At 45.4% G+C, this 57671-nt stretch carries 43 protein-coding genes (1 of these 43 running past the window's edge); 25 read left to right on the forward strand and 18 right to left on the reverse strand.

The genetic code is table 11. From position 1 onward, the window contains the following. Positions 1–202 precede the first annotated feature (202 nt). Entirely contained in the window at positions 203–1666 is a 1464-nt protein-coding gene (locus GX654_14305; protein ID NLD38035.1) for a deoxyribodipyrimidine photolyase, read from the reverse strand. A 155-nt stretch (positions 1667–1821) separates the two neighbouring features. Between GX654_14305 and GX654_14310 the strand changes: the two genes are divergently transcribed. The 3 genes from GX654_14310 (at position 1822) to GX654_14320 (ending at position 6420) form a co-directional block, all read left to right on the forward strand. Further along, positions 1822–3633, forward strand: coding sequence for a Na/Pi cotransporter family protein (locus GX654_14310; protein ID NLD38036.1), 1812 nt, complete (start codon positions 1822–1824; stop codon positions 3631–3633). Positions 3634–3635: 2 nt separating this feature from the next. Further along, positions 3636–3944: a ribosome assembly RNA-binding protein YhbY gene (yhbY, locus tag GX654_14315; GenBank protein NLD38037.1), complete on the forward strand. Its 309-nt coding sequence runs from the start codon at positions 3636–3638 to the stop codon at positions 3942–3944. A gap of 187 nt (positions 3945–4131) precedes the next feature. After that, positions 4132–6420: a DUF3365 domain-containing protein gene (locus GX654_14320; GenBank protein NLD38038.1), complete on the forward strand. Its 2289-nt coding sequence runs from the start codon at positions 4132–4134 to the stop codon at positions 6418–6420. Positions 6421–6510: 90 nt separating this feature from the next. On the opposite strand, the gene GX654_14325 is transcribed toward GX654_14320, so the two are convergent. Beyond that, a complete protein-coding gene (locus tag GX654_14325; GenBank protein NLD38039.1) occupies positions 6511–7065 on the reverse strand; it encodes a hypothetical protein in 555 nt (184 codons plus the stop codon). A gap of 224 nt (positions 7066–7289) precedes the next feature. Between GX654_14325 and bioA the strand changes: the two genes are divergently transcribed. Genes bioA through bioB form a run of 4 tightly spaced genes read left to right on the forward strand, consistent with a single transcriptional unit; the run spans position 7290 to position 11371 of the window. After that, positions 7290–8573 carry an adenosylmethionine--8-amino-7-oxononanoate transaminase gene (gene bioA, locus GX654_14330; protein NLD38040.1) on the forward strand — a complete coding sequence of 428 codons (1284 nt, stop codon included), beginning with the start codon at positions 7290–7292 and terminating at the stop codon, positions 8571–8573. Beyond that, a complete protein-coding gene (gene bioF / locus GX654_14335) occupies positions 8545–9741 on the forward strand; it encodes an 8-amino-7-oxononanoate synthase (GenBank protein ID NLD38041.1) in 1197 nt (398 codons plus the stop codon). The genes bioA and bioF overlap by 29 nt, the downstream gene beginning before the upstream one ends. A 2-nt stretch (positions 9742–9743) precedes the next feature. Next, positions 9744–10391 (forward strand): dethiobiotin synthase, encoded by a 648-nt coding sequence (gene bioD, locus GX654_14340; protein ID NLD38042.1) that lies wholly within the window; start codon positions 9744–9746, stop codon positions 10389–10391. After that, entirely contained in the window at positions 10388–11371 is a 984-nt protein-coding gene (gene bioB / locus GX654_14345; GenBank protein ID NLD38043.1) for a biotin synthase BioB, read from the forward strand. Before bioD ends, bioB begins: the two co-directional genes overlap by 4 nt. 242 nt (positions 11372–11613) lie before the next feature. On the opposite strand, the gene GX654_14350 is transcribed toward bioB, so the two are convergent. From GX654_14350 to GX654_14360, 3 genes are read right to left on the reverse strand one after another with little or no spacing between them, the layout of a single operon-like run. After that, entirely contained in the window at positions 11614–14268 is a 2655-nt protein-coding gene (locus tag GX654_14350) for an AAA family ATPase (GenBank protein ID NLD38044.1), read from the reverse strand. Continuing rightward, positions 14265–15335, reverse strand: coding sequence for a hypothetical protein (locus tag GX654_14355; protein NLD38045.1), 1071 nt, complete (start codon positions 15333–15335; stop codon positions 14265–14267). Before GX654_14355 ends, GX654_14350 begins: the two co-directional genes overlap by 4 nt. After that, positions 15319–16119 (reverse strand): AAA family ATPase, encoded by an 801-nt coding sequence (locus tag GX654_14360; protein NLD38046.1) that lies wholly within the window; start codon positions 16117–16119, stop codon positions 15319–15321. The genes GX654_14355 and GX654_14360 overlap by 17 nt, the downstream gene beginning before the upstream one ends. Before the next feature lie 262 nt (positions 16120–16381). Between GX654_14360 and GX654_14365 the strand changes: the two genes are divergently transcribed. From GX654_14365 to GX654_14375, 3 genes are all read left to right on the forward strand, one after another. Next, positions 16382–17179, forward strand: coding sequence for a formyl transferase (locus GX654_14365; protein NLD38047.1), 798 nt, complete (start codon positions 16382–16384; stop codon positions 17177–17179). 88 nt (positions 17180–17267) lie between these two features. Further along, positions 17268–18173, forward strand: coding sequence for a hypothetical protein (locus GX654_14370; GenBank protein NLD38048.1), 906 nt, complete (start codon positions 17268–17270; stop codon positions 18171–18173). 337 nt (positions 18174–18510) lie between these two features. Then, the gene (locus GX654_14375; protein ID NLD38049.1) at positions 18511–19995 is read left to right on the forward strand and encodes an HD domain-containing protein; all 1485 of its coding nucleotides are present in this window, start codon (positions 18511–18513) and stop codon (positions 19993–19995) included. 172 nt (positions 19996–20167) lie between these two features. On the opposite strand, the gene GX654_14380 is transcribed toward GX654_14375, so the two are convergent. Continuing rightward, complete coding sequence (locus GX654_14380; GenBank protein NLD38050.1) at positions 20168–21202, reverse strand: radical SAM protein; 1035 nt, start codon at positions 21200–21202, stop codon at positions 20168–20170. 196 nt (positions 21203–21398) lie between these two features. Between GX654_14380 and GX654_14385 the strand changes: the two genes are divergently transcribed. Then, on the forward strand, positions 21399–24047 hold the full coding sequence (locus GX654_14385) for a glucan 1,4-alpha-glucosidase (protein NLD38051.1): 2649 nt from the start codon (positions 21399–21401) through the stop codon (positions 24045–24047). Between the two features lie 223 nt (positions 24048–24270). Here GX654_14385 and mnmG read toward each other — a convergent pair whose 3' ends face one another. Both mnmG and GX654_14395 read right to left on the reverse strand, forming a co-directional pair. Next, positions 24271–26151: a tRNA uridine-5-carboxymethylaminomethyl(34) synthesis enzyme MnmG gene (gene mnmG / locus GX654_14390; protein NLD38052.1), complete on the reverse strand. Its 1881-nt coding sequence runs from the start codon at positions 26149–26151 to the stop codon at positions 24271–24273. Between the two features lie 132 nt (positions 26152–26283). Beyond that, complete coding sequence (locus GX654_14395) at positions 26284–27579, reverse strand: adenylosuccinate synthase (GenBank protein NLD38053.1); 1296 nt, start codon at positions 27577–27579, stop codon at positions 26284–26286. Positions 27580–27812: 233 nt separating this feature from the next. On the opposite strand from GX654_14395, the gene GX654_14400 reads away from it, so the two are divergent. The 14 genes from GX654_14400 to GX654_14465 all read left to right on the forward strand — a co-directional run bounded on the left by GX654_14400 (position 27813) and on the right by GX654_14465 (position 48221). Continuing rightward, on the forward strand, positions 27813–28493 hold the full coding sequence (locus GX654_14400; protein ID NLD38054.1) for a tetratricopeptide repeat protein: 681 nt from the start codon (positions 27813–27815) through the stop codon (positions 28491–28493). 71 nt (positions 28494–28564) lie between these two features. Beyond that, complete coding sequence (locus GX654_14405) at positions 28565–30151, forward strand: DUF116 domain-containing protein (GenBank protein ID NLD38055.1); 1587 nt, start codon at positions 28565–28567, stop codon at positions 30149–30151. Further along, complete coding sequence (locus GX654_14410; GenBank protein ID NLD38056.1) at positions 30148–31203, forward strand: NAD(P)/FAD-dependent oxidoreductase; 1056 nt, start codon at positions 30148–30150, stop codon at positions 31201–31203. Before GX654_14405 ends, GX654_14410 begins: the two co-directional genes overlap by 4 nt. Next, positions 31200–32150, forward strand: a complete 951-nt coding sequence (locus GX654_14415) for a radical SAM protein (protein ID NLD38057.1) — start codon at positions 31200–31202, stop codon at positions 32148–32150. The genes GX654_14410 and GX654_14415 overlap by 4 nt, the downstream gene beginning before the upstream one ends. 187 nt (positions 32151–32337) lie before the next feature. Next, positions 32338–34458 carry an aspartate--tRNA ligase gene (aspS, locus tag GX654_14420; GenBank protein ID NLD38058.1) on the forward strand — a complete coding sequence of 707 codons (2121 nt, stop codon included), beginning with the start codon at positions 32338–32340 and terminating at the stop codon, positions 34456–34458. A gap of 14 nt (positions 34459–34472) precedes the next feature. Then, entirely contained in the window at positions 34473–35672 is a 1200-nt protein-coding gene (locus GX654_14425; protein NLD38059.1) for a hypothetical protein, read from the forward strand. 2 nt (positions 35673–35674) lie between these two features. Further along, complete coding sequence (gene gatB / locus GX654_14430) at positions 35675–37099, forward strand: Asp-tRNA(Asn)/Glu-tRNA(Gln) amidotransferase subunit GatB (protein ID NLD38060.1); 1425 nt, start codon at positions 35675–35677, stop codon at positions 37097–37099. Positions 37100–37581: 482 nt separating this feature from the next. After that, positions 37582–39846 carry a hypothetical protein gene (locus GX654_14435; GenBank protein NLD38061.1) on the forward strand — a complete coding sequence of 755 codons (2265 nt, stop codon included), beginning with the start codon at positions 37582–37584 and terminating at the stop codon, positions 39844–39846. Then, the gene (locus GX654_14440; protein ID NLD38062.1) at positions 39846–42074 is read left to right on the forward strand and encodes a hypothetical protein; all 2229 of its coding nucleotides are present in this window, start codon (positions 39846–39848) and stop codon (positions 42072–42074) included. The genes GX654_14435 and GX654_14440 overlap by 1 nt, the downstream gene beginning before the upstream one ends. Before the next feature lie 4 nt (positions 42075–42078). Beyond that, complete coding sequence (locus GX654_14445) at positions 42079–42651, forward strand: hypothetical protein (protein NLD38063.1); 573 nt, start codon at positions 42079–42081, stop codon at positions 42649–42651. A 52-nt stretch (positions 42652–42703) separates the two neighbouring features. Further along, positions 42704–44467, forward strand: a complete 1764-nt coding sequence (locus GX654_14450) for a hypothetical protein (protein NLD38064.1) — start codon at positions 42704–42706, stop codon at positions 44465–44467. Between the two features lie 154 nt (positions 44468–44621). Continuing rightward, entirely contained in the window at positions 44622–47186 is a 2565-nt protein-coding gene (locus GX654_14455) for a sel1 repeat family protein (GenBank protein ID NLD38065.1), read from the forward strand. A 73-nt stretch (positions 47187–47259) separates the two neighbouring features. Continuing rightward, complete coding sequence (locus GX654_14460; GenBank protein NLD38066.1) at positions 47260–47919, forward strand: DUF1566 domain-containing protein; 660 nt, start codon at positions 47260–47262, stop codon at positions 47917–47919. Positions 47920–48143: 224 nt separating this feature from the next. Next, positions 48144–48221, forward strand: a complete 78-nt coding sequence (locus GX654_14465; GenBank protein NLD38067.1) for a hypothetical protein — start codon at positions 48144–48146, stop codon at positions 48219–48221. A 38-nt stretch (positions 48222–48259) separates the two neighbouring features. Here GX654_14465 and GX654_14470 read toward each other — a convergent pair whose 3' ends face one another. The 10 genes from GX654_14470 to GX654_14515 form a co-directional block, all read right to left on the reverse strand. After that, on the reverse strand, positions 48260–48544 hold the full coding sequence (locus GX654_14470) for a monovalent cation/H(+) antiporter subunit G (protein ID NLD38068.1): 285 nt from the start codon (positions 48542–48544) through the stop codon (positions 48260–48262). A gap of 1 nt (position 48545) precedes the next feature. Next, positions 48546–48818 carry a cation:proton antiporter gene (locus tag GX654_14475; protein ID NLD38069.1) on the reverse strand — a complete coding sequence of 91 codons (273 nt, stop codon included), beginning with the start codon at positions 48816–48818 and terminating at the stop codon, positions 48546–48548. Next, entirely contained in the window at positions 48815–49147 is a 333-nt protein-coding gene (locus GX654_14480; protein ID NLD38070.1) for a Na+/H+ antiporter subunit E, read from the reverse strand. Before GX654_14480 ends, GX654_14475 begins: the two co-directional genes overlap by 4 nt. After that, positions 49134–50630, reverse strand: coding sequence for a Na+/H+ antiporter subunit D (locus tag GX654_14485; protein ID NLD38071.1), 1497 nt, complete (start codon positions 50628–50630; stop codon positions 49134–49136). The genes GX654_14480 and GX654_14485 overlap by 14 nt, the downstream gene beginning before the upstream one ends. Next, the gene (locus tag GX654_14490) at positions 50627–50971 is read right to left on the reverse strand and encodes a cation:proton antiporter (GenBank protein ID NLD38072.1); all 345 of its coding nucleotides are present in this window, start codon (positions 50969–50971) and stop codon (positions 50627–50629) included. Before GX654_14490 ends, GX654_14485 begins: the two co-directional genes overlap by 4 nt. Next, positions 50962–51387, reverse strand: coding sequence for a Na(+)/H(+) antiporter subunit B (locus tag GX654_14495; GenBank protein ID NLD38073.1), 426 nt, complete (start codon positions 51385–51387; stop codon positions 50962–50964). Before GX654_14495 ends, GX654_14490 begins: the two co-directional genes overlap by 10 nt. Next, the gene (locus tag GX654_14500) at positions 51384–53678 is read right to left on the reverse strand and encodes a DUF4040 domain-containing protein (GenBank protein NLD38074.1); all 2295 of its coding nucleotides are present in this window, start codon (positions 53676–53678) and stop codon (positions 51384–51386) included. The genes GX654_14495 and GX654_14500 overlap by 4 nt, the downstream gene beginning before the upstream one ends. 326 nt (positions 53679–54004) lie before the next feature. Next, on the reverse strand, positions 54005–54586 hold the full coding sequence (locus tag GX654_14505; protein NLD38075.1) for a hypothetical protein: 582 nt from the start codon (positions 54584–54586) through the stop codon (positions 54005–54007). Between the two features lie 18 nt (positions 54587–54604). Further along, positions 54605–57295, reverse strand: coding sequence for an FAD-dependent oxidoreductase (locus GX654_14510; protein ID NLD38076.1), 2691 nt, complete (start codon positions 57293–57295; stop codon positions 54605–54607). A 17-nt stretch (positions 57296–57312) separates the two neighbouring features. Beyond that, positions 57313–57671, reverse strand: partial view of an NADH-quinone oxidoreductase subunit NuoF gene (locus tag GX654_14515; GenBank protein ID NLD38077.1) — the 3' portion only. 1414 nt of this gene lie beyond the right edge of the window; 359 of the gene's 1773 nt are visible here — the last part of the coding sequence; its start codon lies beyond the right edge, outside the window; the stop codon is at positions 57313–57315.

Here is a 57671-nt window from a genome sequence, read left to right on the forward strand (position 1 = left end):
AATTCAAGGGGGTAGGTCTTCACTACAACGGGTTTTCACACCCCTCTCTAATAATTACAGTTACTTATACCCCGAAAAATCGTCATTTTTACTAAAACACTAATCGAATAGCGAAAGTCGGGCTAAACAGTATGAAATTTGGTTGAATAACTACAAAAGAGAAGAGTTAGCTAAATCAAAAAAATCAGCTACAAGTATTCAATCATGAATATCTCTTAATATACCCCGCCACCCTCACCTTTCTTGAGGTATTTGCAGAACTCATGTATCTCACCTTGCCGAATATCTCCCTTTCAGGCCCCCAGGCGCGGTCGTATCTCCCCAGTGTCCAGAATATGCCGCTGTATGAGTTGGGGTCACGGCCATCAAGGGCATATTTATTGTTAAGATAAATCATTATTTCAAGCGCCCTTTCAGGCGTGGGTGACCATTCAAGTATCTTTTTACCCCAGAGCATCCTTAAATAGTTATGAATCTTTCCTTCCCTTACAAGCTGAACCTGGGCAGCATTCCAGAGCGGGTCGTGAGTTTGGCCGTTTTCAAACTCTTCTTCCGAATAGATATACTCCCTGTTATCCATCTCATGTATCTTAAGGGTTTCCATGGCCCATCGGGGTAATGACTTAAACTTATCATAATCCCTATTGTACCTGCACATATTAAAGCCAAGCTCGCGCCAGGTGATGAGCTGATCAAGAAATGCCTCGGCTGATTTACCCATGCCCCACCACCCCTCTTTCTGCCCTCTGGCATAATCGGACAGTTTTCCCGGGTGCCACTCTTGAGCCTCCTGTATCCTGTAAAATATCTCATGGCTATTGATGTGGCCGAAGTGCAGGTATGGCGAGAGATTGCTTGTTGCATCCTCACAAGGTTCATTTCGTTTTTCATCATAGGATGAAAGTTTTTCATTGATAAAGATATCAAGCAGTCGATTAGCGTTAAAACTGCCTCCTGCCTTATCAACTGCCTTTATATTGTGATCTACAGGTAGTTTTGTAAGCGCTCCTGAGTAATTTTCAAGAAATTTAAATGGAGCAGGAGGCCATTTTCCAGTTATATCTTTTGGCAGGGATTTTAGTTTTTCCAGTCGCAGATTTTTAAGCGGAGATGCCTGAGGCAAATCCACAAGATAATCAGGCAGGGTCTTTTGCAAAAACCTTCGGAACGAATAAGCTGTAGTAAACTCCCTCTCTGCCATACTCATGGGTAATAGCCCGTTTGAATCCACCTTTTCAATGAGAACAGGAAGCCTCTCCGATATCTTTTTTAGCATGGCCGGTATAAAAAAGGCCGGGAAATCATCTGTAATGATCAGGCATGCATGTTTTGCAAGCTCCATTACAAGGCCCCTGCCTTTACCCTTGGCCGGTTCTACATAAGGGTAATAAAAGATGTTTTTCCCCTGAGCCTCTCTGAAATTATCCCTCATCCCATTGATAATAAACCCGTGGAATCTGTCACATGCCCATTCATAGTTACAGTCAATAGCCTCAAGCACCATTAGCGGTTTAGCCAGCTTTTGTGCCCATTCAATGGCCCTGTCAAGGCTGTAGTTCCATTTAAGGCGGCGATTTGCTGTCATCCAGTAGAGGATAAACCCGCCATCAGGGTTAATCCCCTTGCTGTTTACCTTATTTATCCTTGTTTCAGGGACAGGGCGCAATTGTTACCCTCCTAAATAAAAATTATTTGATTTCGGTTTTCATAAGTGGCAGCATCATTTTCATTATGTTATTGTACCGAAGCATCTGTCCAAGATTACACCATGAGGGTATTTTAATGAAATATTGCCACATGCACAATAACAGGATTATCATAATGACATTGCTAATGGTATTTTTATTTTCCCCCCTCTCCTCCGCCATAAATAATAATTCTTCAGGTATACACTGGGGTATGCTTCTTATTGGTCTTTTGGGTGGCCTTGCCCTTTTCCTTTACGGCATGGCCAAAATGAGTGAGGGGATGAAAAAGACCGCGGGAAACCGGATGCGGGATATAATCCATGCCATTACAAAAAACAGGTTTATGGCCCTCTTAATCGGCGCATTCGTAACTATGGTGGTGCAATCAAGCAGCGCTACAACAGTTATGCTCGTTAGTTTTGTACAGGCCGGGCTCATGACCTTTACCCAGTCGCTGGGTGTGATACTCGGAGCAGATATAGGCACAACCGTAACAACCCAGCTTATAGCCTTTAATTTTGATGACTATGCCCTGCTTATTATAGCCATAGGGTTCGGGATGCAGCTTGTTTCAGGAAAGGAAAAGATAAAAAATATAGGTGAGATAATCCTGGGTTTCGGTATACTCTTTTATGGCATGAAGCTCATGAGCGATACCATGGCCCCACTGCGTGATTATCCCCTGTTTATAGAGACCATGGGACGCTTAAAGGCCCCTCTTATGGGGCTTCTTGCGGGGACAATATTCACAGGCTTGATACAGAGCAGCGCCGCTACCGCGGGTGTTGTAATTGTCCTGGCCCAGCAGGGGCTTATAACCCTTGAAACAGGCATCCCAATTATTCTGGGTGCTAATATCGGTACATGCGTTACTGCCGGGCTTGCCTCAATTAACTCCTCACGTGAGGCAAAACGGGTTGCATTTGGCCATGTGTGCTTCAAGGTTTTAGGGGTTTTGATGTTTATCTTCTGGGTGCCGGTGTTTGCCGATCTTGTAAGGAATATATCCGGAAGGTTTGAGAGCGATGTTGCACGTCAGATCGCAAACGCCCATACCCTGTTCAATGTGAGCCTGGGTCTTTTCTTTCTGCCCTTTATTAAATTCTTTTCAAAGATCATGATAAAAATCCTGCCTGAAGGCGAAAAGGAGGCGGAGATTGAGCTCAAGCCCAAATACCTTGATGATAAGAATATAGCTTCCCCAGCGCTCGCCATAGAACTTGCGAGAAGAGAGCTTTCCTACATGGCCCAGATATTGAGCCGGATGCTTAACACGGTTTTTATTCCCTTTATATCGAATAGAAAAGAGTCTGGCAATATTACCTCCCTTTCTGATGAAGAAAGGGAAATGCTGATTAATGAGATCCCCCGCACAGATGAGAAATATCCCCATTTGACACTTTTTGAGGCGCTTGATGTGCGTGAAGAGCATATAGATTTCCTGAATGACAGGGTACAGGAGTTTCTTATAAATATAAGCAGGCGTGAATCAACTGCCGCACAGGCAAATGAGCTATACGGGCTTATCTCTATCTCAAGCGATATGGAGAGCATTGCAGATCTCATCCACAGGAACCTGCTTAAACTGATCCATAAGAAAAATGCGCTTGAAAGGGATTTTTCAAAAGAGGGCAAAGAAGAGCTGATGATATACCACGGAAAGGTGTGTCGGCAGATTGATAGACTTGCTGAGGCTCTGGCAGAAAGGAATATCGAAAAGGCGATTGCCATTATGGGCAGGGAGAGAAAATACCTTGACCTTGAGGCCCAGTACAGGATAAAGCATCTGGAAAGGGTGCGTCATGAAAAGCTTGACTCTGTTTTGACACATGAAGTCCACATGGAACTTATGGATATCCTGAAGCAGATCGTTGTTTATACAAGCAATATCGCCAAGACATTCCTGACAAAATGCTACCCTGATCAGGTAAAGGAAAAGGTATAATTATGGGTAATCTAAAAGGGTTTCAAAAAAAATATCTAAGGGGTCTGGCCCACAGCCTTAAGCCTGTTGTGTTAATCGGCCAGAAGGGTTTTACTGATGAACTTGTAAAGTCCACAGATCAGGCCCTTGACAGGCACGAGCTTATAAAAATAAAGTTCAATGAGTTCAAGGAAAAGGAGCAGAAGGCTGAGATAACAGAGATGCTCTGCAAGGCAACAAAGGCCGAGGTGGTTGGCGCTATAGGCCATATGGTGATCTTATACCGTGAACAAAAAGACCCTGACAAAAAAAAGATAGTGCTTCCTGAATAAAAATTAATAATACTATTTATGAATATAAAAGAATAAAAACCTCTATGTCCACTAACCACACGAAATACATAAAAATAAGAGTTTTAAAATTTTAGTGTGTTTCGTGTATTTCGTGGTTAATAAATGGATTTTGAAAACTTTATGACCTTTACCCGAACAGTAACAAATCTTAAAAGAGGTTATGTGAATGGGTATAAAAGAGCGTAAAAACCATGAGAGCGGATTTAATCTTATTAATAAAAATTGTATCCTCCTCTGCTCCATATGGACAATCCTGATAGCCACCTTCTATGCTTTTGCTATCCAGAATCAAAAAAGACTTACAATAAAATTTGCGGAGATAGAGGCTCTGGCAGATTATAATAAAGACCTTGCCTATCGCAGATGGTCTTCCATGCATGGAGGCACCTATGCTCCGGTCACCGAGAGAACAAGGCCAAACCCCTATCTTGAAGATATCATCGAACGGGATATCGTTACCCCATCTGGTAAAGCGCTTACCCTTATCAACCCAGCATATATGACAAGGCAGGTTCATGAGCTTGCAGAAGAGCAATATGGGATAAAGGGGCATATCACAAGCCTTAATCCTATCAGACCGGAGAATGGGCCGCTACCCTTTGAGGTTAAGGCGCTTGAGGCCTTTGAAAAAGGAGAGAGCGAATACTTAAGCGTTGATGACACAGGACAGGGAAAATATTTAAGGTTCATGCGGCCAATGATCACTGAAAATTCCTGTCTAAAATGTCATGGGAAGCAGGGGTATAAAGAGGGAGATATAAGGGGAGGCATAAGCGTATCAATACCTCTTTCACGTTATAAGCCCATTGAGAAAACCACAATTAAAGCCATAACCATTGTTTATACAACCGTATGCATTTTAGGGCTTGCCGCATTAAACATAATCTTTTTTACACGCGGTAAACATCAGCAAATACAAAAAATCGCTGAAGGCAAGCTCAGGTTCCAGGCAAAACTTCTGGATGCAGTGGAACAGTCTATTGTCGCCACTGACCTGAACGGGAAGATAGTTTACTGTAACCCATATTCGGAAAAGATCTACGGATGGAAAAGGTCTGAGGTGATTGGCCATGAGATGATGAGGCTTATGATACCTGACGCCTACATGGATGAGGGATTGAAGGATCATGTCAGAGTCCTTGAGGGGGAGAGCTGGTCACGGGAGGTTTTTGTGAAGAATCAGTCCGGAAAAATATTCCCTGCCCTTGTGAGCGCTTCACCAGTCTACAATGAAAAGGGAGAGATAACCGGGGGCATTGCCATATCGATAGACCTTACTGAAAAGAAAAAGCTTGAGGCGCAGCTTCAGCAGACCCAGAAGATGGAGGGGATAGGTATACTTGCAGGAGGCATTGCACATGATTTCAATAATATCCTTGCGCCGATTATACTCCATTCACAGATCGCAATGGATGATATTGCCCCTGACAACCCGCTTCAGGCAAGTATGAAAGAGATCTACAGGGCTGCAATAAGGGCGCGTGAACTTGTAAGGCAGATACTCACATTTGCGAGAAAGGGGCAGGACAGCAGGATTGTGTTAAGGGCATCTCTTGCAGTCAAGGAGGCGGTGAAATTTTTAAGGTCAACTATCCCTGCAACAATAGAGATAAATTTTGAAATGAATACCAATAATGATGCCATACTGGCAAACCCTACCCATATAAATCAGATTGTAATGAACCTGTGTGCAAATGCTGCCTATGCCATGAAGGAAAATGGGGGTATCATAACTGTTACCCTGGATAATGGTGATGAAAAAGATGGGGACAGGCCCGGTTGTGACCTGCCTCCCGGGCAATATCTAAGGTTATCTGTAATAGATACTGGCCCCGGTATCCCTCCTGATATTATTGACAGGATATTTGAACCATATTTTACCACAAAAGGTCCCGGAGAGGGCACAGGCCTTGGTCTTGCTATAATCCACGGTATTGTAAAAAGTTATGAAGGTGGGATCGCTGTGGAAACCTCCCCTGATGCAGGAACGACTTTTTTCATATATCTTCCCCTTGCAAATGAAAAAGCAGTTATGGTGGAAGATAATAAAACAGAGGTTAAAAAGGGAAAGGAAAGGGTGCTTTTTGTTGATGATGAGGAGGCTGCTATTACAGCAATGAAGAAGATACTGGCAAGGCTGGGCTATACAGCAACCACATCTAACAGCAGCAGGGATGCACTTAAAATCTTTAAAGATAACCCTGCAGGATTTGATCTCATTATCACAGACATGACCATGCCCGGAATAACCGGGTTGCAGCTTGTAAAGGAGGTAAGGGCCATAAGGTTGGATATACCTGTAATCCTCTGCACAGGCTATAGTGACCAGATTGACGATGAAAAGGCCCAGATGGCAGGGGTAAATGAATTTATGATCAAGCCTGTCAGCATGTTTGACATAGCCAGCGCAATCCGCAGGGTGTTGGAGAAGGATAAATTACAGGTTGATATCTGATATTTCCTGAATCCAGAGAGATACCAAATAAAGCAGAGACAAGGCCTGCCACAAATAAGGCAGGTAAACATGCCTTGTCTCTAACGTAAATTACCTGCTTCCAAAGGACCTTTTATAAAGATCATGCAGTGCCTGTTTTCCATCTTCAGATAGATTTCTGGTTCCGGTCCCGGCAAATGTCTCTGATGCTATAACCGGTGTATCCTCAATCCATCTATTTTCTTCCCAGGCGTACCATGCCTTTTTGTCCTGATCATATACATGCAGTGGACGATTAAAAAGCTTGGCCAATTCAACACCCCAGCCTGTGCCCCCTTTTACAGTGCCATCCGCCTGTATCCAGCCAACTGTAATTACATGATAGCCATTATTTATCATGTGAAAAATGGACTGAATAACCTTTCGAATCTTGTCTGCTTTTGAGTAGTTACGTTTCATCCTCATGGAAACTATCTCCATGCTGATATCACCCTTTTTCAGCTCTTCAGCAGAAAGAACTTTGAGGTTGTTAGTATGCTCCGCAATGTGTCCTTCATAGGAAAAATTTACCTCATTAAGTTTCCATGCTTCTGCAAGTCTGCCGAACTCAGCCTCGGCCCCCTTGTGGCCACCGCTATATAATGTTATTTTAGAAATGTTTTTCATTTTATTATCTCCTGTTATTACTGTTAAAAATCAAAAAGTCGCCTTTAATAGACTAATTTAATCCATTATACAACCTTTATTTTATTTGTGTATTTCTTAGTGGTGGAGCAGCTTCATCATACCTTTCAGACCAAAAATAATCAACTTTGAATATTTATTGACTTGCCATGACCGGAAGTTTTGGTATTGTAACCCTGTTTTTATGAAGTTTTAAGGCGGTTTTTATGAAAAATAATTCTATTGAGCAGTTGCTTTCCTTTGATAAAGAGCATGTCTGGCACCCATATGCCTCCATGATATCGCCCCTGCCTGTACACCCGGTTGCCTCGGCCCGCGGTGCAAGGCTCACGCTTATGGATGGAACCGAGCTGATTGACGGCATCTCATCATGGTGGTCGGTAATCCATGGTTATAATCACCCTGTGCTTAACAGGGCTATCCAGAACCAGGTTAACAATATGGCCCACGTGATGTTTGGCGGGCTTACACATAAACCTGCTGTTGAGCTTGCCTCCCTGCTTGTCGAAATAACCCCGGAGGGGCTTGAAAAGGTCTTTTTCTGTGATTCCGGCTCTGTTGCCGTGGAGATCGCAATAAAGATGGCTATCCAGTACTGGTACGCTGATGGCAAACCTGACAAAAACAGGCTGCTAACTGTAAAATCCGGTTATCATGGCGATACCTTTATGGCCATGTCTGTGTGTGCCCCTGAGGGTCTGCACCAGATGTTCGAAAATGTAATCCATAAGCAGTTTTTTGCGGATGCCCCGGCTACAGGGTATAACGAGGAATGGGATGAAAATGAGATAAAGGGCATGGAACAAATCCTGCATGATCACCATCAGGAGATCTCCGCCATTATCCTTGAACCTGTTTTGCAGGGTGCCGGAGGCATGCGGTTTTACTCTCCTCAATATGTAAAAAGGGTGCGGGAGCTTTCCAGTAAATACAATGTGCTTTTTATAGCAGATGAAATAGCCACAGGCTTTGGCCGCACAGGGAGCCTTTTTGCCTGTGAAAAGGCGGGTATCAGCCCTGATATCATGTGCGTTGGGAAGGCTATTACTGGGGGCTACATGAGCCTAGCCGCCACCATTGCAACAAAAGAGGTGGCAGAGACCATATCATCGGTCAAAGATGGGGCATTTATGCACGGGCCCACATTTATGGCAAACCCCCTTGCCTGCGCTGTTGCTGTTGCAGGTATAAAGCTCCTTTTATCCATGCCCTGGAAAAGGCGGGTAGCAGAGATAGAGGCACGGTTAAAAAAGGGGTTAATGGCTTATGTGAATGCACCAAAAGTGGCTGATGTCAGGGCACTGGGGGCAATCGGTGTTATAGAGATGAAAGAGGCTGTTGATCTTAAATCTATCCAGGAAAAGATTATAAAGTTGGGCGTATGGCTCAGGCCATTTGGCAAGGTTATCTACACCATGCCACCATACATAATCCAGGATCATGAGCTTGATATAATTATTGATGCAATGGGAAGACTTGCAGAGGAGTAAAGGTATAAAGTTGAATAAATACAGTTTCATATCCTCCGCACTTGAAGAGCGGAAAGAGAGGCACCTGTTCCGCAGCCTTAAGAGTGTGCTACCCCTGGCTGGCGGAGAGGTAGAGGTAAACGGGCGCCGAATGGTCAACTTCTGCTCAAATGACTACCTTGGCCTTTCAACTCACCCCCTGCTAAAACAGCGCATGATAGAATACACAGAAAGATATGGTGCAGGCTCTGCCGCCTCAAGGCTTGTATGCGGGAACCTTCGCTTTTTTGACGAGCTTGAGGCAAGGCTTGCAAGACTCACAGGCCATGAAAGCGCCATTGTATTCAACTCCGGGTTTCAGGCAAATGTATCCCTGTTGCCTGCCATTACCGATTCCAGCACCCTTATTCTTTCGGACGCTCTTAACCATAACAGCATTATACAGGGGTGCAAACTCTCCCGCTGCTATGTGACGCCATTTAACCATAATGACCTTAACCACCTTGAGGATATCCTTAAAAAAGGTGTTGGCCTTCACACAAGGAGGCTCATTGTTACTGAGTCCATCTTCAGCATGGATGGTGACATGGCTGATATTGATGCGCTTATTTTATTATCGGAAAGATATGATGCACTGCTCCTGGTTGATGAGGCGCATGCAACAGGTGTTATGGGTAAAAATGGAATGGGTATAAGCAGCAACAAAGATGTTGATATGGTAATGGGGACATTCTCAAAGGCTGTAGGCTCATTCGGGGCATATGTATCGTCTAACAGTATGATGAGGGATTATATAATCAACTTCTGCAACGGATTTATATACACGACAGCGCTTCCGCCAGGGGTAATAGGCGCAATAGATGCAGCCATTGAACTCATCCCGCAGATGGACAAAGAGCGGGAAGGGCTTATGGAAAATTCTGCCAGGCTCAGAAAAGGGCTGGCAGAACAGGGATATGATACTGGAAAATCCGCAACACATATAATCCCTGTTATTATCGGGGATGAAGAGGAGGCATTAAGGCTCTCTGCATGGCTTTTAGAAAACAGTGTGCTTGCAACCACCTTCAGGCCTCCAACTGTGCCCAGGGGGCAGTCAAGGATACGCATTGCCATAACATCTGCCCATAATGAGGGGCATGTTGATCTGCTCCTTGCACTTTTCAAAAGGTGGCGGGAGATTAATTGAGTATGACAGAATCAAATATAAAATTACCAGAGAGGATATTTATTACAGGCACAGACACAGGCATTGGAAAGACTCTTGTCTCTGCAATACTCATGCTGGGCCTTAATGCAAGGTACTGGAAGCCTGTCCAGAGCGGGTTAACCAATATCACCGATACAGAGTGGGTAAAAAGGCACACAGCTATTGATGTATCCAGGTTTTTCCCGGAGACATACAGGCTTAAGGCGCCTCTTTCGCCCCATGAATCAGCAGCACTGGAGAGTATGCATATTGATCTTGAAGAGTTTATCATCCCGGAAATTCATAAAGGAGAAACACTTATAATTGAGGGGGCAGGCGGTATCATGGTGCCGCTCAATGAAAAAGAGCTTATGATAGACCTTATGAAAAGGTGCAACGCCCCTGTTATACTGGTGGCAAGGAGCGGCCTTGGCACAATCAACCATGCATTATTATCTATCAATCATCTGAAACATGAGAATATCAAGGTACTCGGTGTTGTAATGAATGGCCCCCTGAATAAAGGCAACCGTGATGCAATAGAACATTTCGGGGGCGTTAAGGTGATAGCAGAGATTGAACCTATGGAGCAAATAACCCAGGAAAGCCTTAAACAGGGTTTCCGCAAATATTTTGGAAAGAGGACATGAAAGATACTGGATGCTATATAAAACTGGCAGAGGGCATCCTTAATGGTGATACCCCGGACAACCAGGCATACTTGGAAATTCTCTCTGCCCCTGATGAGGAGCTTTTATCCATCATGGGCGGGGCAGATATGATTAGACAAAAATACTTTGGCATGAAGATACACCTCTGCACCATATGCAATGGTAAGTCAGGCAGATGCTCAGAGGACTGCAAATTCTGTTCACAGTCTTCATTTTCAAATACCAGCGCACCTGTGTACCCTGTTTTGCCAAAGGATGAGCTTTTAAAAGGGGGCATCTATGCACAGGAGAGCCCCATAAACAGGTACTCCATTGTTACAACCGGCAGGGGGCTGCCAGTGCGGGATGTAGAGGCAGTTATTGATGCCATGAAGGGCCTTGATGATAATAGGATAAAAAAGTGTGTATCCCTGGGGATACTCAAGGATGCAGAGATGCAGCTTATAAGGGGGGCAGGCATAACAAGGTATCACCACAACCTTGAAACAAGCAGAAGCCTTTTTGCTGGCGTATGCACAACCCACTCCTATGATGAGAGAATAGAGACCATAAGGTCCGCAAAAAGGGCAGGCATGGAAATATGCGCTGGCGGTATCCTGGGTATTGGTGAATCAGATGAGCAGATTCTTGAGCTTGCATCTGATATAAAGGAGCTAGGCGTTGACTCAATACCCCTTAACTTTCTTGTTCCTATTCCTGGCACCCCCTATGGAGGGATGAGCAGGCTTACACCAATTAAATGCCTAAAGATAATCGCCTTTTTCAGATATTTTTTACCGGATAAAGAGATCATCATCTGCGGCGGCAGAGAAAAGAACCTGAAGGAACTGCACCCCCTCATCTTTTATGCGGGCGCAAGCGGGATGATGACAGGTAATTACCTGACCACAGATGGGAGAACCCTTGAACATGACCTTGCACTGCTTGATCAGATGGGGTTTGGGGTAAGGGAGAAATAAAAAAAGATTTGTGTGTATTAACAAGGTAGGGGCGGGCCTGCGTGTCCGCCCGGTATTTGGGGATGTGCACCGCCATCCCCGGGCAGGCACACAGGCCTGTCCCGATCATGGATTGAAACCCATTTTAGATATATCATTATACCTTTCACTCCAAAAAAAACTGGATTCCACGGTCAATACATGAAATTTCTAAGATGGAGATAATATGTCTTAAGTAAAGTCATTTCTTCAACACATTAAAATTATCGTAAAACAACTTTATTTGCGATCCCAAGGGCATTAAGCTCCGCGCTCAGCTCCTCTGCCCCTGCCTTTGTAACAAATGCGCCGTTAAGAAGATTATCAAAATTTTCATCAGCAATGATATATGGTGAATAATCATTTTCCTTCAGGATACTGGCCACGCCTTCAAGGGCCGCCCTGTCAGTAAAGCCGCCGGTATAAACAGCATATGGCGCCTTCCTGATCTCGCCATCCTTTATTGCTTTCTCATTAATAAATGCCTCTGCACCCTCTTTATCAGTGAACTCCCCTGAATATACCCTGTACCATATCCCCTTTTCCCCAAGGTTGACCTTTACCCAGAATGATGCAATCCCTGATTTTGCAAAGTGATCAATCGCCCTCTTTGCCTGACTCGTACTGTTGAATGAGCCCAGATATACAGAATAGGGGAATCTGCCCTCCTGGTAAATAAACACTGTCTCTGTCTCAGCAGGTGCAGGGGGTCCAGGGGCAACCTCTGGCTGTTTCTGATCAACCGCTTCAGTTGCAACACTTTTTTCAACCGCTATTCCCACAGGAGCCTTTGAGGCGGGTATATCTGCATCATCGGGTTTAATCTCGGGTGTTTCTGGTTTTAGCGGCTTCTTCTCTAAAGCCTTTTCAGGGGCCTTAACTAACTCAGGCACCGTTGTCGCTGTCCTTTCTTTAAAGATCAAATCCCTCTGCCAACACAATGCAGCAATAATGATAATGGCGGCAAGGGGTATAATCGTCTTTGCAATGTTTTTCTTTTTAACAGGCGCATGCATTTCACTGTCGCGCACCTCTCTCCGTGCATATTTTTCTCTGAGGGCTTGAGGGATAAGTCCAGACCTGACACAGTTAAGGGTAATGCCTATGATGTTGCTTCTTACACGTGAAAGCTGGGTAAGGGTGCGTTTAAGTGCCCGCATGGAGACCTGTGCAGGGTTATACACTACAATTGTTCCATCGACCTTTGCGGCCAGGGTAGCTGCGTCTGCGCTGGAAATCACAGGCGTTGAATCAAGGATTACAATATCATAGGCACTCTTTACCGCATCGAGAAACTCAGAAAACCCTTTTGTCCCGAGAAGTTCACCCTGCTTTTCGGGTAAGGCACCCCTTGTAATGATATTGAGTTTATCCAGGCCAGGCGTTAACATTATACGGTCAAGGGTCATGCCCCCTATGATCATCTCTGTGACTGTCTTTACTGTTTCTTCCCATTGAGATGAGCCCAGGAGTATATCTGTAAGACCGGGCGATTCATCAAGTGAAAACCATGCAGCGAGGTCAGGGTTAGTTATGTCCGACCCAACGAGAAGTGTCCTGAGCCCTGCCTGTGCAAGGCCAATGGAAAGGTTTACTGCAACAGTGCTCCTGCCTTCGCCAGGGTAGCTGCCTGTTACAGCAATGCTCTTTATCTTCCCATCATGAAGGGCCGCCTGTATATTTGCCCTTAACCCCCTGAAGCTCTCGGAAACAAGGGTCCCCGGCGCAAAATGGGTCACAAGGGCAATAGATTGTTCTGCTGATGGGGCTGCCCCTCCTCTTTTACCGCTGTCAGGTTTGCCAGAGGCTAAATCCTTTTGCTCAACACCAGGTATGATCCCTATAACCCTTACCTTAAGTTCTTTTTCCAGTTTTTCTATTAAAACAGCGGAGTGGTCTATAGCCTCAATAATTATAGTAAGTATCAGCCCCAGGATAATGCCCGCTATGAGAGCTGATAACACTGTTTTCAGGTAATCAGGTTCATTGTATGGAAGGGCAGCGCGCTGTGCAGGGGTTACGACCCTTACATCATCGGGGTTTTCCGCCTTTCTTATCATGGTCTCCTGTCTCTTTTTCTCCAGAAAAGCTGATATATTCCTCAGTGATTCAATCTCCATTTTCAGCCGGTCAAATTCTATCTTTTTATCCATGTGGAGGTCTATATTCTCATTTACCTTTTTCAGTTCAGGTTCAAGCACTGTATTGTTTTTACCAGCCTTACCCTCTATCTCATTTTTCTTTACAAACAGAGCCTCTCCCTCAAGATCAATGGAAACAAGCCTGTTTTCTCTGATAAACCTTTCAAGCACCTCCTCTTTTGCCTTTAGTTTATCGACTGTGGCCTGATGCTCTTCATTGATATGTGCGATAACCTCATCAAGGCGTTTATCATGCGCATCTCTATAGTCTTTAATAAGTGTGGATGAGAGGGTTTCTGCAAGTTTAAGTGCATGATCAGGGTCTTTGTCCACCACCTTGACGCGGAGGATATCTGCTTTGCCCTCCCTCTCAACAGATAATCTGGATCTTAAATCCTCGATAATATCGTTTACCTTCGGGTCATCCGCCCGCATGCCTGGTTTTATCAGTAAGGTCTTTGCCGCAACGCCTGCAAGAAAATCATGGCTCAGCATTATTGCCTGCTGCGTTTCAATTTCATCAGCAGGCATTGAAAGCAGCCTGTTTAATAAACCCCCTTCACCAGGTGCAGATGTAAATTTTATACTGCATGAGGAGAGGTACATGGGCGGCATGGCCCGCCATGCGGTAAAGATAAGGCTTAAGAGCAGTGAGACCGCAATTGCAGAGATAATTATCCCCTTTCTCTTTTTTGCCACCTTCAGGTATCCTGGCAGATTGAAACAGTTACAGCTCAATTGATCTCCTTAATCTCCATTTTATCAGGGTCTATGCACTCTTTTATATGCAGCAAAGGATTGAGGGTAAGATCTATCTGAAACCCCTCCTCTGTTTTGTGCCCCTCAGTATCATAGAGTATCTCAAGTACAGGGCTCAGGGGGTGGCTCCTGTTAACAGATATGACCCGCCCTGTAAAACCATTATTAAGCCTTACATATGTGTTGACAGGGAAAAGGGAGAGCTCATAAAGAAAGGCCTTAAGAGGCTTAACGAGAAAAAGGTCTCTGCCTGTTTCAGCTATATGCCTTATTGCCTCATGGGGTAAATAGCTATCCCTGTATGGCCTTTTTTCTGTCATGGCACAATAGGTGTCTGCAATCCCAAGGATAGATGCAAGTTCAGGAACGCGCTCTCCAGTGAGACCAAGCGGATAACCTGAGCCGTCAACCCTTTCATGAGCGCATCTTGCGGCTTCAGCAAGCCAGGCGTATCTTTCACCTAAGGTAACCAGGATATGATACCCTGTTTCAGGATGCCTCCTGATTGTGGCAATATCATTATTTGATAATTTTTCCGTGCTTTTAAGGATATTTTCAGGGATCATATACATCCCTGCGTTTTCAAGCATGGCTAAAAGGCCAAGCCGCATCAACATCTTCATGTCATAGTTCATGGCCTTACCGATCAATAGCGCGGTAAAGGTAACATCAACAGAATGGGAGGCAAGATCATAGCTCTCTTTTGACCGTTTCATGGCATATTCATAGATTGAGTTTGTCAGCCCCTTTTCCAGGATTATGTGGAGATCAGAAAGCAGGTTGGCAGGGCTTACAGCTATATCGCCCCTTATGATATCAGCGGTTTCATGCGCCCTTTCCAATAAAACCCTGTAATATCTCTCAGCCTCTGCACCCCCATTTTTATTGTGAGTGGGCTCTTTTATGACCTGGGATACAATATTTACAGGTGAAAAAAGGGGTGTATCGCTGAGCCTGAAGCCCCCCTCCTGCTTTGGATGCGCAGGCTGTTTATTTTCAGCATCCTTTTTATCCCTGATCCTTATTATATCAGAAAAGCGCACCATCGCTGATTATCTTCTCCACCAGTTTTTTGCTGACATTCTCCTGTTTTGTGCCTGACCCCACAAGAAGGGAGAGATCACACAGGTTATTTATCCTTCTCGGTACTCCGCCAGTATGCTCATATATCCTCTCCATTGCATCATCAGAAAAGAGGTTGAGCCTTCCGCCTGCCTTTTGCTGCCTGAAGATAATATACCTGGCAGTCTCTTCAAGGTTAAAGGGTGTAAGATGATATTTTATGGCTATCCTCTGGTCAAGCTGCTCGATCTCCTTTACCTTCTTAATAAGCTCAGGTTGACCAATAAGGATGATGGTCATGAGAAACCTGCTGTTAAGCTGGAAATTTAACAGGAGCCTTATCTCCTCAAATGATGCCTCATTAAGTATCTGTGCCTCGTCAACAATAAGGAGGGTCTCTTTTCCGGCCTCAAGGTTGGCAAGCATCCTTTCATTGAGGGCTCTCAGGCATTTTACCTTTGTATCAGGGATATCCTTTATGCCGAACTGGTAGAGTATCTCCTGTAAAAACTCAATGGATTCAAGCCTTGGGTTTACGATTATCCCTGTGTCATATTTTTCTATGGGGAGCTCCCTTACAAAGACCATTGAGAGTGTAGTTTTACCACAGCCTATCTCGCCGGAGAGCATGGCGCTCCCCTTTCTCATCTGTGCCGCATAGATAAGGCGTGTGAGCCCCTCCTCATGGGAGGCAGAGAGGTAGTAAAACTCAGGGTCAGGGACGCTTTCAAATGGGAGCCGGTCAAATTTCCAGTAATTCAGGTACATCAATCACCACAACAATATTATTTTTTGCTGCATTAAATACAAATTTTTATAACTGCCTGTCTATGACAGGATTTCCCTCCCTGAAGATTCAGGCGCTTATTTAAAAAGGAGCCCATTATATCCTTTTTAAAACAATTTAAAAGCTGCTTGATCAGGGTTGATAAAGAAAAAGAAACAATATATGTATACTTCGGAAAAAACATCAAAAATATTTAATAAAAACGGATACTCTTATGATATTCGTACCAGAAATGAGGAAAACATGAAAACTGTCCCGTTCTATAACCCTGAAAATAAAAATGGCCCCATGAAGGTGGCTGCCTTTATGTCAGGCTCAGGGAGCAATATAAAGATGCTTTTAAAAAGAGAAAAGGAGCTGATGCTGGCTGGGGGCATATCCCCATTTCAGGTTAAGTTTATATTCAGTGACAGGTCGGACGGCGCATGTCAGGGGGAAAGGATTGCCCTTGAAAACGGGCTCCCCTACTTCAGTTATGATATACGCAGGTTTCACGCCATGCGGGGTTTAGGCCGCACAGTGCATACTGTTTCCGGGCTTGAGGCGAGAAAGGAGTATGACGGGGTTGCAGCTAATCTTGTTGCCGCATTTGATATTGATCTTATTGCCCTGGGTGGCTACATGAGCGTTACTACACTTAAGGGCTGCGTAAATGTACACCCGGCAGACCTGTCTATTTTAACCCCTGATGGTAAAAGGAGATACACAGGTGACCATGCTGTGGCAGATGCTATCCTTGCAGGAGAGAGATATCTGAGGGCATCCACCCTCTGGACAGACCAGGGTGTGGATACCGGCCCCCTGCTCATGGTTTCCGCACCTGTTGAGGTAAAACTTACTGAATCGATCGATGCTCTTAAAAATAATGCAGCGCTCCTGAAGCAGACTGTTGACCGGCATCAGGAAGCGCTTAAACAAAAAGGGGACTGGGTTATTTTCCCCCGCACTATTGAGATGATTGCAGAGGGGAGATTTGCCCTTGATGAAATGAACAGGGTATATGTGGATGGAAGGCATATGCCTGATGGGTACAGGGAATAAGTGATACAGGTGATTTCATATCAGCTGCTAATAATATTTTCAGCAGACTCCCACTTGTATTAAAGTTTTTTGCTGAAAGCTTAAAAGAATGGATACAGAAAAAAGGATCATAGAGATTATTAAGGAAAAAGGCCCTCTTATAGGCTCTGATCTTATCTCTCATTTTAAAAAAGACCCTCTCATGGTTTTAAGGACATGCAAACTGTCACCTACCCTGAAGGTGCAGACTATAGGAACAAGATACCTCCGCCTTGACAGGAGGATAGAGGGTTATGCACGTTTATCACCATCCATCATGAGGGAGTTTTTGACCTACTCTGTAATAGGACTCGCAGATGACCCTGCACTTCTTATTGAAAAGGCCGATTTTCTTATTGGAAGAATAGAAAAAATAAGCAGGGGCAAACGCGACCTTGCATATAATATAGTCTCTTCACTTATGAGCAGATTTGAATATGGCACAAAGGAAAAGGCATGTTTTATTATTACAGGGGATATCGTTTTTAACATGGCGCATGATGTGCCAAGACCGGAAAGGAGCACCAGAAAAGTTGTCCAGGGTTCAGACATGGACATAGTCGTGATTGTAAAGGATGATCATGCAGATAGCATTATGGACAGGCTTGACCATGAAATATACAAAGAAAAGTGCAATCTTCTTATCAGTCCCTATACAAAAGAAGAGATAGATTATATTGTTAAGACAGTATCAAAGGTAAAAGAGCAGCTTAAGTTTGACACCTTTAAACATATGGTTGCGTGCAAGATACTTGATGAAGGCAGATTCCTTTTTGGTAATGAAGAGCTGTTCAACAGGATAAAGCAGATGCTTATTGAAGAGGGTATAGGTGATAAGATAAGGGAGATGGAAAACAAGGCCCTTGGGTTTAGACAAAGGGCAGAGGAAAAGCTCCTTGGCGATAACCCTGAACAGGCCCTGCATGACGATGAATTTCTCTTTTACCCTGTAGAAGAGTCAGAGGAGTTTGAGTAGGAGCAACAGCCCCGGTATTTTTTCACGCAGGTGTTCATCCCACCCCTGTCAGGGGCATCAGGCGCAGAAAATGGCGATTGCATCCCCAGGGATTTTCCAAAAAGATTTGCTAATTAAAGGGCCTGTCGAATGCCTCCAATACTAAAGATAGATACTGATGATGAAGAAAAGAAGTAGATTTTGAATTTGATTATCTGCTTTCCCTGACTTCTGAACAAAGATTTTAAAAGTCCGCTCATTTATAGATAACCTATACTCTTCTATAGATTTTTTACTTAATGTATTGTAATTATAATAAACCTTTGAGACATAAACCCAGAAATGGCGAGAAAATATCATGGATAACAATAACTCAACTTTTGACACAGTCTTTCTAGAAGATGATATTTTGATAAATGCTGAAACACCTCCTGAATTGATTGAAACTATGCATAAGGAAGGGTATCTGCAAAAATTAAGAACAGCTAAAGGATTATCATACCGAATTGAAAAGGATATATATGCCAGGATAACAGATGCAGATGGCAAAGAAAAACGCGGATCAAAAATAATATCTGAAGGAGGGATAATAGATTCCCGGACATTTTCAGATATAATAAAGCGAAGATTATGGGAAAGGATTGATAAATGCATGACCATTGATGGTAAAATAAATCATGAAGCCATCATCTCAAGTATAGAGCGTTTAAAAGAAGAATCTCCAATACACAGTATTATTTTTGAAACCGGTAAAGCGGAGTTGATAGAAAATATCATTAAGCAGATTGATTTTGATAAGATTATGCTGGAAAACCTTAATATCCTTTACGAACAGGAACATGAAGGCAGGTACGTCCAGCATGCCCAGAATACCGCTATCTTTGCGATAAAGATGGGAACAGGGTACGGCCTGAGTAAAAATACCCTGGTAGATCTTGCAAAGGCAGGATACCTGCACGATATTGGTAAAATAGCCATTGACCCCGACATATGGAAAAAGCAGGGGAATGAATTAACAGATCAGGAAAAGAGGCAGATAAAGGTCCACCCGCTTATAGGTGAATATATCCTTGAAGGGGCAACCTTCATACTCAAGAAAAAATATGATGCGAAGGTTATAAGGGGTGTCGGAGATCATCATGAGCGACTAACCAGCAAGGGCGGTTACCCAAGGGGAACAAGAGGGGATAAAATAGGTGATTTTGCGAGGATCATAGCAATCGCAAGCCAATTTGACAATATGCTGAGGGATTCAATAAAGGGGTTAGAAAAGTCTGAGAATGATCATCATGAAATAAATATGATAACCGACACGCTGGATTGGCTAAATAAAATGGCTGCTCAGGGCTGGTACGACCCCAAATATGTGGATATATTATCCGGTTTTTATACTCCTGCAATGGCCAGGGTGATTGGGGAAAAAGAATCTACAGATGAAATAAAGGCTATTCAAAACATTTTTATAGGGATAGAAAAGGCAGCAGGTTTTATGATGAATCTGCATTTTGACGAAGTAAAATCATCCCATCCAAAAGTATCAGATTATTGCAACCGAATATGTTCAAACGCTTTTCAGATAAGCAGGGTAATTCGTGAAGCGGGAATCACCGAACCTCTTTTACTTGTCTATTCGCAGGAAAAAAATGCAGTAAACGATGTGAAGGAAAGCCTGAAAAAAACTGTATGCTGTATGGATACACCACTTAAAGAGATGCGTGAATGCATAGATAAATTTGAGCTGTTTGCTGAAGGCCGAAGCAACTCCTGTGATGGTATTATAGATTCAGTTACAACATGGTATGATGTGATTGATAAGACTTTACGAAATGCAGCGATTCACTAAACAGATAAACGCTTTACTAGGTAGAGTAACCTTTCCTTGAAAGACCATGGTCTGCCTATGACATTGGGCAACATTTAATTCCAGGCTGCTGTTATTTTTATCAAAGACTACTTTTGATCTTGTACTGTAGTTTTAGCTCTTCAACCTGAAATCCCATTCTGATTATGCCCTTTCACTCCATCTGTTTTTTTATTCGTGTTATATCCGCCTCTTCAGGTTTGAAAGGGAAATTCCTTATATCCGGCCCGGGGCGGGAATTTGCAAAAGGCCTGTTGCAGGCGACCTCACCATCATAACCGGTGCACCCGCTTGTGCGAAAAGGTTCGCCGGTTTCAATAAGCCTTTCCATGTCAGTTAAGGATAATCCAAATTCTATTATCTGCCCGCTATCATCAAAAACAAACCGGGATATGTCAGCCATGCGCTTATCTATAAGGTATCGGGCAACCTGTATACGCCTGTACTGTGCCATTGGCGGCATGGGGTGCTCTGACATAGGGGAGTTCGCCTCAGGGAAGAATGAAAAGAGGTGGGTATATCCGCCCATATCTTTTACCCTCTGGATTGCATCACACATCTCTCTTTCTGTCTCGCCCATGCCTGTCATAAAATGTGAGCCCGCGTTCTCTTTACCAAAGACCCTGATAGAATCAGCAAGGCACTGCCAGTATCTATCCCATTTGTGCGGCCCTTTAACGCCATTTCCCCTGTATTTATTAAACAGCTCCTCTGTGGCAAGGTCTATGGCAACGCCAATCTTGTCTGCCCCAGCGTTTTTAAAATCTATAAGGTCTTCATATCTTAATATGGTTGGGGATATAAGAAGGGATACAGGGATATCAAAAGCGGAACGCAGCCTTTTGCATATCTCTTTTGTGTCTTTAACCGCGCGACCATTTGTCAGCATGGAGATACATATCCTTTTTACCCGCTCCTGCCTTTTTACAATGCCATCAATTATCTCAGCAAGGCTGTACTCAGGCCATGTGACCCTGATAAAGCTCTTTTTTGTATATGCGCCTGGCCTGTTATTGCTTAATCCGCAGTAGGCACACCTTGCCGCACACCCCTCATCATAGGTGAGGAGCAGGTTTATACAGTATAGCTTTGCGTTCCGGTAAAAGAGCCCCTGCTTAAAACCAAGGGTCATGGCTGCCGCAAGGCTCATCCTCAAATATTTAGGGCTTTCTTTTTTATCTGCTTCCATTCTTGTTTCTTTTACAACCTTTCCAGTTGATCCTCACGCGGGGTATAAACCTATTTCTGAAGGTAAATCAAGAAGAAATGATACAAACTAAAATCTTGTCCAAAAACAATAAATCTACTAAAACTATACCTGTGTTTTTTAACTATCTTAATTTCACTGTGATTTTAATATTTTTTTAAAAAAAAGAGGGGTCAGTATGAGGCGACACTATATCAGGTTATTTATTTTTTCTATTATTTCTCTGCTCTTTTTTTCATGCTCTGATAAGAGTGAGGTAAGCGAAAAAAAGAGCGATGAATTTTCCTTCTGGAATCCTGCCCTTCCGGTTGAAACCAGGATCAATGATCTTCTTATCAGGATGACCCTTGATGAAAAGATATCACAGCTTACAAATGAATCCCCTGCTGTTGAAAGGCTTAATATACCTGCATATGAGTGGTGGAATGAGGCGCTGCACGGTGTGGCAAGGGCAGGGAACGCAACGGTATTTCCGCAGGCCATAGGGCTGGCTGCAACATGGAATACAGAGCTTATACATGAAATCGCTGATGTAATATCCACAGAGGCCAGGGCAAAGCACCACGAGGCATTCAGAAATGGGGATTATGGCCGGTACAAGGGGCTTACATTCTGGTCCCCCAATATCAATATATTCCGAGACCCCAGGTGGGGCAGGGGTCAGGAGACCTATGGGGAAGACCCTTACCTTACCTCCCGCATAGGTGTTGCATTTGTAAAGGGGCTCCAGGGTGATGACCCCAAATACATGAAGGCCGCAGCATGTGCTAAACATTATGCTGTGCACAGCGGGCCGGAGCATCTACGCCACGAGTTTGATATATCAGTAAGTGACAGGGACCTGTGGGAGACATACCTGCCTGCCTTTAAGGCACTTGTTACAGAGGCGGATGTGGAGGCGGTTATGTGCGCCTATAACAGATACGACGGGGATGCCTGCTGCGGGAGCGACCTGCTGTTAAAAGAGATCCTCAGAAACCAGTGGGGGTTTGAGGGCCACATTGTCTCAGACTGTGGCGCCATTGAAGATATATTTATGTACCACAAAATCGTAAACACCTCCCCTGAGGCCGCGGCTATAGCCATTAAAAGCGGCACAGATGTCCGGTGCGGATGGGGAGAGCCCGGCTTAAAGGATGCAGTAGCCCAGGGGCTTGCAACAGAGGAAGATGTTGACAGGGCATTGACGCGCCTGCTGAACACCCGCTTTAAACTTGGGATGTTTGACCCGCCTGAGATGGTCTCCTATGCAAAGACCCCATATGAAAAAAACAATGCACCCGATCACGGCAGGCTTGCGCTTGAGACAGCAAGGCAGGCTATTGTGCTGTTAAAAAATGCGAACTCTATTTTGCCTTTATCAAAAGGGCTTAAAAAGATTGCTGTTATTGGCCCCAATGCGGATGACTATGAGGCGCTGCTGGGTAATTATAATGGCACGCCCGTATCCTATTCCACTGTGCTTACAGGCGTAAAAAAGGTGCTCCCTGAAACAGCCACTGTTACATATGCCCTTGGTGTAAATTACTTGGGCGAAAAGTACAAGCTTAAGCCTGTGCCGGCAGAGGTCTTTTCTGTGAATGGTGAGAAGGGGGTAAAAACCTCATATTATTCAAATGCTGAGCTTAAGGATGAACCCTTCAGGGTTGCAACAGAGCAGGATATTAACAGGGAATACTCCTATGGCGCACCCATTGAGGGCATGCCCGTGGATAATTTTTCTATCCGCTTTGAGGGAAACATCAGGCCGGACAAAACCGGGAGATATTACTTAGGGATAACCGGAGATGATGGTTTCAGGCTCTATCTTGAAGACAAAACTGTTATTGATTCATGGCTAAGCAGGGGCAAGAAGACAACCGTCTGCGAGGTGGAACTTACAGCAGGTAAGGTTTATCCCTTCAGGCTTGAATATTATGATGGAAGCAACAATGCACAGGTGATGTTCGGATGGCATGAGCCGGGCTATGACCTTGCTGAAGAGGCGATAAAGGCCGCCGCTGATGCGGATGCTATAATTTTTGCGGGCGGCATAACCCCCCGTCTTGAAGGAGAGGAGATGGGTGAGGATGTAAAGTTTGAGGGGTTTTACAGGGGTGACAGGACAAAGATCTCGCTCCCCGCTGCCCAGACAGAGATGCTGAAGGCGCTCATGAAACTTAATAAACCGGTTGTGTTTGTGAATATGAGCGGGAGCGCAGTCTCCTTTGTTTGGGAGCATGAAAATGTCCCTGCGATCATACAGGCATGGTACCCGGGTCAGGCGGGTGGAGAGGCTATAGCAGATATCATATTCGGTAATTATAATCCCTGTGGCCGTTTGCCTGTTACCTTCTATAAATCAGAAGAGCAACTCCCCCCATATGAAAACTATGATATGGCAGGCCGCACATACAGGTATTTTGAAGGTGAAGCCCTTTATCCATTCGGGTATGGATTAAGCTATTCCATATTTGAATACACAAACATCCAGATAACGCCCCCTGAACTCACAAAAGACAGGGATGTTACCCTCTCTGTTGAATTGAAAAACACCTCGAACCGTGATGGAGCAGAGGTTGTTCAGGTATATATAACCGATAATAATGCCTCGTTTCCTATACCGCTAAAATCACTTAAGGCATTCAAAAGAGTGGAGCTTAAGGCCGGTGAAAAGCAAAATATAACCTTTTCATTAAAGCCGGATGATTTTGCCCTTTATGACGATAATGGGCAGCGTATTATAGAATCAGGTGATTTTACAGTTATGGTGGGGGGCAGTTCCGCATCAGGCATAAAGGCAACAGTTACTGCAAAGGAAAAGATTGTTTTGAGTGAAAAGGAATGATTGTTAATCCCTAAAAAAGGAGACCCCCCGACTCGTAAAAAGCAGCGGGGGGTTATAGGAGAAAAGAGTATCAAACCCTCTGCATTACATATCGACATAATCCGGGAAAACTTAAACATCTTTTCTATTATTTCTGGAAAGAAGGCTAAGCCTTATTTTGTTTAATTTATCTTAATTTGGTATACTACTGTTCGTGTACAAAAATATTTGACATTTTCCTGGGTTAACCCTTATCCTGCCTGCTCCTTTTGAAGTGCACCTGAAGGGCCATAATGGCGGCAGGTGTTACACCAGATATTCGGGATGCCTGTCCTAGATTAACCGGTCTGACCTTATGCAGTTTTTCCCTTACCTCCCTGGTCAGGCCATAGACCTCATCATAATTGATGTCAGCAGGTATGCCTGCCTCCTCCATCCTCCTGGACTTTTCCACATACTCCTGCTGCCTGGCTATATACCCCTCATATTTTATCCTTGTTTCTACCTCTTCATATATGACTGCATCCTCTCCGGCGAGATCAGGCGAAAATCTAAAAAGGTCTTCATAAAAGAGCTCGCTCCTTCTTAGAAGCTGCGCAAGGGTTGAGGGATTTTTTATTGGCGATGTGCCCATATCCTTTAGCTTATCAAGCGTGGGGGCGTCAGGCATCAATCTTATTTCATTTAGTTTCTTTTCAAGCCTCTCTATCCTCCCCATTTTTTCAAGGAATTTCCTGTACACCTCTTCAGGCACAAGGCCAAGCTCATAACCCTTTTTCCTTAATCTGGCATCCGCATTGTCTTCCCTTAAAAGAAGCCTGTACTCTGCCCTTGATGTAAACATGCGGTAGGGTTCCTTTGTACCCTTTGTAACAAGGTCATCAATCAGCACGCCTGTATAAGCCTCTGCTCTCGACAGAATAAGTGGCTCTTCACCCCTGATCTTTAATACCGCATTGATACCCGCAAGCATGCCCTGGGCCGCTGCCTCTTCATACCCCGATGTGCCGTTTATCTGTCCTGCATGGTAGAGGTTTTTAACGAGCTTTGTCTCCTGTGTGGGCTTAAGCTGTATGGGGTTAACATAATCATACTCAATGGCATAGCCGGGCCTTAAGATCTCTGCCCTTTCAAGACCGGGTATGGATTTTACCATCCGCTCCTGCACATCAACCGGCAAGCTCGTGGGTATGCCATTCGGATAGACCTCATTTGTATCAAGCCCTTCAGGTTCTAGGAATATCTGGTGCCTTTCCCTCTCAGCAAAGCGTACAACCTTGTCTTCTATGGATGGGCAGTATCTTGCGCCAACACCCTCGATGATGCCGCTATAGAGGGGGGACTTATCAAGCCCGGACCTGATTGCATCATGAGTCTTTTCATTTGTATAGGTTATGTAACATGGAAGCTGGGGCAGTGTGATCTCCTTTGTAGTAAAAGAAAATGGCCTGGGCTCTTTATCACCGTCCTGTCTTTCAAGGCTTGAATAGTCAATTGTGCGGCTGTTAAGCCTGGGTGTTGTGCCTGTCTTGAGCCTGCCTATCTCAAATCCCAGCTCTTTTAAGTGTGCTGAAAGCCCTTCAGCGGCCGGGTCACCCATCCTGCCAGCAGGGAAGTGATCAAGCCCCACATGAATCAAACCGCGAAGTGATGTGCCTGTGGTGAGTATTACTGCCTTTGATAAAAACCTTTCGTGGATCAGGGTCTCCACTCCATATACCGTGCCATTATCCACCAGGAGCCGCTCCACCATGGCCTGTCGTATATCAAGGTTAACCTGCGCCTCTACGATTGACTTCATGCGCTTTCTGTAGAGGTCCATGTCACTCTGCGCCCTTGACCCCTGCACAGCAACACCCTTTCTTGTATTGAGCCTTCTGAACTGTATGGCAGTTGCATCGGTGTTTTTCGCCATCTCACCGCCAAGCGCATCTATCTCCTTAACGAGATGCCCCTTTGCAAGCCCTCCAATAGCAGGGTTGCAGCTCATAGCTGCAATATGATCAAGGTTTACTGTTATAAGAAGCGTCGGGTGGCCCATGCGAGAGGCAGCAAGGGCTGCCTCACACCCTGCATGACCTGCTCCGACCACAATGATGTCGTATTGTTTGTTATATTCAGACATGGGTTTTTATCAATATAGTTAAAACGTTAAATCAGGTTAATTGGAAATGGCGCAGGGCGCAAGGCTAAAGGCGCAAGGAAAAAATCAAATGCCGTTTTTAACCCTGCGCCTTGAGCCTTGGGCCTTCTTTATTCATCCCTCAAAAGGGTCGCAAACCTCTATCGTCTCATCCCTCATTGGGCCCACAGATATGATGGAGAAAGGTACCTTCATTATCTCTTCAAGCCTCTTGAGGTAATTTTTTGCCTCTTTTGGGAGTTCATCAACAACCCTAGCCTTTGAGATATCACCATTCCACCCCTTGAATTCCTCATACACAGGGGTACACTTTGCCAGTTCTTTAATGCTTGCGGGCATGCAATCTATCCTTTTGCCATCAAGCTCATATGCCACGCATGCCTTTATCACATCAAGCCCGGTAAGCACATCCAGCTTTGTCATACATATGCTGGTAAACCCATTATACCTTATAGAGTCCTTCATCATCACAAGATCAAGCCACCCGCAGCGGCGGCGTCTGCCTGTTGTGGCGCCAAATTCGGCGCCCTTTTCCTGCAGGTAGTTACCAGTTTCATCGTTAAGTTCAGTAGTAAATGGGCCTGAGCCAACCCTTGTTGTATATGCCTTTACAATGCCTAAGATGTGGTGGAGTTTATCAGGGCCTACGCCCACGCCTGCACAGGCCGCGCCTGATACAGGGTTTGATGATGTAACAAAGGGATATGTGCCGTGGTCTATATCAAGGTGTGTCCCCTGTGCCCCTTCAAAGAGTATCTTTCCATGTTTTTCCGCCACCCTGTCCACCAGTATAGAGACATTTGCGATATAGGGCTTTAGCTTTTCAGCCATCTCTAAAAATTTATCGTATATGGGTTCAAATTCAAGTGCCCCTGTGCCGAAGTATTCAGTCAGCAGAAAATTCTTTTCTTTGAGATTAGTACGAATTTTGTCTGCCAGCACCTCCGGGTCAAGTAGGTCAATGGCCCTTACGCCGCGCCTCCCCGCCTTGTCTTCATAACAGGGGCCTATGCCGCGGCCTGTTGTGCCTATCTTGTCATCGCCCTTTGCCGCCTCACTCGCCACATCAATGGCCTTGTGGTAAGGCATAATGAGGTGCGCCTTCTGACTTATGGAGAGATTTTCAGGAGAGATCGCAATACCCTTTGATGTCAGCATTGATATCTCATCAAGAAGCACCTCGGGGTCAATTACCACGCCGTTTCCGATCAGACATTTTTTCTCTTTGTGAAGGATGCCTGAAGGTATCAGGTGGCATATGGTCTTTACACCGTTCACCACCAGGGTGTGCCCTGCATTGTTTCCACCCTGGAAACGAACCACCATATCCGCCCTTGATGCCAGCAGGTCAACAACCTTGCCTTTTCCTTCATCACCCCACTGGGCGCCAACTACAACAACATTTGACATATGTTTCTCCTGAAAATGATTTATAGCGGGTCTATACTGTACCCTGATCAGGTTTTTACCAATAGCTGGTTACAGCCACAAAACCGCACGATATACTAAAATTACCTGCCCCAAGTGTCAACCATGATTCAATTTAAAATCAATTTTATGGTGGATCAGGAAAATCTTTTCACTTGACTGAACATATAGTGTCTGTTAGACAATCTGGGCACTTTCCATAAAGAGGTAGTAAAATGACAAAGGAAAAATCAAGAAAACAACTCTTATCAACCAACGACGAGTTTGTCACCTTTTCTGCCCGGATGCTTATCCTGGCCGGGGAACATAAAAAACAGCTCCAGATCGCAGGATACTGTATACTTGTGATTATTATTCTTTTTACAGCCGGTAATATATATCTTAAAAACCGCAACTCAAAAGCCCAGGATGCTTATAACACCGCATATTATGCGATCTCCGGCAACATAAGCCCTGAAAAAAAGCAGGAAATCTACTCAAAGGCGAGAGAAGATTTCGGAAAGGTGCTTTCAGGGTACAAGATGTCAAAGGCTGCCTCTCTTACTATTCCCCAGATGGCCCACATCGATTTTCTTGAAAAAAAATATGATGACGCGATTAAAAAGTACCAGGATTACCTGGATAAAAGGCCTGCTGAACCCTATTATTCATATGCTTTGATTGCCCTTTCCACCTGTTATGAAGAAAAAGGGGATTATGACACGGCAGTAAATATCCTTGAAAAAGCGGTTGCCAAATCAGAAGGCTATTCGAAAGAGCAGGCCATGCTGAGCCTTGCAGGTATATACCGGGTTAAAAAGAATTTTGCGAAATCTAACGAGATATTAAAGGATTTTATAGAAAAATTCCCATCCTCCTCCTTTATCGAGGTGGCAAAGGCATCTATATCATCCTGAATAAATTATATTTAACTCAACTTTTATAAAGGGCATGGTTTTCATGCCCTTTATTTTTTTGGAGTCCGGTTTTGAAGGAATGGCGATTACTTGATACTGGCCATATGACAGCAGCACAGAATATGGCCATGGATGATACTCTTCTTGAACTCAAGGGGGAGCTTAAGACCCCTGATACCATACGTTTTTTACAGTTTTCTCCCCCTTCTGTACTTGTGGGGTATCACCAGTCTATTGAAGAAGAGATACGTGAATCATACTGCCTTGAAAATGGTATAAAGATAAACAGGCGCATTACTGGCGGCGGGGCGATCTTTTTTGATGAAAACCAGATAGGCTGGGAGGTCATATGCAGCAAAAATTTCTTCAAAATGGAGATCCCAAACCAGCGTTTGTTTAAGGCCCTTTGTGAACCTGTAGTAAAGGCCCTCCGCCACTTGGATTTAAAGGCATCCTTTCGCCCCAGGAACGATATAGAGATAAACGGCAGAAAGATATCCGGCACCGGCGGAACAGAGTCTGACAGGGCATTTTTTTTTCAGGGCACCATGCTTGTAGATTTTGATGTTGATACAATGCTAAAAAGCCTGAAAATACCTGTTGAAAAACTCAAGGCAAAGGAGATCGACTCGGTAAAGGAGCGGGTTACCTGCCTTAACTGGGAGCTTGGTTATACGCCATCATCAGAGGAGATTAAAAGGGCCATTGTAAAAGGCTTTGAGGAATGCCTTAATATAAAACTCATACCCGCAGGGCTTACAAAAGATGAAGATGCACTGTTCAGTAAAAGGGTTAAATACTATTCATCCCCTGAATGGATAGAGAGGGTAAAGCCGAAACCAATTGGGAAAGAGGTGCTTCAGGCCGCAAACAAGGTAGAACACGGGCTTGTACGATTTACCATAACCGTTGACCGTGCCAGAAACAGGATCCAGGATATCTATATTACAGGCGATTTCCTATCATTTCCAGGCCGCGCACTTTATGACCTTGAATCAGCGCTCAGGGGCAAACCCTTTTCCCGTGATGGGCTGTTTAAAATTGTGGATAGTTTTTTCAGTGAGGGCCGCATAACCATACCCGGTATAAGCCCTGAGGAATTTTTTAAACCCCTTGAGTTAGCCCTTGAAAAGGCTGCCATAGGGGCGGAGTATGGTATACCTCTTGAGGTGTGCAACCAGATATCGGTCACAAACGGCTCTTTTAAAGAGGTGATAGCCGCAGAACCCTCTGTTCTTCTCCTTCCATACTGTGCAAAAAATCTTGATTGCCACCTCCGCCATACAAAGGAATGCCTTCAGTGCGGCATATGCACTGTTGGAAATGCATGGGACATTGGCCGGGAAAGAAAAATGGATGTGCGGTGTGTCAGCAGCTTTGAAGACCTTTTATCAGAGCTTGAGAGGATCAAACGGCTGGGGGAAAAGGCATTTATAGGCTGCTGCTGCCAGCCATTTTTTACCAAGCATGTGAATGATTTTGAAAAGGCTGGTATCCCCGGCATACTGCTCAACATAGATAACACCACCTGTTACGAGCTGGATCAGGCCAAGGAGGCCTATAAAGGCGCGTTTAATAGCCAGACCCATATAAACCTCCCGCTGCTTGAAACAGTCCTGAATGTGGTGGATGAGTACAAGACCAGGGTAGCTTCATGAAGGAGGAGAGGTGCAATGTCCTTGTCATAGGCGCTGGGCCTGCTGGCTCATGTGCGGCAGGGATTGCAGCCCTGGCAGGTGTAAAGGTCCTTCTAATAGACAGAAAAAAGGAGATTGGTGAACCGGTAAGGTGTGCCGAGTTTATCCCAAGACAGCTTTTAAGCGAACTGGATTGTAAAAGGGATTTTATTGTCCAGCCTGTCAAAACCATGAAAAGTTTTCTGCCGGATAACAAGATGATAGAAACCCCTGGGCCCGGCCTTATGATAAACAGGAATATCCTTGATCAGGCACTGGCTCAAAATGCGAAAGATGCCGGTGCTGTTATCTGGACAGAGACCAGGGCCCTTGAATATGATAATGGCTGTGTCATGGCAGTCAAAGAGCGGGAACAGGTCCGGATAAAGGCAGACATTATAATCGGTGCAGACGGGCCACACACAAGGGCGGGGAGATGGATAGGGTCAATAAACAGGAATCTTATACCGGCTGTGCAGGCAAGGGTTCACTTAACAGAGGCAACCGAGAGCACAGAGGTATATTTTGATAAAAATTTTTTTGGCGGTTATGCATGGCTCTTTCCAAAGGGAGATACAGCTAATGTCGGGCTTGGCATCAAACGCTGGGGCAGCCCTGATAATATTCGAAGATCACTATGTTACTTTTTACAAAATTTGAAGGAGCAGAATCGAATCACAGGAGAGGTCACAGGTTATAATGCAGGGTGGATACCGGCAGAGGCCCCCAGAAAGATCGTCAAAGGGAATATCATACTGGTTGGAGATGCTGCTGGCCACACCCATCCAATAACAGGGGCAGGGGTTAGCCAGGCAGTTATATGCGGCCATATGGCAGGAGAACACGCAGCAGAGGCAGTAAAAAAGGGTGACCTGGGCCTCCTTAAAGAGTATGAGGAGGAATGGATAGACCTTTATGGAGAAAGTCAGCAAATAGCGGCACAAAGAAGGCAGCTTATGGAAAACAACTGGAATGACCTTGATAAGATAATAAAAAAATGCTGGGTAGTTTTTAAGGAGTATTATAAAAATTGACGAACCTTAATGACAGATTAAAACAATCAAGAGAACTCTCCTGGAAGAGGTTCGGGAAAAAGATCACCATGTATCTCCCCGGCATGTTCTCCCTTGATGGCATGAGGGGAGATTACCCTGCCATCTCTATTACCGGTAAAAAATGTTCCCTTTTATGTGACCACTGTAAGGGCCAGCTTTTAAGAACCATGCCCCCTGCCATCACCCCTGAAGCGCTGGTGGAAAAGGCAATAGATTATGAAAAAAAAGGCTGCCCAGGTATACTCATTACAGGCGGATGTGACCGTGAGGGTAGGTTCCCCTGGAAAGAATTCCTGCCGGCAGTAAAGGAGATAAAGGAAAAGACAGGGCTTTTTGTCTCTGCACACAGCGGTATCCTTGAAGCTGAAACCGCAAAGGGGTTTAAAGAGGCAGGGGTTGACCAGGCATTGATGGATGTTATAGGGGATGACTCCACATATCAGAATATATGCCATGTTAGGCACGGCGTTTCAAAGATATATGAAACGATCAGACACCTTGCAGATCAGGGCATAGATTTTATACCGCACATTATATGCGGGCTTGAGCATGGCAGAATAAGGCATGAAGCAAATGCCCTTGAAACGGTGGCAGGGTTTAAGCCGCGGCAACTGGTGATAATATCCCTTATGCCCCTGCCAAAAACCCCGCTCTGGGGAAGAACACCGCCCACTGCCGAAGAGATCGCAGAGATAATTATCAAGGCAAGGCTCATGATGCCTGATACTGTGCTAAGTCTCGGCTGCGCTAGGCAGAGAGGTGATATCCAAAAGGAGCTGCTTGCCATAGATGCAGGCATAAACAGGATGGCAATCCCTTCAGAAGAGGCCATATCGCATGCAAAGGGGTATGGCCTTGAGATAAAATATCAGAAGACATGCTGCTCTGTCTCATTGCCATTTGAGAGAGAGGGGTGGAGTAAATAATTGGTTAAGAGTTTTTCAGGACTAATACTGCCAGGCAGCAGGGTTTATAAAGGTTACAATTTATATAGATAAAGTGAGGGCTATAACTCCTTGAAATATTGAATCTGTTCTGATAGCATCCCCCAAAAAATTGGATTATTGCATTCCTGTTTGTTTATGTCATTACCAGTAGAAAGGACCTAATAGCATGCATTTTAAAGATCGTCACTTTTGCGGCCATATAACACCCGGTGATGAGGGCAGGACAATACTCCTGGCCGGTTGGGTGGATGCCTTCAGGGATCACGGGGGGCTGCTTTTTATTCATCTGCGCGACCGGAGCGGCATTATGCAGATTGTTTTCAACCCTGAAACAGCATCTCCGGGGGTCTGTGAACAGGCTGCCGCCCTTCGCGCCGAATACTGTATCGCTGTGCAGGGCATAGTCAGGAAGAGGGAGGCAGGAACAGAAAACCCCAATATAGAGACAGGCACCATTGAACTTATGGTTAATGACCTCACACTCCTTTCAGAATCGGAGGCACTTCCCTTCACTGTTTCTGAAAAGGCAATGGTCTCCGGCGCCCAGTCTTTGGGCGCTGAAAAGGTAAATGAGGAGCTGCGTCTTCAGTACAGGTACCTGGACATCAGGCGCGCTTCAGTAAGAGATAACCTCATTGCCCGGCACCGCATATTCAAGTGCGTCCGTGATTTCCTGGATTCACGGGGTTTTCTGGAGATAGAGACACCCGTGCTTACCATGAGCACCCCTGAAGGGGCCAGGGATTATCTGGTGCCCAGCCGGGTTCACCAGGGTAACTTCTATGCCCTGCCCCAGTCACCGCAGCTTTTTAAACAGCTTTTGATGATAGGCGGCATGGAGCGCTATTACCAGTTGGCGCGTTGCTTCCGTGATGAAGACCTGCGGCCCAACAGGCAGCCTGAATTTACCCAGCTTGATATGGAGGCATCCTTTATTGACGAGGAGTACATATATGAACTGGTCGAGGAGCTCACTGTCAGGATCTTTGCCGAGGGCGGTATTACCCTTTCCAGGCCGTTTCCCCGCATAACACATAAGGAGGCAATGGAGACAACCGGTTCTGACAAGCCTGATCTGCGTTTCGGGCTCAGGTTTGTTGATGTAACAGACCTGTTTCAGGATACAAGCTATACCATCTTCCGCCAGATAATGCAGCGCGGGGGCTGTATAAAGGGGCTCAACATAAAGGGTCAGTCAGATAAACTCAGCAAGAATGTGCTTCAGAATGAATATGCAAAAGAGATTGCCCCGTCATTCGGGGCCAAGGGCATGACCTGGATGCGCGCCGAGGGTGGAAAACTGGAATCCAATATTGTACAGTTCTTCAGCGATAAAGAGCTTGATGGGCTCAAGGAGAGGTTTGATGTGAAGGATGGCGATGTCCTTATCATGGTAGCAGACCCCTCATACAGCGTGGTAGTATCAGCCCTCGGGCAATTGCGACTTCACCTGGCAGAGCGTCTGGGCCTGATCCCTGAGGATATTTTTTACCCTGTATGGGTCACGAATTTTCCCCTGTTTGAGGCAACAGAGGATGGGGGTGTGACCTCCAGCCACCACCCCTTTACAGCGCCCGACCGTGTGGATTTTGATCCTGAAAATATCGATGACCTCCTTACCCTGCATTCCAGGGCCTATGACCTTGTGGTAAACGGGGAGGAATTGGGAGGAGGAAGTATCCGTATAAATGACCGCAACCTCCAACGAAAGATATTCAAGGCCCTGGGCCTTACAGAAGAGGATACTGCCCAGAAGTTCGGGTTTTTCCTGCGCGCCTTTGATTTTGGGGCGCCCCCTCATGGAGGACTGGCCCTGGGCATGGACAGGGCAGTCTCAATGATCCTTAGAACCCAGTCTATTCGCGAGGTCATTGCCTTCCCTAAAAACCGTAGCGCAGCATGCCCGCTTACAGGCGCACCTTCAATAGTAAAAAGGGCACAGCTTGCTGATCTTGGCCTGCTCAATCTGGAGACAAAGGAGAGGCTGCCCGGTGCAGAAAAACAGGATAACCTCCTTGACAGGGTCTCGTGGGTATCACGTATCAATATAAAAGAGGAGGAGAGGCCAATGCTTCAGGCTGTTCTTTCGCAGGCCAGAGATCTTGCTGCAGCAGCCACAAAGAATGCAGGGGACCTTGAGCCCGTATACACGGTTGTGCCTGTCTCCAATCGAATGAGGCCGGGGGTAAAGGCAGAACGATCAGATCTATCGCAGGCAGGCAGGCTTCTCGCTAACGCCCCTTCAGTAAAGGGCGATTATTTTAAAGTGGCGCCCATCCTTGAATAACAGGAGAGATATTAATGGAATTTGATTATTTTTTTCGCAACCCCGATCTACCGGCCATAGATGATGGCCCTTTAAAGGGTTTGAACATAGCGATCCAGCCGAATATAGCGGTAAAGGGGTGGCCATCTGATGCAGGGTCAAGGGCATTGTCAGGATATACTGCACTTGAAGATTCAACAGTCATTAAAAGGGTTAAAGATGCAGGGGCATATATAGGCGGCTCAACCCGCATGAGTGAATTTGGTTTTGGTTTAAATGAAAGTCATGCTGGTGAAGCGGTGAAACAGGGGGTTGCTGACGCTGAACTGCTTCTTGATATGACAGGTGAGGCAAGGGTTGCGGCAGCAGAGAGGGGTGTTCCAGGGTACAAACCCTCATATGGTCTCATATCACGCCTTGGTCTTACCAATCTGATCCCCTCCATGGAGAGCTGCGGGGTGACATCAAAAAATATCCAAAACATAAGGAATATACTTGCTGTTATAGCTGGTCAAGATGGCCTGGACTTTTCCATGCCCGATACTGATAGACCTGACTTCAGAAAGAGAGAGATTCTCCCTGCAAAGACAACCATTGGTCTTATAACTGAGGCGGTGAACATGCTGCCTGAAAAAGAGAGGGGGCTGTTTCAGGCGTCAATAAACAGTCTGAAAGATTCGGGATTCATTATCAGGGAGTTTTCGCTTCCCGATTTTCATCTCTTTTCCCTGGTGCACAGTATAGCAGGGTCTGTGGAGGCCTCTTCCTGCGCGGGTCGATATGATTCGGTCAGATATGGTGAGCGAGCACCCGGTGCAAAAAACTGGAACGAGATGTATATTAAATCCCGCGGTGCAGCATTCGGAAGCCTGTTAAAATGTTTCCTGATACAGGGGGCCTATTTTCAGTTTGAACAGTACAGGTCATTTGAAGATGCCTGCCGTATAAGGGCCAGGCTGCTCAAGGAGATGGACAACATCTATTCTCACGCCGATTTTCTTGTCTTTCCTGCACTCAACCCCACTGGGACAGAAGAAACAGAGGGGCTTTCATCCATATACAAAAGGTTTTCATTTACCCTTTTTGCCAATGTGACCGGTCAGCCTGTACTCTGTCTCCCGGTAGCTTCAGGAGCGGGGCTACCAGGGGTCCAACTTGCAGGACCGAGAAACAGTGATGCGGGTGTGCTCACACTGGGTGAATATATTCTGAACAGGCGTGATGGAGGTAAATGATCATGGAATTTGAAGCGGTTATAGGATTGGAAATACATGTAGAACTCAATTGCGCCACCAAGCTCTTTTGTGACTGCCCCAATAATCCCGGAGATGAGCCCAATGCAAATACATGCCCGACCTGCCTGTGGTTCCCGGGCGCTGTCCCGCGTTTAAGTGAGGAGGCACTTAAAAAGGCCGCTCTTTTGTGCCTGGGGTTTGGCGCAGAACTACAGCCCGTCAGCGCATTTGACCAGAAGGTATATTATTACCCTGACCTGCCAAAGGGTTATCAGCTTTCACAGGCGCATCTTCCCCTTTCCCGGGGCGGGGGCATTGAGATCACAAATGAGGAGGGCGTTACCAGAAGGCTGCGCATCCACCATATCCATATGGAGGAGGATGTTGCCAAGCTTGTCCATGAGATGGAGGGCCGCACACCCATAAGCCTTGTTGACTTCAACCGGGCAGGCGCACCCCTTGTGGAGATCGTAACAGAACCCGATTTTCGAACCCCATTTGAGGCAATGGAATTTTTAAAGGCGCTTCGCACACAGGTCCGTTATGTGGGTTCATCCGAGTGCAGCATGGAAAACGGGACCATGCGGGCTGATGCCAATATATCAATAAGACCAAAGGGCACCACGGAGTTGAACACCAAGGTGGAGGTAAAGAACATGAACTCCATTAAGCATGTGGGTGATGCCATTGCCTATGAGATAAAACGACAGACCGAAAGTGTAATGGCTGGCGAGGCGGTTACTCTTCACACAAGGTTATGGGACCCTGACAAAAAGATCACATCCCCTATGCGCGCCAAGTTTGAAGGCCCCTGTGTGCCTGATCCTGTTGTGCCGGTAATAGAATTATCCAGTGAATGGATAGATGAGATGCGATCGCGACTCCCTGAGATGCCCTCAGAAAGGGCCGAAAGATTTGTAAAACAGTATGGACTCACTGGTGATGAGGCCGTTTATCTGAGTTCAGACCCTGCCACTGCAAGGTATTTTGAGGAGCTGACAAAACAGGCCATTCAGCCCAGAACCGCTATGCACTGGCTCATTACACAGCTTATTCCGGCAGTCAGGGAAAGGGGCCAGGAGCTGGACAATTCAAATGTAACCCCGGAAAGGTTCGGCGCACTCCTCAAGATGCTTGGCCGGGATGAGATAAACGCAAATGCTGCGCGTGAGGTGGTTATCTATATGTTTGATGGCAATGAATCACCTGAAGAGATTGTTAAAAGCCGCGGTTTTGTGCAGGTCTCAGATGAGGCCGCACTTGAATCCCTTATTGATCAGGTGTTATCTGAAGAGCCCGCTGCTGTTCAGGATGTGAGGTCAGGTTTGGAAAAGGCAAAGGGGTTTCTTGTTGGGCAGGTTATGAAGCTTTCAAAGGGTAAGGCCAATCCAAAGGTGGTAAAGGAACTGCTTGAAAAAAGGTTATGAAAAAGATGTAAAGTTATCAGGTTTTATAATAACACCCTGATCCAGCATAAAGGTTTTCTTAATGAAGGGATGCTGTGGAACATTTTTGCAGCAATGCCAACCGGGTTTACAGGCGGTTACCTGTAAAAGGATACGGCATTCCGCTTAAACAATCTTTTTATATTCGATGGTGTAACGCCTGTCCAACCCCCTATTCTGCTTTATGATCTTGGCGGAGATATAACCTGCATGGTCAACCTTGATGAAGAGACAGAGAAGCAGATAATTGCTTCGCCAGAAATAATCCTCTACGGCATGACTGTATTTTTTTTTCAAGAAAAGTGATGAAAAACCGATAATACAGATAAGATAATAGAATATGATAAGCTTATTTCTCCGGCAGACGGTAAAGAGTCTCCTGACAGGAACAGCACACGCTGACGAGTTGGAAAAATACTGCAATGACTGCAAAAGTGCAAACAAAGGAGATATAAAGAAAAATAATGAAAACCTTCATAGAAAAACATTATCTTCAGTTGCTGCTGATTATTTTTTTTAATTCAGTTATAGCATTACCAGCCACGAGCAGCGAAACAGGCAAAACTACTGATCAGGCCAGGCAGATCAACGATATAGAAAACCGCCTGGAGGAGCAGACCGAAAAGACCATTCGGCTTGAGAAGATGCTTGAGGAGGAACTCAGACTTGCCATAATCAGGCGCAGGGAAAAATTAAGACTGGAGATGATGGGTTCATCCCTGCTTTCCGAAACCGAACTGAATCAGCGCATTCATGATGCCCGCAGCATTGCGGCCGCATCCGGAAAGGATATTTCAGCAATCAACTCCTTATTTGAGATTGCCGGCGATATTATCAAGAGGGCGGATTTCAAAGCCGTGGGGCTTGACGATGTGGAGGCGGATCTTACAGTGACGCAGAAGATATCCGGCCTTATTGAGACAGGTATCACAGAGGAAGAAAAGGCAGCTCATGCCAGGGCCAGGGTGCAGGAATACAAATCCATCATGTACCGGAGGCTGGTCGAGACATACATAAACTGTCTGCTGGAGGATGACCCGGCTAAAGGCGTGCTATATTTAAGGTCATATTCAGAGGCCATACGAAGCATACAGTCCGGCGATTCTGATGCCCTTGCAGCCCAGGCAGAAGATATAGCCGCATCGCACCAGCTTGCAGCGGATCTTATGTCGGGAGTTCCTCTTCTGGGTGACGCGATAGACTGGATTTCAGTTGCAACAGGCGAAAACCCCATAAGCGGAGAACAGCTTGAGGGGCTTTCCTGGGCCGTAACCGCGGGCATGAGCGCTCTTGGGCCGTTAAGCCTGGTTATAAAAAGCTCCCCCGCAGCCCGGAACTGGATGGGCCAATTCGTTGAAGGGGCGCGCAACAGTCCTGAAAAATTAGCCAGGGCCCTAGGCAGTAGCACGGAAAATATAACCGCTCTCGGCAGAAAGCTGGATGACCTGCTGGGGACATCACTTAAACCCAAGATAACAGAATCAGCCTTCACCACGCCGCAAATGATAAAACAGACCGGAAAGATATGGGATGATGTCAATAAAGCAGCGGCAGAGTCGATTAAAGACCTGGCTGAAAAGATAGGCCGTACAGGCGATATCGATTCACTGCTCAAAGACCCTGATTTTCTCGCCCTGTACCAGAAGGTACGCTCCAACCCCAGATCCGTGCTGACCCTGAAGAACAGCAAAGATGAAATCCTGAGAAACACTATCTTTGATTTTGAAGCCCGTCTGTTCGGAGACAAAAAAATCATCGGTGCAGTGGATCAGAAAGCAATTTCATCGATCAAAGATGATCTGTCCAGGGCTCTTAAAGGCAGCGGGGAAGGATTAACCGGTGATATGAGTACAGGGATGGAGCGCATCAGGAAAAATATTCAACAGAAGGCGGCAGGTTCAGGGAAAACAGCGGATCAGCTTCTGGATATAAACGATCCTTCAAAATGGGATATTGAGGTCTACAGTGCATCCAATAAAATTCCTGAACGCGGGACCATCGGCAGTGACCGCGATGTCACCTATCTTATTAAGCTCAAAGATGGAAACGGCTCTATTGAAATGCCTGTGGAGCTTGTTAGAGAAAGATATGCAAAAAGCCTGTATGAGCATCTTAATCCGGGAAAGGCTGCGCCCGATTCTTCGGAACTGGGCGACTGGCTGACCGGAATGGATCATTCGGTTGTGGATGGAATGCAGACCGAGGCATATTCTGTCCGCCATACCGGAAAACATAAGCTTGTTGAGGTTGTCAAAGGCAATGACATCAAAATTGACAGGGTAATAGATAAGCCTGACATGGAGATAACCGATTTTCTCTCCCTGAAACACCAGGCCGAACCCGGAGGCGTGGTTGCAGAAGGGATCAGCGACACCTTTCGATACAAGGGCAATGAAAGGTTTGACAGGGCGGCAAAGGCATATCAGAAAGGTGATACCGCAGCAGGGATGATTAATGAGGCAGAGGGGATGCGTCAGATTGTAAAACAATATGACAACCTCATCAGCGCCAATGTGTCTCTTAAAAATGCAAAGCTTTCGCCCTTTATGGAGGAAACACTGAATCTTATGAGGCAGGTGGAAAAAGGTCAACTTTCTCCTGTTGAAGTAAAGGCCAGACTGGAGGTTATGACAGGGGGGCTTCCTCCGGATGAGGCACTGGAACTTATGACCGGAAGGATTGCCGAGTTCTATGAGGCGCTTCACAAACTGGGCACGGGGGGCTTGTAATGAATAAGAGACTCCTGTTAATTCTGTGTTTTTGCCTTATCAGTCCCGTATGCCTGCCTGCTGGCGCTGAATCGGAATCAGCAGTGTATCGGTATGACAAAGATAACTCATCTGCATCAAATCCGGAAATCGACATTGCTGCTGTTGAAGGTATGATTATTCAGAATGAGGAAGAGCTTGTTAAACTGGAAGAAAGGCTGGAACAATTCAGGGAGAGTTCTCCCTCGTTTGAGGATGTTCGCGGTATTACTCCGGATCTGTATTCCATTCAGGCCCGCATAGAAGCGATAAAGCTTAGTCTCATGTCCTTAAAAGAACAGAAGCCACGATACCCGGTCGAGCCGTTTGAGATCAGGGCATCCCTTGAAGACTATGACGGACCGCCTTTATCAGGTCCTGTGCAGAATGGCGATATCATAGCATTTCAGGCGGATATACAGTTTCCTGCATGTGAGCCGGCATCATCCTCCCTTATCTGGCAGATCTATGATGCCTCAGGCTCCCAGATTCCGGGGCTGACCAGGCAGGAGCGCTTATATGAGGCGGATACGATCCGCAATTTTCGTTTTCGCATTCAGCTTGAAGAGATGGAAGATGGTGAATATGCGGTCGGCCTGTTCCACAGCTATTCTGATAATCCCGATCAACAGACCAGCGCCCGGTATTTGTTCAGGGTAACTCAAACCATAAGGATAGACCGGATTCTGGTGACAGATGATCCGGAAAGACAGGAACACAGCCCGATTATTTCGCCTGATAAAGATCCGCTCCTCTATGCCTATTACAGCCTCGGCAAGGGCGTTGACAGTGCAACCATCGCCCTTTCGGCCATAGAAAAAAATACCGGCAACATAATAGATACTGTTTCAGTGGAAAGACCGAGGCCCGGAGAGACCGCCCCTTTTCGTGTGGGTTTGAGAATCCCCGCGAATATTATGCCTGCTGAAACAGAGATTATTGCCGAGGCAAGGATAACCACTTCCGACGGCAGACAGCATTCGGCAGAGATACCCTTTAAAAAAGAACAATACGGCCTTGTATTAAATATACCTAATAGTGTTAAATCAGGCGAGAACAGGCCGTTTTCCATATCTGTTCCACAAAATTTCAAAGAACCTTTTACCGTTGATATTAACGCCACAGGGAAAGGATTCAGCCTTGGACATGTCCCCGGATCACTGGAGGGAACGATAGGCGGCATTGCCACCGGGGCGTCAGAACTCGGCAATATCACAGTGACTGTAACAGATGTTGAAGGAAGGAAGGCGACAGCACATTCAGGAGTGTTAATTGAGCCCTCAGATAAGGCAATTCAGACTGCCTCTCCTGCCGGGCAGGTATCAGCGGATGTCACTCCCGTTCAATCCACTGTCCGGGTAAAGAAGCACGATATGGTAACATCGGATAGTAAAAAATTACCGGCAGCCTGTATAGCCTGCACCGAGTATTTTATCTATCTGTGGCCGCCCTATGATGATGAAGAGAAAATCAATCTTGACGGAGATTGGGATGCCAATTTTTGGGGCCAGGACAGCCTGCCAGACATTACAAATGAAAACGGTTATGAGAATTGTGAGTGCTCCTGGAATCCGGCGCCTGATAACGGCCGTCTTGGTCTGGTTGAGGTCAGTATCTCCGGTCATAATTTTTATATGCGCCGTGAGGCTGCTCAGGATCTTGAAAAGGCGCTCACAAATCCTGACATAGAATATTATTTTGAAAGATATGACAATTATGAATATATCAGGTTAGATCGAAGACAAATTGAAAACAATAAATATCGAATGCCGGATACGGTTATTTACAAGGGGAAACTCAGCGGGATTTCCATATCAATCGGCAATAGAATTATCACATCCGTCCGGGCAGCAAGCAGAGAGACAGGCAGAGAACGCTGGACAAAGATTGCGGATGAAATTTTATCATATATTATTCCTCATGATATATCAGCCCAACATCCACAGGTTTTCCAGAATATAAGACAGGAATTTCTGGCTATGAATTCCGAAGACTATCAAAAACTCGGCCGGATGTCTAAACCTGAACTGACTGACTACACAGAAAAAACAACAAAGCAGTTGGCAGAAACGCTTTATAACCAGTTTATGGGCGCGGACCACAATCCCATTCTGGAAAAGCTTATACGTCACATGTATACAAACAGCCTTATTTCACAAACCCAGATGGAAGCTTACACCAGGAAAGAAGTGAGAAACAGAAGGCGGTAGCCGTATGAATGGATCTGCATTAAAAAAGAGTTTCAAGTTTATAACACTTACAACCATATTCTTTATTATCGCCCCTTTTCATTTCTCTAAAGCAGTAATGCCTGCGGATCATTACCGCGAAATGGCGGAAAATTCAAAGATCAAGGCCATAGCTGTCATAAACTCAGTGAAAGTCATTAAAAGGACAAGACAAAACAATCATAAACGAGTGGAGTTTGAGCTGAAACACGCCTTCAGTTCCGATGTCCCCTCAACCTTCAGCGGCGTCTGCTATTCCGTTGACCATTTCTGGCAGAAACCCGGAGCTGGCGGCACTATATATCACTATCCGGTTAAGGGTTCCACGGTGTTTGTCACTATAGCCGCTGACGGCGGATATATAACCGGCATGGTCACCCTTGATGAAGAGGCAGAGAAGCAGATGATTGCTTTCCCCGAAAGAATCCGCTACGGCATGACCGGGGCCTTTTTCAAGAAAAGTGATGAGAAAACCGATACAGATAAGACAATAGAATATGATAAGCTTATTTCTCCGGCAGACGGTAAAGAGTCTCCTGACAGGAACAGTACACACTGACGAATTGGAAAAACACCGCAATAACTGCAAAAGTGTAAACAAAGGAGGTATAATGAAAAACAATATGGTCATTAAAATGAGTACAATTTTAGTTGTTATTCTTACTGTAATTTTTCCCATAGATGGAATCCTGAAAGCGGAAGCCGCGAAAAAATCTGCTAAAACGGCAACTTACGAGGAATATGTAACCGGGGAGTACCTTAAACAGTATGAGGGAATCAGTCACTCATTCAGCAGGGACGGCAGTCGCATGTTGACGAAATGCACGCGTACAGTGAATTACATAATAGAAGATCACTTTATTCTTTGGGATTTTGACCTGAACCTTAATACCTATGTAATAAACGGGACACTGCCTTTCAATGAGTTGGATCTTGCAGTGTACCTCTCGCCTGATGGTCAGTACGTGGCGGTTCTCAGGGCATCGAAAAAATTCGACCCTGAAAAAGGGGTTGATCTGGCCAAACACCGGACAGACATCCTTCGTGTCAGTGACGGTAAGAGGGTGCAAAGATTTCCCATTTATATGCACAGCATTTCATTCAGCCCTGATAATGCAATGATCGCCGGAACAGTCATCAGGCCCCCTGATCGCGGTACAGGCGCGGAGCGATCGGATAACTTTGAAATTCACTCTGTTGAATCGGGAAAAAGGATAGCAACCCCGCAAAAGGTGGGGGCAATCTATACACCCGCAATCTTTGATCCCCGGAATAGGTATCTCGCGGTTTCAGGAACTCTCATCCTTGATACAAAAAACTTTTCAGAGGTAGAACAATGGCCCAAGACAAGTCTTGCTGCTGTCAGTCCGGATGGCAGCCATATTGCGCTCAGGGTATCTGAAACACAAATCCGTACTTTTAAAATGAGAGACTACGCGGGGCAGTGGACCGAAGTAGGTGCCTTTGAGTGTGTCGGTGCCCTTTCATTCGGTCCTCAAAATACCCTCGCGGCTAAAGCCAGGGAGTATGATCTGGAGGGGACTGAAATACGGTCGTTTTCCTCGGGCCATTATCCTGTAAGGGTATATGTAAAGGATGCGGACACATGGTTCGGTTTTAATAATGACAGGGTATCGCGTGAGCAGCCAATTTCGGAACGGTCCCTTCAGGCGGCCGGCCTGGTATCAGAGGGAAAGCGGCTTTTAAAGGCCGGGTTTGACGACCTGGGAGTGGAGAAAATAAAAGAAGGCATAAGGCATGATCCTGACCTGTTTGAGTTTATTACATGGTTATCAGGAGGGACCCTTGATCTTGGCCTGAACCTCGCAGGGCAGGGAGGCATTCTGGCCCAATTTATTCAGGCTAATCCGAATTACTTTTCGGGTTATTACATCTACGGCCTGCTTGCATCAGCAGCGGGTCATCCCGGTCTGGTTGATCAGGCCGTCCAGAGGATTCGCCAGTTGGGTCATGAAGCCGAGCATCCTTTAACCAGACAACATGCCGAGGAACAGGCTCTCATCCTGGAGGCTCTGAATATTGCAACCCGGGATTCTCAGGACAGCGCATACCGGTACCTGGTCGAGCTGGGGGTAAAGCTCGATCCCGGAGATTTTATTGATGAAGCCCTGGCTGAGAACTTTCTTTTTCCCCTGTTTCAGGATCGGAAGAAACTGATGTACATTCTGGATGACGCCCCTGAACCGCTTTTGCCCAGACCCGGGATGAGGCCGATCGTACCTCAGCCATTTCCTGACCTGGACGGAAGATTGATTGATCCGGCATCGGTTAATACTGTGCGGGATCAGCATCCTGAAAATGTGAACAGGCTATTGGATAATAAATCACGACAAAAGGGAAGAGTGCTTGATTGACACAGACAATCTTCTGTGCAGCAATGAGTCTTTTTCATTTTGCGGCGGTTATATTATGGTACAGAAAATTAAAATCAAGGGTTGGCGCAATCTTTGCTATATATTTAAAAGGCTTTTTTAACTCTACTGATTATGTGATCAACAGGGAGGTATAATGAAAAACAATTACAGGATTTCGCTATTTGCCACAGGAACATGGCTGTTTCTGTTTTCTATTGTGTTATTTGCTCCTGACTGCCCTGCTGCAGACAATTCAGGTGCAGAGACGATTGATGAGGAGACAATAGCCCGGTATCAGGCGGAAGCTGAAAATGGCAAGGTCGAATCGCTGTTAAATCTCGTTAAAAAGGGCATTTCTATTATACCTTTTGCTGATAAGGGCAAGGCCGAATCGTTGTTCAATCTCGGTAAATTGTTCATGGAAGGCAAAGGCGTTGAGAAGGATTACACCGAGGCATTAAAATGGTTTAACCTTGCCGCAAAGAAACGCTATGTCCCTGCGTGGGTTGAACTGGGAACCATGTATGAAGAAGGTCTGGGAGTAAAAAAGGATGAAACCGAGGCTGTCAGGTGGTACAAGAAGGCCGCCGATAAAAAGGACGCAGAGGGACAAAACAAACTGGGGCTCATGTATTATAACGGCCGGGGTGTGGCTAAAAATGATGCCGAAGCCCTTAAATGGATTCAAAAATCAGCGGAACAGGGATATCCAGCAGGGCAGACCAACCTGGGAATTTTCTATGTCAACGGCACGGGTGTTAAGCAGGATGACAAAGCAGCCCTGAAGTGGCTTAGTCTGGGGGCCGGTCAGGGCTATCCAAACGGACAGGCAATGATGGGCTGGATGTATCTCAACGGCCGGGGGGTAGCGAAAAATAGCAAGGAAGCATTGAAATGGTTTCGCCTTGCAGCCGGGCAGGATTACAACTGGGCAAAGGAGCAGATAAAAGAGCACTTTAATTATGATGCACTGGACGATGACACACCGGTTACATATGAAGAGCACCTGAAGAACCATTCTCTTGAACTGCTTAAATCTTACACGTTTGATACTGTGGTTTCAAGCGGTGCTGGAAATCGGGTAGTGACTCCTCTGGCGGGAAAAGACAAATCTGAAAGCTTTACAGGCATGAGTGTATGGGAATATGACAGCCGCAAGGAGACCTTTGTCAAACACCCCTACAGATTCATTCACAAGTCCGAGTATGTTTTTCCTGTGGCCCTGTCATGGGATGGAACAATAATGGCCTATAAAGATGATAAAATAGACGCCGTTGTGCTTGTAAATATGGATGAAAACAGCATCATTAGAACCATTAAGTATGATAATATAGTACACAAGATTGCCATCAGCCGTGATAACAGGACCCTGGCACTTTATGAGGAAGAATCTCAGGGAGACAGATACATTCCATACCTGAGCGCCTACTCTGTGACTCAGGGGACACAGCTTGCCAGAAAAGCCATAACTGAAGGCGTTTCTGTATCGAGAATGTTTTATTCTGATAATGGAAGCCTTATAGTGGGGCATTATAACAAGAACGATGAAGGTGGTAGCGTTAGCATTTATAATGACAGACTTGTAGAATCCAGGATAGTCCTGTCATATGACAAAGATAAAATAAACAGTATTTGTGGAATTAATTTCGAGGGAGATTTGCTTCTTTTATCGGAAATCGACACAAAGTATGAGGAGGGCCAGACAAAAATATTTAACATTAATTCAGGACAATTGGAGGAAAATACCTATCCGTTTATGAGCAGTGTTACATTCGGCCCTGGAAACAGGTTTATTGAACCTTCTTCCGGTGCGGAATATATTCTTCGCAATGATAAAGTGCTGACCTTGCGGTTTGGCGATCTCGATTTCCGTATCACCAAGGGTTGGGTATATGTTTCCAGCGCAGAAAGCTGGTTATGTTTCATCGAGGACAGGATTATTGTCATGAAACCTGCAACAGACAAACTGATTCAGGCCATGGCTGAGGTTGAAGAAGGCCGTGAACAGCTTAAAATAGGGTTTTACGAACCGGGGGCCGCAAGGATAAGAGGCGCCGTAGCTTTATACCCTTCCGCCGATCTCATTAATGAGACCGGCTTTTACGCAGAACTCGCGGATGAAAAGGCGCCTCTGCGTTATATTGGTGAGATTCTGCTGGCCCTATACGAAGAGATTTTGAAAGATGAGAAAAATATAAAGGAGCAGGCAATCACGAACGCGGTTGAAAGATTGAGGGATTATGGCCTGTTCGCTTCTGCTGCCGGTCATGCGGACCTTGCCATGCAGGCGGCAGGAAGAATCCGCTTCCTGGAAGGCAAATATCGCCAGGATGCTCCATGGGACAGGCTTATGATAAACGCAGTGGCCCTTGAGGGGCTCTACATGGCTGCGACACAGTCCCTGGACAGCGCCTATACTCATATATTGAATCAGGGAGGGCTGGTAAAGGACGATTATAAGGCCGTTGTCAATTCTATAATCAATTACAGGGCGCGCAATTACTGGTCCGTCCTTTATTCCGACCGGAAAAGGCTTGCCTACCTGTTAAAAATGGACATTTCGAAGGTTCCCACAGTCGATGCCAGACCTGTTTCTCATCAGCCTTATCCTGATCTGAATGGAAGAATCATAGAATTTTCTATAAAAGCGCCTGACCGAATTATGCCGGAAGAGAAGAAAGAGGAGGTTTCACCCCCCAAGGCGAGGATTCTGGATTAGGGTTAATATTAATTCCATTATTCGGGGCTATTATCTGTTCAGGACTTTTTTATTAAACAGGAGAATGTAAATTATGAAAAAGATATCAAAGATATTTATGCCGGTGTTTATATTTTTATTGGTGCTTGTTTTTGTATCTGTTGCCCCATATCCCGTCATATCACAGGAACCCCCAATCTTTGCCAAAAACCATGGACCCTATTATGTGGGTGAAAGGGGGCCGGCAGGCGGATGGATTATCTATGACAAGGGGAATGATTCGGACGGCTGGAGATATATGGAGGCCGCTCCTGAAGACCAGACCCCCGACAGTTGGCGTCACAAGGGCCTTGTCAGATGGGGCTGCAAACAGGCGACCCCGGGCGCACGTTACACTGCCATTGGTACAGGCATGCTGAACACAAAGGCCATGCTGGAGAAATGCGATGAACCTAAGATTGCCGCGCGATTGTGCGCAGACTACCGCGGCGGTGATAAAGACGACTGGTTTCTGCCGTCAAAGGATGAACTGAACCTGATATATGTAAATCTGGTTCAAAATAACATCGGAGGGCTTCGGGGAGGTGAATACTGGAGTTCTTCAGAAACCACAAACGGCCGTCATGCCTGGCAGCATAACTTCTCATCAGGTCTTCAGCTCTATGCGGGAAAGCACCCAAAATATCGCGTGCGGGCTGTACGGGTCTTCAAGGATGAAAAAGCGGGTACATCTTCCCGCCCTGGGATCCGATAATGCGGCAATTGAAAACGGTAAAAATGATGGTAACAATTTTTCATTTTTTGTTGGCTGGATGATTTTTAAGGGAGAAATAAAGGGTGATGCAATTGAAATTAAGATTGATAGAGAAGATAGCCGCCATATGCATCCGATAGCGGGTTAAAAAAGAATAGTAATTACAGGATATACGTTGAAAAGCCTGCGTTATTTGTATTTACGTGAAAACAAAAGGATTTCTTATGGGGCAGGTTATGAAGCTTTCAAAGGGTAAGGTAAATCCAAAGGTGGTAAAGGAGCTGCTTGAAAAAAAGCTATAACTATCGTAATAGGGGCTTTCAGCTTTCTAAGCCCCGTTTCACCGGTCATCTTTTTCAACCATCGCAGATTTTGCAATTACAGAGGCTGCAAGAGGGGCGGTCAGGTAAATAAAGGCAACAAGCAGAATGGCTTTGACTGTGATCTGCCATGTTGCAAAGTAGAGGCCCAACCCTGAAAGTATCAGTAAAAGGCCAAACGATGTGGCCTTTGTAGCGGCATGAATCCTTGTCATCAGGTCAGGCAGCCTCAGTAAACCAATGGCAGCAACCAGTATAAAAAATGTGCCGGCAATAATCATTATTGCTGCTGTTATCTCCACCATTTCAGTCCACCTTTGTTAAATATTTAGATATGGCGACAGTGCCCAGAAAAGCAATCATGAATATGATTACAGCCACATCGAAAAATATCGGGTTATCAGCTATCATTGAATAAACAAGGATAATCCCTGCCGAGATCGAGGTAATAAGCTCAAGCGCCACAACCCTGTCATAGAGGTGCGGCCCTTTTGCAAGCCTGATAATGGTGAGAAAAAAGGCGACCATCAGGACTGCAAGCGCAATGTACAATATAAAATCAAAAAAAGATGCGGTCATTGGAAAAGCCTCTTTATTTTTATCTGGAACTCATCTATCTCCTGAATCACTTTCAATTTATCACTGGCATACATTGAATGCACCAGTATCTCCTTGCGGTCAGGGGTTACATCAACCGCCAGGCTGCCAGGGGTCATGGAAATCAGGTTGGCAAGCAGCAGTATCTGATAATCCCTGCTCAGCATCAACCTGACATTTATATAATCAGGATGAATCAGTAGCCCGGGTGTAAGCAGATCTTTTGCAATAAATAGATTGGCCTCAACCAGTTTTTTCAGGAAAAACAGTGCAAGGCCTATCAATTGAAATGGTTTTTTAATTAGTTTCATAACCAAAGCCCTTTAGTACGGCGTTAATATACCCCGATGAATCCATTAGCTGGTTTCCCGCTTCCATAAAGAACTCAAAAAAATAACCGATCCCCAGACCTAATGCAATAGTCCCTGCGCCGAGCAAGATCGAGGGTATCAGCTCACCTCTCTTAAGTCTTCCGGTCACCTGCCCGGGCAGATGATTATCAGGGGCCTTTTTAAAAAATGCCTCGTTCCAGATTTTTATCATTGAAAAAAGGGTGAGCATGCCTGTAATAATGGCAACCCCTGAGATAAACCACTTTTCAGCCTCAAAGCCTGCCTTTATCAGAAAAAATTTACCGAAAAAACCGGGGAGCGGAGGCACTCCGGCAAGGGCAAATGCAGGTATGATGAATAAAATTCCCAACAGGGGATATGCCTTGTATATGCCCCCGATACCTTTCAGATTGAATGACCCTGTTAACCTGTGAATATGGCCTGAAACCAGAAAGGCATTGGTTTTAGCCAGCATGTTGTGCATAGTGAAATAGATTGCCCCTGCCAGTGCAAAGGGGGTGAAGAGGCCAAGCCCGAATATTATATATCCGATCTGGCTTATAATATGGAAAGAGAGGATCTTTCTGATTTCATAATTGGAGGCGGCTGCCATACCCCCTGTAACCATGGTAAGGCCGGCTATTACCAGAAAAAATGTGTGCCAGAAGGCAGGGTTCTGGACAAGAAACAGTGTGAAAACACGTATCATTGCATAAACGCCCACCTTGGTAAGCAGGGCTGCAAAAAAAGCGGTGATGGCAACCGGCGGGGTGTGGTATGAGGATGGAAGCCAGAAAAAGAAAGGGAAGAGGGCTGCCTTGGTCCCAAAGGCTATGAAAAAGAGCATTGTTGATGTATCCATCAGGAATGCCTGGCTGTCGTTCTGGAGAATAGCAGCCAGGTGTGCCATATTCAGGGTGCCGGTCTTTCCGTACAAAAGGCCTGTCCCTGCAAGGAAAAAGAGCGATGCCACCAGGTTCATGGTAAGATATTTGATCCCCCCTTTAAGTTGTTTGGCCTTGCTCCCAAGGGTGATCAATACAAAGGAAGACATCAGCATCACTTCAAACCAGACATACAGGTTAAAGATGTCGCCTGTAATAAATGCGCCATTTACCCCCATCAACAGGGTATGAAAAAATAAAAAATAGCGGTATGAAATCAATTGATCGTTAATATAATATGTGGAATAGATGGAGAGGGCTAATGAGATAAAGGCTGAGGTCAGCAGCATCAATGCGCTGAACATATCCACCACAAGGCTGATTCCAAATGGCGCCTCCCAGTTGCCTGCCTGCAGCACCTGAATATTGCTGCCTGCAACTGTAAAGATTATCAGGATCGATATGATAAAATTAACCATGGCCCCGGCTACACCGGTCACCTTCTGATAACGGGTATTGCCTGAAAAAATTAAAAGTATTGAGGTCAATAATGGTATTAGAATCGGCAGTGCAATCATTCTTCAGTCTCTTTTAATTCGTCCAGGTCATCAGTATCTGTAAGAAAAAAATACTTATATTTGAGTGCCAGGGTAAAGGCTGCTATTCCAAAACCTATTACTATTGCTGTTAAAATCAGGGCCTGTGGAATAGGATCGGCCATTTCAGCAGGATTTGCCGATTCAAGTGTAGCAAATGCCGGTTTACCCCTGACCAGGCCTGCCGCTATAAAAATGGTCAGGTTAACAGCATTACTTAGAAATATGATACCCAGCACCAGCTTTAAAAAGCTCCTGCGGAGCAGCATATAAACACCCACAGCTGATAGTACGCCAACCAGGATCGCAAGCATTATTTCCATTGCCACTCCTCCATAATGGTAAAAATTAAAAACAGGACAACCCCGCTGACAGTGAGGTAAACGCCAATATCAAACAGGAGGGGTGTTCCCAATTTAACAGAGTAACTTTTCAGCAAGGGGATATCAATCCATATCCCGGAAAGGATCGGCCGGCCTGATACAATGCCGGAAAGTGCGCTGATAAAGGCAGTAAAAAGCCCGGTTCCGATCATGTGTGCAGGTCGGATCTTCAGTGTTTTGCGCGAATCAGCTACATCCCAGGCAAGCGCCTGGAAAATAAAGGCGCCGCTGAACATTAATCCGCCTATAAAACCCCCGCCAGGAAAGTTGTGCCCTCGAAAAAGGGTAATGATCGAGAAAAAAATCAGGAAAAACCGGATATATGGCAGGGCGATCTGTAATATGATATTTTTCATTTCTTAGTTCTGTTTAATTTGATTAATGAATATACGCCAAGGGCTGCAATGCTCAAAACAGTTATTTCTCCCAGGGTATCCAGCGCCCTGAAATCGACAAGGATAACATTCACCACATTTTTCCCAAATCCGCGCGAGAGGCTGTTTATTACATAAAAATCAGATATCGGGTGGTTATAGTTCACATGTAACGACTGCAGCACAAGTATTGTCATGAAGCTGCCGACAGCAACCGCAATAAGAGCATCCCTTATTTTCGATTTGATCGAAGAAAGCCTGGCAAACCTGGGGAGCTTCTGTAAAACAAGCACAAATAATACCAGGGTAAGGGTTTCAACAAGTATCTGTGTAATAGCCAGGTCAACAGCGCTGTATATAAGATAGATCAGTGCAATACCCAGTCCGACAACACCCATGGAGAGAATGGCCATCAGTCGGGATCGGGCGATTGCAGTAATGAGCGACGCCGCCATTATCAGAAGTGTAAGCGCTGTCACATAGTATGGCTGCCAGGTATAGGTAATGCCCTGATACCATCCCCTGGCAATATATACCATAAACCATATGAGTATGGCTGCGGCAATAAAGATGGTCATCAGGTATATCCGGTGATAACCATGCTGGATAACCGCGGTTTTCTTTTTTGAAATCTTTACAAAACCCGCAATCAGATGATTAAAATAGTCAGAGAATCTGATATGGAACAGGGCCTGGTTGACCTTATGCAGGAGCGGTAAAACCTGATTTCTGAATAGAAACAGGATAAAACCAGCAGTGACAGTAAAGATGCTGAGAAACAGAACCTGATTAAAGCCATGCCAGAGAGACAGATTTACATTAACAGGTTCCCGCAGGATAACGCTTACAGCCGGTTCAATAAGCCTGGACATGCTTGAAGGATAGAGACCGAAAAAAAGACTGGCAATTACAAGCGCAGCAGGCCCTGCAACCATTTTCAGCCCCTTTTCATCAGGGTGTCCGGGCATCCCTTTATCCTTTTCTATAAAGGTGCGATAACCCAGCATGGTTGATACCCAGACCATAAAAACATTGGACACTACACCCAGGATGGTCAATATAACAGCAATATCCGGGGTCTGGATTTTAGCTTCATAGATCAGCTCTTTTCCGATAAAGCCAAGCATGGGAGGCAATCCGGCCATTGAAAGCAGCGCGAGTGTGGATATTACAAAGATCTTTGGCATAGGCCTCCAGAGCCTGCCCAGAAGCCTGATATCCCTTGTGCCGGTTTTATGATCTATCATCCCGGCAATCATAAACAGTGATGCCTTGTAAAAGGCATGGATAATCAAAAAGAGAACAGCTGCCTCTATGGATGCTTGTGTATCAATACCGAAAAGCAGGACCATGGTGCCCAGGGAACTTACTGTCGTGTATGCCAGTATGGCCTTAAGGTCTGTCTGGGTGAGTGAAAGGTAGGCGCCGATAAACATGGTCAATGCCCCTGTCAGGCTTATTAGAAACATCCACTGGGGTGTGCCTCCCAGAACAGGGTTCAGCCTTGCCAGCAGAAATATACCTGCCTTTACCATTGTGGCAGAATGAAGGTAGGCGCTTACCGGGGATGGCGCCTGCATGGCTCCGGGCAACCAGAAATGAAAAGGGAACTGAGCTGATTTGGTTGCAGCGCCTGCCAGCACAAGTATCAGAGATGGTAAATAGAGTTTATGGGATTTAATGACATCTGCCCTGTTCATCAGATCGCTCAGCTCAAAGCTCCCGGCCATCTGGCCGAGTAAAATAATCCCCCCGAAAAGGGCAAGCCCCCCCATTGCGGTTATCAGCAATGACTGCAGGACCGCCTGCCTGGCCTTTTCGTATTCGTGCTTAAAGCTGATCAAGAAAAAGGAGGTAAAGCTTGTAAGTTCCCAGAAAAGAAACATGATCAGCAGGTTTCCTGACAGGACAAGACCCATCATTGAGCCCATAAAAAGCATGATAAAGGTATAAAACCTGTCCTTGTCAGGATAATGCTTCATGTAATCATTGGCATAGATCAGGATTAATGCACCGATGCCTGAGACCAGCAACAGAAACAGGCAGCTGAGCCCGTCATATGTCCAGGTTATATTGAGCCCGATCTGGGGTATCCACTTATAGGTAATGCTCTCGGCTTCTGTATAAGTAAGGCCAGATCTCTTCATGAGTGTTATTATGAACACGCAAAGGGGTAGCAAAGCCAGTGTCCCCCCTTTATACCTTTTTATAAAAGAGGGCATAAATGGAACCCAGGCCGCCGAAAGGAATATAAGTATTAAAATTATGGTCATAAGTAATTATTCAAAACCCGTGATACATTCTATAGCTATTATATACCCCGCTCAAGGGGACTATTCAGCCAGTCAGAGCTGATATTATACCGCACTTCTGCGCTTGATCCGTGTATAAATTCAATATTCCGCGGGCTAAACAGGTTTTCAGTCTACAGCCTGTAATTTGCCCTTTGATTTTCAGTGATTTTCAAAACTTCGTCAACCGATATGATAAGAAAAGCTCAGAATCCACCCATTGTTAAAAAGATTACACATTTTAAGTCTGCGAATATATTGGGTTAAGCAGTGTATGTCAATATAAACCGGGAATATGGTTGTTCTATTTACACCGAAGCAAGTATGGTTTTTCCAAAATCAAGGAAATCAGTACGCTTCATAAAGTCATATTCTCCATAACCCTTAACCATATTGAGATATTCAGGTTCCACAAGGCTGAATGTAATCCTGCCATTAAAGACCTTACCCGGTACGCCCGATATGCCGGTAATTACCGAGAGATGATTATCGATAAGCATTTTTATCTGCTCAGGCCCTGTGGGCTGCTTTCTATTTCCGCATACACAGAAGAATCCTTTAATTTTATCTTTCAGGATATCCTTATTCTTTGCAAGGTAATCCTGTAACTCCTGAGACACCTTTGCCATCCTGATTGACCCACCCACCACGATATAGTCATAACCCTTTGGGTCAGGATTTTCGCGCACATCAAATACATCAGCAATGCCGCCTAAACCTTCGGATATCCACACCCCTGCATCACGGCTTGATCCGCACCATGTGCTGTAGACAACCGCCCATTTTTTATCCGAATTTTTGGGATAATACTGAAGGGCTGATGCGGTATCTGCTATTGCCATTGCCCCTATGCCAATTACACTGGCCTTAATAAAGTCACGTCTATCCATAATACTTATCCTCCTTAATTAAAAATTTTTTCTCCTGACGAGGTTTAATATTTTTATATTTCCTTTTTCTTTTAAGTTCATGAAATATTCAATTTCTGTTTTTGAAAGAGAGGTCTCTTCCAGGATGATCAATATCCTTTTTCCTGATTCAATTACCTGGAGTAACCCTTTATCCATAATGGTTTCACTTTGAGATTTAACCCTGTTAATAGGATAATTGTTGAAACCAAAGATATCAAAGTCTATTTTGAAATAAAAATAGGTGGATAAAGCAGCATCAGAGTTTTTATCCAGGTACTTCTTTAAATGATAGCTGACAGGTGCATAAAAATTAAATATATCCACCCCCCAGTTGATTATAACCTCTGAACTGCTGATAGCGGTTTTTATATCCCTGATTGAGGCATCATAAAGTTTCATCTTTTCGTATTGTGAAAAATCAAACGCCTGTGATTTTTCAATATCCATCATGCTCTCATATCTGCCTGTCTTACATAACATTGATTCGTAAACAGTGCCCCTGTTCTTAGGTATTACCCTTATAATCTTATCCTCATATAAAACAGTGAAAATCTCACAGCCGATAGAGCATTCCCTGCAGATAGATGGCTTTACCTCTGTTTTAAACTGGGCGATCTTTTCAAGGACAAGGGATTTATCAAGGATTGCCCCGGATGGGCAGACAGATTCGCATGAGCCGCATTCAACGCAGCTTGTCTCAATAAGGCTCTTTTCCATTGAGGGGAGCATGTCTGTTTCAAACCCCCTGCCCGCAAAACCGAGCGCCCCTATGGCCTTGAGATCGCTGCACACCCTTATGCATTTACCGCACTTGATACACTTGGTTGAATCAAATACCAGATATTTTGAGGAGCTGTCTATATGCTGTTCCCTGATGCCTCCCCTGATGCGGTTTACATTTATTTTAAACCTTTCAGCATAGAGCCTTAACTTGCATTCATCCGCATCAAGGCAGCCGCATGAAAGGCACCTTTTAGCCTCGCGAACCGCCTGCTCTTCAGAGTAGGTAAAATCTACCTCATTAAAGTTATCAAGCCGCTCTTTAATGGGTAAAGAGCCCGATTTCTCTCTCTCTTGTTTGGGTGCGTGGGGGATATAGTTTTTATCCACTTCTGTAAGTTTCTGTCCCAAAGAAAAATTAAATGCAGACCTGAAATCCTTAACCAGAGGCTGGTCTGAAAGCCATGAATGGATAGATAAAGCCCCATACCTGCCATGGGCGATCGCACTTATGGCAATGGAAGGGCCTGTTACAGCATCACCACCAGCGAATATACCCGGTATATTTGTCTGGAATGTCCTCTCATCCACGTTGGCTGAGATGGTGTTATATTTTGTGAGGGAAATACCATTTGTCCCATCAACAGGGACATCAAGCCCGGAAGGATCAACATACTGCCCAATGGCCGCAATAATTGTATCCGCCTCAATTGTCTCAAACTCTCCATCTACTGGTACCGGCCTTCTCCTCCCGCTTGAGTCTGCCTCGCCAAGCCCCATGACCTGACACTTGATCCCTGTTACCTTTCCATCCTGTGTAAGGATTTCAGTCGGTGCACGTAAGAATTTAAAGATGGCCCCTTCATGCCCCGCCTCTTCAATCTCAATATCCTCAGCAGGCATCTCATCCCTTGTCCTTCTGTAGACAATGGTAACATTCCCTGCGCCCAGGCGTACAGCCGTTCTTGCTGCATCTATAGCAGTGTTACCTCCGCCCACAACCACAACGCCTTTACCGATATCAATCTTATTACCCTTTGCAACAGTGTATAAAAAATCTATCCCGCCAAACACACCTTTTGCATCTTCATTCTTAACCCTCATGGCTGTGCTTTTCTGCGCGCCGATCGCTAAGAAAACCGCATCATACCTTTCCTTCAAATCCTTGATAGAGAAATCTTTGCCAAGGGTTTTGTTAAAATGAATCTTTACCCCCATGCGTGTTATGATCTCAATCTCTTTAGCCAGAAGACTTTTAGGGAGCCTGTATTCAGGTATGCCCCAGAGCAGCATCCCGCCGGGCCTGTCTGACTTTTCAAAGATCTCAACATCATAACCCTCTATCTTCAGATAATAGGCGCAGCTTAGCCCCGCGGGGCCTGCCCCGACTATTGCTATCCTTTTACCTGTAGCAGGTTTAACCTCAGGGATAAATGGCTCTTTAAGGTCTTCATCAGATACAAAGCGTTTTATGTTATCAATAGCAACAGGGCCTTCCATAAGCCCCCTTCTGCACACATCCTCGCAGGGCTTGGGGCAGACCCTGCCGCAAACCAGGGGCAGCGGGTTTGTATCCTTTATGGTCTTAATGGCGCTTTTATAGTCCCTGTTTGCGACATGGGCCACATATGACTGGATGTCAATGCCAGCAGGGCAGTTAAAGCGGCACGGTGCAATACAATCCCCTGCATGATCCGACAAAAGAAGCTCCATGCAGAGCCTTCTTGTCTCATTGATGTTTTGAGTATTGGTTTTTACAACCATGCCCTCTCTTACCTTTGTGGCGCATGCAGGCACAGAACCTTTTGCACCCTCAACCTCCACCACACATAAAAAGCATGATGTAAAGGGGATAAGCCTCGGGTCATTGCATAGCGTTGGTATCTCTATACCGATACTTTCGCATGCCTCAAGTATTGTAATATCCTTATCTGTTTCAAAGGGTATGCCATCTATTGTAAGCTTCATATATTCAAATCCCCTGTTTACTCTGTATCAATTGCATTAAATTTGCATGTGGCGACACAGGCCCCGCACTTTATGCACTTTTGCTGATCTATAAAATGGCGTGTCTTTTTTTCTCCGGATATGGCCTTTACCGGGCATTTTCTTGCGCATGCAGTACACCCGATGCATTTATCATTTATGGTATAGGTCAATAGCTTTTTGCAGTATTTTGCCGGGCACCTTTTATTTACAATATGCTCAACATATTCATCATAAAAATATTTAAGGGTTGTAAGCACAGGGTTTGGGGCTGAGCCGCCAAGGGCGCACAAAGAGGATGTTGAGCATTTTTTTGCGATCTCCTGAAGGAGTGTAAGGTCATCCATGGTGCCTTGCC

Source organism: Desulfatiglans sp., from assembly GCA_012513605.1.
In the GTDB taxonomy this organism is placed as follows: domain Bacteria; phylum Desulfobacterota; class DSM-4660; order Desulfatiglandales; family HGW-15; genus JAAZBV01.

What these genes read in the sequence shown, in the direction of transcription:
- GX654_14310 (NLD38036.1), top strand. Translation starts at nt 1,822, where the DNA reads ATGACATTGCTAATGGTATTTTTATTTTCCCCCCTCTCCTCCGCCATA.
- yhbY (NLD38037.1), top strand. Translation starts at nt 3,636, where the DNA reads ATGGGTAATCTAAAAGGGTTTCAAAAAAAATATCTAAGGGGTCTGGCC.
- GX654_14320 (NLD38038.1), top strand. Translation starts at nt 4,132, where the DNA reads ATGGGTATAAAAGAGCGTAAAAACCATGAGAGCGGATTTAATCTTATT.
- GX654_14325 (NLD38039.1), bottom strand. Translation starts at nt 7,065, where the DNA reads ATGAAAAACATTTCTAAAATAACATTATATAGCGGTGGCCACAAGGGG.
- bioA (NLD38040.1), top strand. Translation starts at nt 7,290, where the DNA reads ATGAAAAATAATTCTATTGAGCAGTTGCTTTCCTTTGATAAAGAGCAT.
- bioF (NLD38041.1), top strand. Translation starts at nt 8,545, where the DNA reads ATGCAATGGGAAGACTTGCAGAGGAGTAAAGGTATAAAGTTGAATAAA.
- bioD (NLD38042.1), top strand. Translation starts at nt 9,744, where the DNA reads ATGACAGAATCAAATATAAAATTACCAGAGAGGATATTTATTACAGGC.
- bioB (NLD38043.1), top strand. Translation starts at nt 10,388, where the DNA reads ATGAAAGATACTGGATGCTATATAAAACTGGCAGAGGGCATCCTTAAT.
- GX654_14355 (NLD38045.1), bottom strand. Translation starts at nt 15,335, where the DNA reads ATGGTGCGCTTTTCTGATATAATAAGGATCAGGGATAAAAAGGATGCT.
- GX654_14360 (NLD38046.1), bottom strand. Translation starts at nt 16,119, where the DNA reads ATGTACCTGAATTACTGGAAATTTGACCGGCTCCCATTTGAAAGCGTC.
- GX654_14365 (NLD38047.1), top strand. Translation starts at nt 16,382, where the DNA reads ATGAAAACTGTCCCGTTCTATAACCCTGAAAATAAAAATGGCCCCATG.
- GX654_14370 (NLD38048.1), top strand. Translation starts at nt 17,268, where the DNA reads ATGGATACAGAAAAAAGGATCATAGAGATTATTAAGGAAAAAGGCCCT.
- GX654_14375 (NLD38049.1), top strand. Translation starts at nt 18,511, where the DNA reads ATGGATAACAATAACTCAACTTTTGACACAGTCTTTCTAGAAGATGAT.
- GX654_14380 (NLD38050.1), bottom strand. Translation starts at nt 21,202, where the DNA reads ATGGAAGCAGATAAAAAAGAAAGCCCTAAATATTTGAGGATGAGCCTT.
- GX654_14385 (NLD38051.1), top strand. Translation starts at nt 21,399, where the DNA reads ATGAGGCGACACTATATCAGGTTATTTATTTTTTCTATTATTTCTCTG.
- mnmG (NLD38052.1), bottom strand. Translation starts at nt 26,151, where the DNA reads ATGTCTGAATATAACAAACAATACGACATCATTGTGGTCGGAGCAGGT.
- GX654_14395 (NLD38053.1), bottom strand. Translation starts at nt 27,579, where the DNA reads ATGTCAAATGTTGTTGTAGTTGGCGCCCAGTGGGGTGATGAAGGAAAA.
- GX654_14400 (NLD38054.1), top strand. Translation starts at nt 27,813, where the DNA reads ATGACAAAGGAAAAATCAAGAAAACAACTCTTATCAACCAACGACGAG.
- GX654_14410 (NLD38056.1), top strand. Translation starts at nt 30,148, where the DNA reads ATGAAGGAGGAGAGGTGCAATGTCCTTGTCATAGGCGCTGGGCCTGCT.
- aspS (NLD38058.1), top strand. Translation starts at nt 32,338, where the DNA reads ATGCATTTTAAAGATCGTCACTTTTGCGGCCATATAACACCCGGTGAT.
- GX654_14425 (NLD38059.1), top strand. Translation starts at nt 34,473, where the DNA reads ATGGAATTTGATTATTTTTTTCGCAACCCCGATCTACCGGCCATAGAT.
- gatB (NLD38060.1), top strand. Translation starts at nt 35,675, where the DNA reads ATGGAATTTGAAGCGGTTATAGGATTGGAAATACATGTAGAACTCAAT.
- GX654_14435 (NLD38061.1), top strand. Translation starts at nt 37,582, where the DNA reads ATGAAAACCTTCATAGAAAAACATTATCTTCAGTTGCTGCTGATTATT.
- GX654_14440 (NLD38062.1), top strand. Translation starts at nt 39,846, where the DNA reads ATGAATAAGAGACTCCTGTTAATTCTGTGTTTTTGCCTTATCAGTCCC.
- GX654_14445 (NLD38063.1), top strand. Translation starts at nt 42,079, where the DNA reads ATGAATGGATCTGCATTAAAAAAGAGTTTCAAGTTTATAACACTTACA.
- GX654_14450 (NLD38064.1), top strand. Translation starts at nt 42,704, where the DNA reads ATGAAAAACAATATGGTCATTAAAATGAGTACAATTTTAGTTGTTATT.
- GX654_14455 (NLD38065.1), top strand. Translation starts at nt 44,622, where the DNA reads ATGAAAAACAATTACAGGATTTCGCTATTTGCCACAGGAACATGGCTG.
- GX654_14460 (NLD38066.1), top strand. Translation starts at nt 47,260, where the DNA reads ATGAAAAAGATATCAAAGATATTTATGCCGGTGTTTATATTTTTATTG.
- GX654_14465 (NLD38067.1), top strand. Translation starts at nt 48,144, where the DNA reads ATGGGGCAGGTTATGAAGCTTTCAAAGGGTAAGGTAAATCCAAAGGTG.
- GX654_14470 (NLD38068.1), bottom strand. Translation starts at nt 48,544, where the DNA reads ATGGTGGAGATAACAGCAGCAATAATGATTATTGCCGGCACATTTTTT.
- GX654_14475 (NLD38069.1), bottom strand. Translation starts at nt 48,818, where the DNA reads ATGACCGCATCTTTTTTTGATTTTATATTGTACATTGCGCTTGCAGTC.
- GX654_14480 (NLD38070.1), bottom strand. Translation starts at nt 49,147, where the DNA reads ATGAAACTAATTAAAAAACCATTTCAATTGATAGGCCTTGCACTGTTT.
- GX654_14485 (NLD38071.1), bottom strand. Translation starts at nt 50,630, where the DNA reads ATGATTGCACTGCCGATTCTAATACCATTATTGACCTCAATACTTTTA.
- GX654_14490 (NLD38072.1), bottom strand. Translation starts at nt 50,971, where the DNA reads ATGGAAATAATGCTTGCGATCCTGGTTGGCGTACTATCAGCTGTGGGT.
- GX654_14495 (NLD38073.1), bottom strand. Translation starts at nt 51,387, where the DNA reads ATGAAAAATATCATATTACAGATCGCCCTGCCATATATCCGGTTTTTC.
- GX654_14500 (NLD38074.1), bottom strand. Translation starts at nt 53,678, where the DNA reads ATGACCATAATTTTAATACTTATATTCCTTTCGGCGGCCTGGGTTCCA.
- GX654_14505 (NLD38075.1), bottom strand. Translation starts at nt 54,586, where the DNA reads ATGGATAGACGTGACTTTATTAAGGCCAGTGTAATTGGCATAGGGGCA.
- GX654_14510 (NLD38076.1), bottom strand. Translation starts at nt 57,295, where the DNA reads ATGAAGCTTACAATAGATGGCATACCCTTTGAAACAGATAAGGATATT.